The following is a 56,680-nucleotide window of genomic DNA, read 5'->3' as shown; positions in this document are numbered from 1 at the left end:
TACACAGGCCCCGAGCCCGCCGATTCCAACATCTCCGCACTGACGGCCGAGGACATGGCCGGGCAGCGGGCCAAGTGGCACCGCTGGCTGGGCGAGGAGTCGCCCGACGGCGGCACGGTCGGCACGTACGAGGGCGGGGGCTACTACGTGAAGGGGCTGTACCGGCCCACCGACAACTCCCTGATGCGTTCCCTCGGCAAGCCCTTCAACCTGCCCGGTGTCGAGGCGATGATCGCGGGCTTCCACCGCCATGCGAGGCTTGTCACCGCGGTCACCCCCACGACTCGCACCCTCCGGCCGGAAGACACCGCGAAAGCCGCCGTACCCCGGCTGACGGGAGCGGACGGGCGTCAGCTCAGGATCCGCTGGTATCTGGACGGCAAGGAGCTGAAGCCCTTCGCCGGCCGTACTCGGGTGCGGGTGTCGGACCTGCTTCTGCGGCTGCTCGACCTGCGCACGCACACGTTGTCGGTCACCGTCGAGGACCGTACGCCCTCAGTGCGAGACCCGAAGATCGCCGGGACGCTGAAGTCCACCGTCAGCTGGAAGGTCCGGCTCTGAGGCGACGGCCTGCACAGCTCACCCACGAGCCGACCGGCGGCTGCTCACCGAGCTCGGACTGCCGCTCGACTGTGAGCTCTTCGGTGCCTTCGACGAGCCGCTGTGCACCGTGGCTGCTGCACTCGCCGGTCGAGGAGCTGGTGGAGGCCGTCGACCCGGAAGCGTTCCGGACCTCACGCCACTCCTGGCGCATGCTCGCCGAGGATCCGTACACGGGCGGACTGCTCTCCCAATAGCCCCGAAAGTGGGAGCATGCGGGGGCGTACGGGGCATACGGCGGAGGGGATCGGTGTGCCGGACGCACGCCTGCACGTCGGGCCGTTGGGGCCGGGGCGTCGGCCCGGCCTCCGTATCCAGCGGCGGATCCGTACCGGAGGCGAGGTGCCCGGGAGCGTGTCCGGGGCTGTGTCGAAAGCTCGGCGTACGCGTTGGCGCGGGGCACTATGAGTCCTGCATCGGCGGCACTCCACCGGATGACGCCGAAGAGGCATGCCGGTCGACCCGGCCCGGCCGACGAAGGAGTCCGGACGTGCGGGAACTGGAGATCATCGAGGCGCCGTCCGTGCTCGGGCTGCGGCCGTCCGGCGTCCAGGACCTGCCGACGGCTCTCCTCGATGCCGGTCTGCCGGCGCACCTCGGGGCGCGACGGGCGGACCGGGTCGAAGCGCCGGCGTACGACCCGACGCGGGACCCTGACACCGGCATCCTCAACCCCGTCGGTATCGCGCAGTACTCCGTCGGACTCGCCGACGCGGTCGGCGGTGTCCTCGACCGTGGCTGCTTTCCCGTGGTCCTCGGCGGCGACTGCAGCATCCTGCTCGGCAACCTCCTCGCCCTGCGACGCCGCGGTCGCTACGGCTTGCTGTTCCTCGACGGCCACACCGACTTCTACCAGCCGTCGGCGGAACCGACCGGCGAGGCGGCGTCGATGGAACTCGCCCTGGCCACGGGCCGCGGCCCCCGGCTGCTCACCGACCTCGAAGGCCGCGGGCCCCTGCTCCGGGACGAGGATGTCGTCGCCTTCGGCTTCCGTGACTCCGACGAGTCCACGCAGGCCGGGATGCAGCCCCTCCCGCCACAGCTGCACGCGATCGACCTCGACGGTGTGCGCGCGGCCGGTGCTGCTGAGGCAGCCCGCGAGGCGGTCGGCCGACTCGCCGCCGGCGGAAGCGCCGGGTACTGGGTCCACCTCGATGTCGACGTCCTGGACGACGCGATCATGCCTGCTGTCGACTACCGCCTCCCCGGTGGGCTGACCTGGCAGGAGCTGGAGAGTGTGCTGCGGACGGCACTGGCCGACGAACGGGCCGTCGGCCTCGACGTCACCATCTTCAACCCCCGACTCGACCCCGATGGGAGCATTGCGGCACGCCTCACCGAGTGCCTGCGCCGAGGGCTGTCGGCGCGGCCCGACCGCGGCAGGTGAGGCGGGCCCGGCCTGCCTCCTGCCTGGCGCCCGAGAGTTGACGATCGACTGCCGATGGTCCGGAGCTCCAGTGCTCCAGTGCTCCGGAACTGCGGAGCTGCGGTGCTGCGGGGCCCGGCAGCGGGCGCGGAAGCGATGTGGTCGTCACGCCATGGATCGCAGTCCCCGCGACCAGGCGAATCCGGCCGAAAGCACCAGGCTTGCCCGGCCCGTAGGGGTGGCAGTGTGAGGCCATGGACTTCACCGCTCACTTCCGTCGCGAGACCCGGGCGTTCGAGGCCGCCGCCCGTGAGGCGACCCGTTTCGAGGACGCGCCGTTGGTCCCGTCCTGCCCCGGCTGGTCGATGTCCGACCTGATCGCGCACCTCGGCGGCGTGCACCTGTATGTGAACCACATTCTCAGGGATCTGCTCCAGCAGCCGCCGGACCTCGCGGACGTCTTCGCCGGCCTGCCCGCGGACCGTAAGGGCTGGCCGACACCGGAAAGCACGCCACCGCATCGAGGACCGGTGCCGGAGAGCCTGATCGACGCCTACGCGGAAGGGGCCGCCACGCTGGAGTCGCACTTCAGGAACAGCCCTCCTGACGCGGCCGTGTGGACGTGGTCGCGCGAGCAGACCGTCGGCTTCTGGCTGCGGATGCAGACCATCGAGGCCGCGGTGCACCGCTGGGACGCCGGGGGCGCACTCGGAGTGCCCCAGCCGGTCGACACCGAGCTCGCGGAGTACGCCGTCCGTCAGAACTTCGAGGTCATGGCACCGGCACGACGCTCCAGGAAGCAGGCCCCGGCCGGAACGGGCGAGCGCTACCGCTTCCGCCGGACCGACGGCACGGGCCGATGGACGGTGCACCTCGACGGCGACGACGTACGGCTCGATGCCGCCGACGACGGACCCTGCGACGTCGAGCTGTCCGGTACGGCGTCGGACCTGATGCTGTTCCTCTGGCACCGGATTCCCGCGGACCGCCTCGACGGGGTGACAGGAGACCGGGGCGTGCTCGACCGCTACTTCACCCTCGTGCCGCCCGAGTGACGGGGTCGGCCGGTCGTCGCGGGAAGCCGGGGACCATCCCGAGCCCTCGCCCTGGCCCAGCCCCAGCCCCAGCCGTGGCCGGGCCGGATACGGCCGGATCCGAGAACACCGGCACGATGACTTTGCGCCGGGCCCGGAGTCCAGCCCTTGACCGCACATTCTGAGAGGGTGGACCCATGGCCGATCTGCGCGACACTCTGGAGACGCACGTCAGCAAAGGCCTGGTACCGGGAGCGGTAGGCCTGGTGGCCCGCGGTGACCGCGTCGAGGTGGCGGCCGTGGGATCCCTCGACGTCGAGGGCACCGCCCCGATGGCCAGGGACTCGATCTTCCGTATCGCCTCGATCACCAAACCCGTCGTCGCCGCGGCGGTCATGATGCTGGTCGAGGACGGCCGGATCGCGCTGGACGACCCGGTCGGGCCGTGGCTGCCGGAGCTGGCGTCACCGAGCGTCGTCCGTACGCCGGCCGCGCCGGTCGACGACGTGGTCCCGGCGGTCCGGCCGATCACCGTGTTCCATCTGCTCAGCTCCCGCGCCGGGTACGGCTTTCCGTCCGACTTCTCACTGCCCGCGGTCGCGCCGCTGTTCAGTGAGCTGAAGCAGGGACCTCCGCAGCCGCAGACCGTTCCCGCGCCGGACGAGTGGATGGCGAGGCTGTCCCGCATTCCCCTGCTGCACCAGCCGGGCGACGGCTGGCTGTACAACATCAGCTCCGACCTCCAGGGCGTGCTGATCGCCAGGGTCACGGGACGGCCGCTGCCGGAGTTCCTGGCCGAACGGATCTTCGAGCCGCTCGGGATGTCCGACACCGCGTTCGTGGTACCGGCCGGCAAGCTCGACCGGTTCACCGGCTATTACCGGACAGGTCCCGAGGGCGGACTTGAGCTGGTCGACGCCGCCAACGGCCAGTGGAGCAGCCCGCCGGCCTTCCCGAGCGGCGCCGGCGGGCTGGTCTCGACCGTCGACGACTGGCTCGCCTTCGGCCGGATGCTGCTCGCCGAAGGGACGGCCGGCGGCATCCGGCTCCTCACGCCCGAGTCGGTGCGGCAGATGACCACCAATCACCTGAGCCCGTCCGAGCGTGAGTCGGCCGGGTTGTTCCTGGAAGGGATGGGCTGGGGTTTCGGCGGGGCGGTCGATGTCGAGGCCGTCCAACCGTGGAGCGTGCCAGGACGCTACGGCTGGGTCGGCGGCACCGGAACGACCGCGCACATCACACCGTCCACCGGCACGGCCACCATCATGCTCAGCCAGCTGCAGATGGGCGGGCCCAGCTTCCCCGAGCTGATGCGGGACTTCTGGCGGTACGCGGCCGGCGTCTGAGGTGCTGGCGCTGTCGAAGTCCCTTCACGGCTCCGCACACCGGCGGCCGTCGTACCGTTAACCCACCGTTTGCTCAGGCGTCGGCCGCGAGTTGCTGCGCACGCCCACCGTGTTCCGGATCAGCGCCTTACGATGGCGCGCGTACAAGGGGCACAAAGCCCACTGGGGGGAGGCTCGATGTCCGGCATACCGCGTGACGACATACCGGCAACAGCCCGAACGGGGGGACTCCGGCGGTTGCGACGGCCGTCCGGAAGGCTGCCGCGAGGCGTGGAGCTCTACCGCCTCCTGCCCGAGGGAGGCATCGTCCTCGTCGACGGCGACGGCGCCCGCGAACTCGGCCCCGATCGCGACTTCCTCCGCTTCATCGACGACGGCCAGTTCGCCCACTACCTCGTCGGCGACGCCACCACCTCGCCCGAGCGGCCCTCCAACGCGACCGTCAAGTTCGGTGTCGTCGGCCCGCGCAGCGCCTTCACCCCGCACGCCCACGGCGGCGAGCACTTCGTCCTCAGCCTCGGCCATGCCTCGTGCGGGCTGTACGACGACGCCCGCGGCGAGGTCACCGACATCCCGCTCGTGCCCGGGACGATGATCCGCATCCCGGAGATGATGCCCCACTCCTTCGCCAACCGGGGCACCACGCCGCTGACCATCCTCGCCGCCAACACCGGCTACGGCATCGACCACGAGGACTACGCGATCACCGCCCGGGAGGCGGAGCGCCGTTGGGCTGCCGCCGAGCCCGCGACCGGCGCCGCGCCGCTGGGCACCCTCACACAGCCCGCGACCGACTACCGCGCGCTGGCCGTCGCGCTGCGCGACATCGAGAACGTCCAGCGCCTGCGGGGCACGGGCACCACGACCGTCCGGGAGAGACTGGCCGCCCGGCTGCGTCGCGTCGCGAGTGCACTGGAGGTCCCCCGGTGATCTGCCCGCACTGTGAGAGCTCGCTGCTGCGCAAGGAGCGGACCGGCAACGTCTGCAGCAAGTGCCGGCGCCCCTACGCGCTGGACCCCAAGACCAACTCCCTGAAGCTCAACGACCTGCGAGTGCGCCGGGTCCTGGCCAAACTGACCGACGAGGGGCAGGTGCCCTGCACGCCGGGGCAGTTGTGGTACGCGCTGTCCCGCAAGTCGTTGCGCGAGAGCCGGCCCGAGCTCGGCTGCGCCGGCGCCGCGCTCGTCGTCGGCCTCATGCTCTGCTTCGTCGGGATCATCGGTTCGCCGCCGTTCGCGTTCGTCGGCGGCGCGCTGTTGCTCGTCGCCGTGGCCGTCGTGATCGCGCGTGCGCTGGGCGTCGGCCGGGGACAACCCCGTATGCGCCGGGACGCCTTCCGCGCCGACGTGATGCAGGAATGGATGCGGATCTACGGCGGGCTGCCGCCCGGGGTGGTCGACGACCACACGTACCCGTCGCCCGCGCAGAACACGACCGGCGGCCCCGGCGGCGTGCTGCTGTGCCCGGACCAGTCCGTCGCCGTCTTCCTCGCCGCCGCCGGCGTGCCTCAGCGCTACGGCTTCACGCTCGCCCCGGACCTGCACGGCCCGTACGGCCTGCCCGGCCACGGTCCCGTCATCGTGCTGCACGACGCCGGCGCGCGCGGCCTGCTGTTCGCCCGGCGGGTGCGCCAGGCCGTGCAGGGACGGCCCGTGATCGATGCCGGGCTGCCGCTGCGTGCCGTCCGGGGCCTGCCGAACGCGGTGTCGTACCGGGACCGCAAGCCGGACCAGGACGTCATGGCCGAGCTCACGGCGACGGGAGATTTCACGCCCGAGGAACTGAAGTGGCTGGCCGGGGGCTGGACGTTCCCGCTCGTCGGCGTCCCGCCCGCCCGGCTGCTGGCCGCCGTCACCCGGGTCGCCGAGCGCGTGACCACCGCCGCCGACCCGCAACGGCGGCGCGCCGCGTCCGTCGGCTTCCTCACATGGCCGCCGCCTCCCGGTGCGTCCCCGACGGCAGGCAGGACCACCTGGTGAACGCGCGACACGACCCGGCAGTCCGAACCGGCGCGGGCACCGGCCGACGGGGCGGCGGCCGACGGGGCGGCGGGCCCGCCGCCCGGCTGCTCGACCGGGCGATCACGGCCGCCGCCGCGCGCGCCGCCGAGCCCGGCGGCATCCGCTTCACCGAACGCCAGCTGTACTACGAGACGTGCCGCGTGCTGCGGCCGACGCCGGCAGTGCTGCGCCGTATGCCCCGTACCCCGGCCCCACCGCTGCGGCTGCCCCGGTTCACGGAGGCGCTCGACGCCCGCGGCAGGGACGTACCGGGGCTGCTCCCGGAGTTCCCCGGGCCCATCGCAGCCCCACCCGGACCTGCCGACGGCCCGCGTCGTGCGTCCGAGCCCGACCTGTACGACTACGGGCTGCCCCGGCTGCTGGTCTGCCAGGACCGCTCGATCGCCCGGATGCTCCTGGCCAACCATGTGCACCTGGAGGCGGCCTGCCCCGTGCTGGCCGCCGAGGACGACCTGCCGCCGGACCCCCGCCTCGCGGCCGCCCTGGAACGGGCCGAGGGTTCGGTCGTCCACGTTCTGCACGACGCGAGCCCGGCCGGGATCGCCCTGCCCGCCCGGGTACGGGCCGGGCTCGGGCCGGTCCCCGGGGTACGGGTCGTCTCGCTCGGGCTCGTACCCCGGCACGCCGCGGCGCTGCACCTGGTGTCCGGGCGCAGGTCCGACCCGGTGCCGGCCCTCGGGCCGCTTCCCCGGGGGCTGCGCCCGCAGGAGGTCGAATGGCTGTCCGAGGGCCGGTTCACCCAGGTCGCCGCTGTACCGCCGGCCCAACTGCTGCGCACGGTGCTGCGGCTCACCCGCGGGCTACGGCCGCCCCGGACCTCCGTGTGGAGCGACCTGCGCGATCTGCGCGGCACCGGCTTCATGACCTGGCCCGCCCCATGACCCGGCCCGGCGCACGGCCCTGCCCGGGGCACCCCGGACACGAGGACCGCAGACCCGAGGCCCCCACATGCGAGGACCGCAGACGATGAACCGGCCCCACGAAATCGGCTACACCGACGAACTGCTCGCCGACGGCAGCGTCCACCGCAACTACGAGGACGGCCGTCAGGAATGGCGGCGCCGCGGGACGGGCAACCTCGTGCACTGGCACGACAACCAGGGTTCCTCGGGCACCGACGAGCTGCTCGGGCAGCGGATCGTCAAGCGCGCACTTGCCGACGGATCGGTGATCTACGGCCGGGACATCGGCTACGGCCGCACGCTGTGGGGGCGCGGTGAGACCGTCATGGTCAACCGGACCTCGTTCGGCGGCCGGATGGGCGCGATGCTCGTGGGACTCGGTGTGGCGGGTCTCGCCATCACCGCCGCCCAGCTCCCGCCGCTGCACCTCACGCCGGAGGAGGAAGAGGCGCTGCGCCAGCAGCAGGCCCAGAGCTCGTCGTCCGGCGGCGGGGACGGCGGTGGCGATCCCGGTGGCGATCCGGGCGGCGGCGATCCGGGCGGCGGTGATCCGGGTGGCGGTGATCCGGGTGGCGACCCCGTGAACGACCAGGACGATGCGTGGGAAATGGCCTGGGAGGGTGACGACGGCGGCTGGAGCGACGACGACTTCGGCTGACGGCAACCGCCGGCCGCCCGGCACCGGCTGACCGGCCCGCCGACGCCTGCCGCCGTCCACCGCGGCACACCGCGAGACACCGCGGGACACCGAAACCGACCATGCCACAAGGAAGGAGCCGCCATGGCGCGCTTCTGCGCCTGCCTGGCGCCCGCCCCCGGGCAGGCCCGTGCCCACCTCGCCGCGATGGGCGCCGCGCCGGGCGAAGGGCCCGACGGCGGAGCACCCGCCCTCGGCCTGGTCGAGGACGAACCCGGCCACGCCGACGGCCCGTTCACCGCCCACGGGCTGACGGCCGTCGGCGAGGTCACCCTGCACAACCGGGCCGAACTGATCGCCGCCCTCGCCGCCGACGCCGCCGACGCCGCCGACGAGGCGCCCGTACCGCCCGACTGCCCCGACGGCGAGCTGCTGCTGCGCTGCTGGGCACGGCTCGGTGAGCGCGGAGTGGCCCTGGCCGAGGGGATGTTCGCGCTCGCCGTCCTGGACGGACCCGACCTCGTGCTGATCCGCGACCACGTCGGCGCCCGTACGCTCTTCTACGCCCGCGCCGACGGCTGCTGGGCCGCCTCGACCTCCCTGCGGGCGCTGCGCCGATGGCCCGCCCTCGGCACCGGGCTGAACCTGGCCGCTGTCCGCTCGTTCCTGACCTTCGCCTATCTGCCCGGCGAGGAGACGTTGCTGCGGGGCGTGCGCGAGGTGCTGCCGGGACGGGTGCTGCGGCTCGCGGCGGACGGCACCATGACCGAGCAGGTCCACTGGGAGCCCCAGGAACGTACCGACGCCCCGGTGCCCGACGACCCGTCGGGTCACGTTCTCGCCCTGCGCGCCCTGTTGGAGGAGGCCACTGCGCGACGGCTCCCCGAGGCCGAGGCCGTCGCAGTGCTGCTGTCCGGGGGGATCGACAGCTCGCTGGTGACCGCCCTCGCCGCCAAGCTCCACGCCCACCCCGTGCACACGTACTCCATCAGCTTCGGCGGCGAACTCCCCAACGAACTGGGCTATTCCGGCCTCGTCGCCGCGCACTGCCACACCCGGCACCGTGTGCTGACCGTCTCCGGCAACGCCGTCGCCGCGCGGCTCGCCGAGGCGGCGGCGCTGCTGGACAGCCCCGTCGGCGACCCCCTGACCGTGCCCAACCTGATGCTCGCCGAGGCCGTGGCGGGCGACGGGCTGCGGGTCGCGCTCAACGGGGAGGGCGGCGACCCGGTGTTCGGCGGGCCGAAGAACCTCCCGATGCTGGTGCACGAGATGCCCTACGGCTCACACGGCTCATCCGATGCGGCCGAGGACCGCGCCACCGCGTATCTGCGGTCGTACCGCAAGTGCTGGACCGACCTGCCCCGGCTGCTGACCTCGGACGCGCTGCACGCGCTGGCCGACGCGCCGCGCCCGCAGCGGTTCGTCGAGCCGTACCTGGCCGGGCCGGAGCGGATGACGTACCTGCTCAACCAGTTGTTGCACTGCAATCTGCGGACCAAGGGCGCGCACCACATCCTCACCAAGGTCGAGCGCCTGACCGCCTCCCAGGGCATCCAGGGCCGCGCCCCGCTGTTCGACCGGCAGGTGGTGGACCACGCCTTCGCCACCCCGCCCGCCTTCAAGCTCCGCGGCACGGCCGAGAAATGGGTGCTCAAGGAGGCCGTACGGGACCTGCTGCCCGCCACCGTCGTGGACCGGCCCAAGAGCGGAATGCGAGTTCCGGTGCAACAGTGGCTGAGCGGCCCGCTGCGCGACCTCGGCGGCGACCTGCTGCTCGGGCGGGCCGCGCGGGAGCGAGGGCTGTTCCGCCCCGACACCGTGCGCACCTGGATGCGCGGTGAGGGCACGCTGCTGCCCCGGCAGGGCGGCAAGTTGTGGCTCGTACTCACCCTGGAGCTTTGGCTGCGGTCGTACGGGCTGTAGCGCGATTCGGCACAAGGAGGCCATCACCGCCATGAACACCGTGCTCGTCGACCCTCGGACCGGCCGTGTACGCGGCACTCTCCCCGCGGCACGGGAGGACGAGGTGCGCGCGGCCGTCGCCGCCGCCCGTGCCGCCGGGCCGGGCTGGCGCGGGCTCGTCCCCAAGGACCGGTCCCGGCGGCTGGACCGGCTGGCCGGGCTGGTCGAGGAACACGCCGCCGAGTACGTGGCCCGGGAGCGGGCCGGGACCGGGAAACCCGAGGCCGAGGCCGAGGGCGAGATCGAGCAGGTCGCGGACCTGTTCCGGTTCTACGCATCGGCCGCCCGCGCCCAGTCGGTCCCGGCGGCGGGGCGGCTCGTCGCAGGGCACGAGAGCTGGGTGCGCTGGGAGCCCATCGGGGTCGTCGGAGTCGTCGTCCCCTGGAACTACCCGCTGCTGATGGCCGCGTGGCGCTGCGCGCCCGCACTGGCCGCCGGCAACACGGTGGTGGCCAAGCCCGCCGAGTCCACGCCCGACTCGCTCTGGCTGCTCGCCGAGCACGCCGCGCAAGCACTCGGTCCGGCGGTCCTGCAGACGCTGCCCGGGGACCGGCACACCGGCAGACTGCTGGTCGGGGACGACGTCGACATGGTGGCGTTCACGGGCAGCGGGCACGCCGGGGCCGATGTCGCGGCCCGTGCCGGGGCCCGCCGGGTCAGCCTCGAACTCGGCGGCAACGCCCCCGCGATCGTGCTGCCCGACGCTCCGGCGGACACCTGGACGGAGCTGGCCCGCGCCAGCACCTACAACGCCGGGCAGAGCTGCGCCGCGCCCGCCCGGGTCATCGCGCTGCGCGAGAACTACGAGACGGCCGTCGGCCGGCTGACCGAAGCGATGACCCGGCGTCTGGCGGGCCGGGACTTCGGCCCGCTCAACAACGCCGACCAGGCCGCCCGTTACGACCGGATCGTCGGGGCTTCGCAGGCCAAGCGGAACACCGCCGCGGAGATCGCCCCGGGACCCGGCGAGGAGGACGGGTTCTGGCGCGCCGCGCGGGTCCTGGCCGATCTCCCCGACGACGATCCCGCGGTGGTGGAGGAGGTCTTCGGCCCGCTGCTGACCGTCCAGCGAGCGGACGACCTGGACGCGGCGATCGCTCTGGCCAACGGCGTCCCCCAGGCACTCGCGGCGAGCGTGTGGACGCGGGACCTCGGCGCGGGCCTCGGCCTGGCCGACCGGCTGAACGCGGGGGAGGCGTGGCTGAACTGCCATCTCGTGCAGACCGCGGAACTCCCGCACGGCGGCCGGGGCGCGTCGGGCAGCGGCACGGACCTGAGCGCCCTGGCCCTGCACGAGTACCAGCGACCCAAGACGATCACGGCCCGGCTCGCGGACGGCCCCGGAGCCTGACCGTTCAGCGATACGGCCGGCTCATCGGGGAGTGAGTACGGAGCGGAACTCCTCGGCGGTGGTCATCAGGGCGTCCCCCGTGAAGCGGAGCGCGGCCAGGGAGCGTTCGGCGGCTTCCGTGTCGCCACCCGCGCAGGCGTCCGTGACGACGACGGGGACGTAGCCCAGGTCGGCCGCATGGCGGACCGTGGGCTCGATCCCGATTTCCATGGCGACGCCGATGACGGCGACCGTGGTGATTCCGCAGTCGCGCAGCACGATGTCGAGCCAGGTGCCCTCGAACGCCGACATGGTGATCTTGTCGACCACGGTCTCTCGGCCGGTGGGCCGCAACTCGGGGATGATCTGCGTCTGCGCGGCGCCCGGCGGGAAGGGGGAGACCACGTCGGCTGCTCGCTCGGCCCGCTGCCAGGCGCGCCACATGCGCAATTGGGAGGCGCCCATCAGCTCAGGGGGAAGCGTCACGTGGCGCAGGAAGAAGGTGCGGACTCCGGCGGCCCGGGCGGCACCGACCACCTCGACCGCCCGGCGGACGACACGGTCACGCTCGCCGATCTGCTCCAGGATGCCGGTCTGCATGTCGTAGACCAGCAGCGCCGTGCGTCGCGGGTCGCACGCCTCCTCCAGCGAACGCGGAACGGCAAGCCCAAATCGTTCATCCATGGGCGCGACGCTACCCCCGCGCACTGCGCCGCGAATCCATAACGCGCGCAGCGACGCGGGGGCGCGTCGGCCGACGGCGGGCCACCCGGGGGAGCCCACGCGGCCGCCACCACCCCCAGCACCAGGACCGGATGTCCGGGCCGGGACTGCGCGCTCAGCGGACGGCGGCGCCGAACCACGTGGGCAGCCGGCTGAGCAGATCCTGCTGATCCTCACCGACCCACGCCACGTGGCCGTCCGGCCGCAGCAGCACCGCGGGCACGTCCAGTTCCTCGCTGACGTCGACGACGTGGTCGACCCGATCCGCCCAGCCCGCCACCGACAGCCGGCCGGTCTGGTCGAGCAGCAGTCCGCGGCCGCCGTGCATCAGCTCGTAGAGGCGACCCCGCTTCAGCTTCACGTCCCGCAGCCGCCGGCCGAGCAGTTCGTGGCCCTCGCCGAAGTCGTAGCGGACCCCGACCGCGGTGATCATCTCGGTCACGTACCGGTTCACCTCCTCGAAGTCCATCAGCTTCGAGAACAGCTCCCGCAGCGCGGTCGCACCCGGATCGGTCCCCAGCAGCGTGATCTGCGCGCGGGTGTTGTCCAGTACGCGGGCGCCCACCGGGTGCCGTTCGGCGTGGTAGCTGTCCAGCAGCCCCTCCGGCGCCCAGCCGTTGACCGCGGCGGCCAGCTTCCAGCCGAGGTTGAACGCGTCCTGCACGCCGAGGTTGAGCCCCTGCCCGCCGGTCGGCGGGTGGACGTGCGCCGCGTCGCCCGCCAGCAGCACCCGGCCGACCCGGTAGCGCTCGGCCTGCCGGGTGGCGTCGCCGAACCGGGAGAGCCAGCGCGGCGAATGCGCGCCGAAGTCGGTGCCCGCGAAGGCCCGCAGCTGCTGCTTGAACTCCTCGAAAGTCGGCGCGGTCGTACGGTCCTCGGCCACCCCGTCGGCGGGCACGACAACGCGGCACACCCCGTCCTCGTCGGGGGTGACACCGAACCGCAGTTGGGTCTTGCGGACTTGCTCGACGACAGCGGCAATCGTCGCAGGATCCTCGGTCACCTCCATTTCACCCAGCAGCGTCTCGACCTTGGCGGGCTCACCGGGGAAACCGACGCCGAGCAGCTTGCGCACCGCACTGCGGCCGCCGTCGCACCCGACGAGGTAGCGCGAGCGCAGGCGCGTGACTCCCGTTCCCCCGGCGGCTACGCCCCCATTGCCGGGGGGACCCGCACTGGCTACGCCCTCATTGGCGGGGGTGCCCCCACTCGCCAGCTCGACGGTCACCCCGTCCTCGTCCTGGCTCAGCCCGACCACTTCGCAGCCGCGCCTGATCTCGGTACCGAGTTCGACGGCACGCTCGTTGAGCAGCCGCTCGGTGACCGGCTGCGGAGTGGCGAGGCCGAACGGGTGCGCCGTGTCCAGCCGGTCCGGCCACGGTTTGGCGATGCCACCGAAGAGTCCGCCGACCTGGAACTTCTCACTGACCGCGAGGAACCGGTCCAGCAGGCCGCGCTGGTCCATCATCTCGACGCTGCGCGCGTGCAGGCCCTGCCCGCGGGACTGCTCGGTCGGCTGGGTCAACTTCTCCAGCACGACCACGTGTATTCCGGCCAGCCGCAACTCGCCGGCCAGCATCAAGCCGGTCGGTCCGCCGCCGACCACGATCACGTCAATCATCAGAACGCCCATTCAACGAGACTGGATTTCGGCCAGCTGCTCCGCGCAGTCCGGCGGCGCGCACATCCGCGAGACCCGTACTTCGGCAAAAACACGGGTACTTCGCGAATCCTTGATCTCCGCAGGTTCTGGCTCCGGGCGGAGATTCTGCGGCATGAACCGGGTCTTGCCGCAAGCCCCCCGGTGCGCTATACGTTGAGAGTGGCAAGGAGTGGGCAACCTCCTTGCCTTTGTGTTTTGTCGGGCACCTGGATGCTCGGCGACCTGACGGTCAACAGGATGGGCTTCGGCGCGATGCGCCTCACTCATCACGCCGACGGAACCCCGAGCGATCGCGACCGGGTGATCGCGACCGGGCGATCGCGGTGCTGCGCCGGGCGCGCGAGCTCGGCGTGAACCAAACCCAAGGCCCGTCTCCCGGATCTTGCCGGGATGTCCAGAAGACCGGGCCGTGGGCGGCTCGAAGTTTCCCGTGGGTTGGCCGGACGTGCATTGATCGCACGGGATGCACCTGCGAGCGTGGAGCGAAACGTGTCGAGCGGACGTCGAGCGGACGGCCGGCGGACATGGTCCGACTCCGAGGGGGCTGGTCGAGGGTGCAAGGCGAGCACTGGATCTACGCACTGCTCGTGCTGGTCACCGTGGTACCGATGGTGCCGAACTCGGCTCTGGTGGCGGGCGCGGGCGCGCTGGCCGCCGTGGGGACCCTCAGCCTCCCGCTCCTGCTGGTGATCCTGCTGGCCAGCACGGTCCTCGGCGATCTCTGCGTCTTCTGGGCGGCGTGCCGCTCACGCCCACGGGCGCTGCGCTGTCTCACGCGGACCACGGGCCGGCGGGCGATGCTGGAGACGGTCTCCGGGCAATTCCGGCAGTACGGCGTGCCGGCGGTGATCGCGGTGCGGTTCCTGCCCGGAGGACGGGCGCTGGGCGGGCTGACCGCGGGCATCATCGGATTCCCGTTCCGGCGGTTCCTGCTGGGCGCGACCGTCGCCGAGGCGGTGTTCGTCCTTTCCACGGTCGGACTCGGATATCTCGGCGGCCGAATCACCACGCACCCGCTGGCCCCCCTGCTCATCGGTCCCTGTGTGTCCCTTCTGGTCGCCGGCATGGCGCTGGTGGCCCAGCAGGCCGGCCGAAGCAGGCGCGGCGCCTGGTCATGAGTCGTGCCATCGGTGCCTCCGGCGCCGTCCGGATCCGGCCCCGGATCGCGTCTTCCGTGTGATCCCACGCATAGGAGCCACGTCACGTCCTAAGGACGGTAGTGGTCCTCCGGCACAGGCAAAGTGCAGAAATGTCCCTTTTTAAGATCATTCCCGGCGTTTCTATGTAGCTGGTTAGTACGTCACATCTTTGCGCCCACCGTCAGGCGCCGCTAACCATGGCTGTCGTCCGGGGAGCACGAGCCGGCCCGGCGGGTCCCACTCGCATCGGCCGTGCTGCTCACGCCGAACCGAACCTCGGTCGGCCTCCCCATGTAGTCCACCATTGGAGAACGCATGACCGCCTACGCCCAGACCAGCACCAGCCGCATCGCCCGATTCCGCAAGCTCTCCGTCGCAGGCATCGCCACCGCGGGTGCCGCGGCAGCGGCTCTCACGCTGGCCCCCTCGCCCGCCCACGCCGCCGAGCCGGCTTCGGTGAGCGTCGCGGCGGCGAAGGCGGAGACGGCCAAGCAGACCAAGAAGACGTACTCCGACAACCTCGACGGCTGGATCAAGGAGTCTCTGGACATCATGAAGTCCGAGGGCATCCCCGGCACCTACGAGGGCCTCCACCGCAACATCATGCGCGAGTCCAGCGGTAACCCGAACGCTCAGAACAACTGGGACGTCAACGCGCAGAACGGCACGCCCTCCAAGGGCCTGCTCCAGGTCATCCAGCCGACCTTCGACGCCTACCACGTCAAGGGCACCAAGCACGACCTGACCGACCCGGTCGCCAACATCACCGCAGCCGCCAACTACGCCGCCGACCGGTACGGCTCCATCGACAACGTCGACTCGGCCTACTGATCCGCGGGCGGACGACGGCCGCGGCCACGGGGCTACGGGTGCAGCACGACCTTCGTGTAGCCCTCGATCCTCTTGTCGAACTTGTCGTATGCCGACGGTGCCTGGGCCAGCGGGAGTTCGTGCGAGACGACGAAACTCGGCTTGGCCCGACCCTCGATGATCATGTCGCGCAGGTACCGGTTGTAGCGCTTCACGTTGCACTGACCGGTACCCATCTTCAGGCCCTTCTCGAAGAGCTTTCCGATCGAGACGAGCAGCATGCCGTGCTTGGCCTGCTCGTCAGGGCCTCCCGGGTCGGCCGGTACGTAGAGGCCGGGCACGCCGAGCATTCCGGTGGCCCGGACCGTGCCGACGAGCGAGTTCAGGACGGTGGCCGGTTCCTCCCGGTCCGTTCCGTGCGCCATCGCCTGGTAGCCGACGGCGTCCACGCCCTTGTCCGTGCCGACGCCCTTGGTCTGTTCCTTGATCTGCTCCACGGGGTCGCCCTCGGCGAAGTTGACCGGCACCGCGCCGATCTCCCGGGCCTTCTCCAGCCGCTCGGGGACCCGGTCCACGACGAACACCTTGCTCGCGCCGCGTAGCAGGGCCGAGTAGGCGGCCATGAGCCCGACCGGCCCGCCGCCGTACACCGCGACACTCTCGCCCGGGCGGACCTGGGCGAGTTCACAGCCGTGGTATCCGGTGGGGAAGATGTCGGCGAGCAGCATGAAGTCGCTCTCGTGCTCGTTTCCCGGCGGCAGCTTCAGGCAGTTGAAGTCGGCGTAGGGAACGCGAAGGTACTCCGCCTGGCCGCCCGTCCACGGGCCCATGGCGACATAGCCGTAAGCGCCGCCCGCAAATCCCGGATTGACGGTCTGACAGAATCCGGTGAATCCCTCGACGCAGTTGGTGCAGAATCCGCAGGCGACATTGAAGGGCATGACCACGCGGTCGCCCTCCTTGAGTGCTGTGACGCCCTGGCCCAGTTCCTCGATGACTCCCATGTTCTCGTGGCCGAAGACTATGCCGGGCTCCGCCGCCGTACGGCCTTCGTACATGTGCAGATCGGAGCCGCAGATCGCCGTCGAGGTGATCCGTACGATCACGTCGTTCGGGTGCTGGATCGTGGGCTTGTCGACGTCTTCGACTGCGACGGTGAACGGTCCCTTGTACATGACGGCCTTCATTGCTTCCTCCTCCGCTCGGTAATGCACCGGCGATTTGCCTGGCCGTTCTTGTTCGTGACCCATCTCTCATGATTCTCCGCCCTGAAAGATGGGACAAGCCGGTAATCTCAGGAGGAATAAGAACCCTGGTGAGGTATATCCCGCCCCGGTATCGCACCGAGAAATCGAAGGGAGGGCGGCACGTGGCAGCACATCGGCTCGGGACCCTGCTCGTCCCGGTGCTCGGCCTGTCCGGCACCACGTACCACCCCGGAACCACGGTGACTGTCCGTGGTCGCGGCGCGACCGTCGATGCCTTTGTCGACGGCGACTGGCTCCCCCTGTCGTGGTGGGAATTCTCCGACGGCCTCCGCGAGGACATCGCCGACCGCTGACCGCGCGGCACGCCGACCGCCGACCCCGCGGCCCATCGCCCTCGCGGCGGCAGCGCCCCGATGCGACGGTGAAGGAGTAATCACTCCCAGCGGTCGGAGAAGGCGGTGGGGTCGATGCAAGCGCCACTGGTCGTAGGAATCGACGGTTCTGAATCCAGCCTCGAAGCGGTGGACTGGGCCGTGGACGAGGCGGCGCTCCACGGGCTTCCGCTGCGTCTTGTGTACGCGTCCAGGTGGGAGCGGTACGAGGGCGCCACCGTGGCAGACAGTTCCGACCGTCCGTCGGAGCAGGTCCTCATCGACACGCTCGTCGCCGACGCCGTCGAACGCGCCCACCGCCGCAACCCCGATGTCGAGACCGGCACAGATGTTCTCGCCGAGGACACCGTGACCGGTCTGGTGAACGAGAGCCACCACGCCGCGATGCTGGTCACCGGATCGCGTGGCCGCGGCGCACTCGCAGGCCTGCTCCTGGGATCGGTGTCACTGGGTGTGGCGTCGCGCGCACACTGCCCGGTGGTAGTGGTGCGCGGGGACAAGGCAGGACGCGAAGGCACTCACCGGCGCATCCTGCTCGGAGTGGGCGACGAGAGTGAAGGAACGGGCGCCGCCCCGTTCGCCTGCCGCGAGGCCGCAGCGCGCGGATGTGAACTCGACGCGGTCCGGGCCTGGCACCGTCCGGTGCACGACACCGTCGACCACGCGGAGCCGGTCGACGAACCCGGCATGTACTACAGGGAAAGAGCGGCCACCCTGATCGACGCCGCGGTCGCCGAAGGCCTGAAGGAACACCCCGAACTCACCCTGATCCGTTCCACCGTCGAAGGACCGGCTCACAAGGCACTGGTGCAGCGCAGTGCCGCGGCGGACCTGATCGTCGTCGGTGCGCGGCAAAGACACGGCCACTTCGGACTCCAGCTCGGCAGAGTGGTGCACGCGGTGCTCCACCACAGTGAGTGCCCCGTCGCTGTGGTGCCGGAGAGGCCATCCGACTCCGGACGGAACGGGACCGCTGCCGCGACGGAGACACCTCCGGAACCGGGACCGCCGCCATCCATCGGGTGACCCGGCAGTTCATTCGGGGCACACGCAGGAGATCAGGCCCCCGCGGTGGTAGGGCATCCGTGGAGCGAGTCCCGCGACGGAGCGCGGCTCGCTCCTTACGGAGGAATTCATGATCCAGTTCAAGCGCCGCACCCGGCCGGCGCCGAGCCGTGAGGAGCTCCAGGAGCTGGACGCCCACTGGCGCGCGGCGAACTACCTCTCCGCGGGCCAGATCTATCTGATGAGCAACGGACTCCTGAAGGAGCCGCTGCGGCCGGAGCACGTCAAACCGCGGCTGCTCGGTCACTGGGGTACCTCGCCCGGACTCAATCTGGTCCACACGCATCTCAACCGTGTCATCAAGGCGCGCGAACTGTCGGCCCTGTGCATCTGGGGTCCCGGCCACGGCGGTCCCGCCGTGCTGGCCAACTCCTGGCTGGAGGGCAGTTACAGCGAGATCTACCCGGACGTCAGCCGGGACGAGGCCGGCCTGGACCGGCTCTTCCGGCAGTTCTCGTTCCCCGGCGGGGTGCCGAGCCACGTCGCACCGGAGACCCCCGGCTCCATCCACGAGGGCGGTGAACTGGGCTATGCGCTGGCCCATGCCTACGGAGCCGCCCTGGACAACCCCGAGCTGCTGGTCGCCTGCGTCATCGGCGACGGCGAGGCGGAGACAGGCCCGCTGGCGGCCTCCTGGCACTCGAACAAGTTCCTCGACCCCGTCCACGACGGCGCGGTGCTCCCGGTCCTCCACCTGAACGGATACAAGATCGCCAACCCGGCGGTGCTGGCCCGGCTCCCGCAGGCAGAACTCGACGATCTGCTGCGCGGCTACGGTCATGAGCCCCTGCACGTCGTCGGCGACAAGCCGATGGAGGTGCACGTGGCCATGGCCGCGGCCATGGACGAGGCGCTGGACCGCATCGCCGGCATCCAGGAGTCCGCCCGTTCCGGCAGGGCGGGCGAGCGGCCCCGCTGGCCGGTGATCGTCCTGCGCACCCCGAAGGGCTGGACCGGCCCGGCCGAGGTCGACGGCGAACCGGTCGAGGGCACATGGCGCGCTCATCAGGTGCCGCTGGCCGCGGTCCGCGACAACCCCGGGCATCTGGCCCAGCTGGAGCGGTGGCTGCGGTCGTACCGTCCGGAAGAGCTGTTCGACGAGGCGGGCCGGCCGCGGCCGCAGGTGCTCGCCTGCGTCCCGGACGGAGATCGCAGGCTCGGCGCCACCCCGCACGCCAACGGCGGCCTGCTCGTGCGCGACCTGCCCGTCGCGCCGCTGGAGCGCTTCGCCGTGCCGGTCACCAAGCCCGGCGCGGACCTGCACGAACCCACCCGGGTACTGGGCGACCTCATTGCGCAGCTGATGCGGGACTCCGCAGACCGCCGGGACTTCCGGCTGGTCGGACCGGACGAGACCGCGTCCAACCGCCTGGAGGCGGTCTTCGACGTCACCGGAAAGGCCTGGCAGGCCGAGATCGCCCCCACCGACGAGAACCTGACGCACGACGGCCGCGTCATGGAGATCCTCTCCGAGCACTGCTGCCAGGGCTGGCTCGAGGGCTATCTCCTCACCGGACGGCACGGACTGTTCTCGTGCTACGAGGCCTTCGCCCACATCGTCGACTCCATGGTCAACCAGCACATCAAATGGCTCAGGACCGCACGGCAACTGCCCTGGCGCGCCCCCGTCGCCTCCCTCAACTACCTGCTGACCTCGCACGTCTGGCGCCAGGACCACAACGGCTTCTCCCACCAGGACCCCGGCTTCGTCGACCACGTCCTCAACAAGAGCCCCGAAGTGGTCCGGGTCTATATGCCCCCGGACGCCAACACCCTGCTGTCCGTCGCCGACCATGCGCTGCGCAGCCGCGACTACGTGAACGTGATCGTCGCCGGGAAACAGCCCTGCTTCGACTGGCTCGCCCTGGACGAGGCACGCGTCCACTGCGCCCGCGGCGCCGGAGCCTGGGACTGGGCCGGCACCGAAACGGGGGAGCGGGCGCCCGACGTAGTGCTGGCGTGCGCGGGGGACGTACCGACGCAGGAGGTCATCGCCGCTGCCGGCCTGTTGCGTCAGCACATCCCGGATCTCGCGGTCCGGGTCGTCAACGTCGTCGACATGACCCGGCTGATGCCGCAGGAGGAGCATCCGCACGGGATGGCGGACTTCGAGTACGACTCCCTCTTCACCCGCGACAAGCCCGTGATCTTCGCCTACCACGGCTACCCCTGGCTGGTGCACCGCCTCACCTACCGCCGCGCGGGGCACCCGAATCTGCACGTCCGCGGCTACAAGGAGCGGGGGACGACCACGACACCGTTCGACATGGTCGTCCGCAACGACCTGGACCGCTATCGCCTGGTCATGGACGTCATCGACCGCGTTCCCGGACTGGGGGTCCGGACGGTCGCCGTGCGCCAGGCGATGGCCGACGCCCGTACCCGGCACCATGCGTGGATCCGTGAGCACGGTGTCGACCTGCCGGAGGTCACCGACTGGACCTGGAACGGCTGAGACCGCCGGCAGGTCGACACCGGCTCACGGATCGCCGAGACGAGTGAACAGCACGGCGCGACGGCGCGTATTGACGGTGGGGTCCTGACTTCCGGGGCCCCGTACAGCTGGTGACACAGTGTCAGTAGTCAGTACGACCTTGGGGCCGCGGATGAGGCACGCACGACGCAACCTTCAGCGGATCGCCCGGCTGGCGGCCGTCGGCGGGCTGGTCTGGGGCTCGCTGATGGTCTCCGACGCCATGGCGGGCGAACCGGCCGCACCGGTGACGAGAGCGGGCGGCATCCCGCCGGCCGGCGATCCGGCCGGGACTCTCGTCTCGCGGCTCGGCGAGTCCCGTACCGCAGGCAGCTGGACGGGGGCCGACGGCCGCCCGGTGGTCGCGGTGACCGACGGGGAAGCCGCAGCGGAGGTCGAGCGGGCCGGAGCGGAAGCCAAAGTCGTGCGCCACAGCATGGACCAGCTCCGCTCGGCCACCGAGACCCTGCGCTCGGCGCCACTCGTGACCGGAACCGCGTGGGCGGTGGACTACGCGTCCAACGAGGTCGTGGTGCACGCCGACAGGACTGTCTCCGCCGCCGACTGGTCGCGCATGTCCGAACTCGCCGAGAACATCGGCGGATTCGTACGCATGGAGCGGACCCAAGGCGCCTTCACCACCAGGCTGAACGGGGGTGCCTCGATGCTCGCGGGCAACATCCGCTGCACCGCCGGCTTCAACGTGACCGACGGCCGGGACACCTTCATCCTGACCGCCGGGCACTGCGGCCCCGTCGGCACCGACTGGTTCGGGGACCGTGAGCAGGGTGAGCAGATCGGCACCACCGTTGCCTCCAGCTTCCCGGGCGACGACTTCTCTCTTGTGCGGTACGCGAACGGCGCATCCCCTGAGCGCCCCGACATCGTGGAGATCGGCGAGGGGCGAGGAGTGCGGATCACCGGCGCGGCCGATCCCGTCGTCGGACAGGAGGTCTTCCGCAGCGGCAGCACGACGGGGTTCCGCTCCGGGCGGGTGACCGCGTTGAACGCCACGGTGAACTACCCCGAAGGAACGGTCACCGGTCTGATAGAGACCACGGTCTGCGCGGAACCCGGAGACAGCGGGGGCCCGCTGTTCGCGCAGGGGCTGGCGCTCGGCGTCACCTCGGGGGGCAACGGGGACTGCACGACCGGAGGCGTCACGTACTTCCAGCCGGCGACCAAGGCGATGGCAGCGCTCCGGATGAGCCCGGCAGCCGGACCGGGCGCTGCCGGCGCGGACGGCCAGGTGCCCGACTCCCCGCCGGATCCGTCCTCGTCGGCCGCCGGAGCCGTCCCACCGGGAACGCCGGGAGCCGCCGCACCGCCGGGAGCGGCCGTGTCGCCGGGAGGCGTGAGCGGACCGGGGATCGTCACCGATATCGCCGCCGGCCTCGGACCGCTCGGCGCGGTCGGTCCAGGACTCGGGGTCATCGGTGCGAGTCTGGTCCTGCTGGTCCTCAGTCGCTGGATCCAGTCGGCCCAGGGCCGCAGGGACTACCGCAACGCCTACGCCCAGACCTGGGCCTGAACCGGGCAAGGCGGGCCGGCGCGAACCGGGCGCGTCCTCGCGCACCGTCCGCGCCGGCGGCGGCCCTTGTCGGAACCCGCCCGGCGGCGAGGGGCCGGGCCCGGGGGAATTCCAGGTGACCGGCGCCCGCCGGTCTCTCTACGCTCGGCGCCATGGACCCCATGGATCTGCTCAACGTCGTCGATGTCGAGGCGACCTGCTGGGAGGGACAGCCGCCGCCCGGATCGGTCAGCGAGATCATCGAGATCGGGCTGACCGTGGTCGACCTGCGGGCGGGCGAGCGTATCGCCCGGCATCGCATTCTCGTACGGCCCGTACGGTCCACGGTCGGCGCGTTCTGCACCGAGCTGACCGGCCTCACCCAGGCCGAGGTGGACACGGGCGTCGAATTCGCCGAGGCCTGCCGGATCCTGGCCGCCGAGCACGGTGCCGGGATGCGCCCGTGGGCCAGTTGGGGCGGCTACGACCGCAATCAGTTCACCCGCCAGTGCCGGGCGACCGGGACCCCGTACCCCTTCGGTCGTCGGCACACCAACGTCAAGGCCGCCTTCACCGAAGCCCACTGCCTGCGCAAGCGCCCCGGCATGGCCGAGGCACTCCGGATCGCCGGCCTCCCGCTGGAGGGCCGTCACCACAGCGGTGAGGACGACGCCTGGAACATCGCGGCACTGGTGCTGTCGCTGGAGGACCGGGGCGGCCGGCCGGCGTAGCCGGATGCGGTCGTCGGACCCGGCCGCCTTCCGGCGGCCGGGCCGTACGCCCCCCCGGAACTCCGGCACGGAAGGCTGGGCCGGTCGTTCCGCGATACGCACTCCGGTTCCGGCTTGCGGCTTCCGTTGCGTCAACTCCTACGGTCTTCTGTGTGGCCGGAGAGACCGGCCCGGTGATGGGAGGCAGGGCAATGGCCTGGTCGATCGCGGATGTGGCCCGGATGTCCGGGGTGACGTCCCGGACACTGCGGCATTACGACGAGATCGGCCTGCTGCCGCCGGCCTGGATCGGGAGCAACGGGCACCGCCACTACGAGGAGGCCGATCTGCTGCGGCTGCAGCAGATCCTGCTGATGCGGGAGCTGGACGTGGGGCTGCGCGAGATCCGGGCGGTCCTGGACAGCCAGGCCGATCAGGTGGCCGTGCTCCGCGAGCACCACCAACGGCTGCTGGCGGAACGGGACCGGCTGGAGACGCTCGCCCGCACGGTCGGCCGCACCATCGCCGAACTGGAGGAAGGCAAGGACAACAACGACATGGCAAAGATCAACAGGCCGGAGAACCTGTTCGAGGGTTTCGAGCCCTCCCGCTCCGAGGCCGAGGCCGAGGCACGGGAGCGGTGGCCGGAGGCGTGGGAGCAGTCCCGGCAGGTCGTCGACGAGATGACCGCCGAGGACACGGAGCGGTGGCAGCGTGAGGTGACGGCGCAGATGATCCGCATCGCGGAGTTCATGGTCGCCGGCACACCGGTGGCCGATCCCGCGGTACAGGCCGAGATGGACGCCCACTACCAGGGCGTGTGCCGGTTCTGGACCCCGAACGCGGCCGCGTACAAGGGACTGGGCCGGACCTACGCCGATGACCCGGAGTTCCGTACGAACTACGACAAGATCGCCGACGGGCTGGCCGACTATCTGTGCGACGCGATGGTCGTCTACGCCGATGCCCGGCTGAGCTGACCGACGGCTCACACTGCCGGGGGGCTGCAGACCCCCGGCCGTGCAAGCAACTCTCCCATGTTGCCCGGCGTCGGCGGGGCGTATCCGCTGACGCCGGAGAGCTGTTCGCGCGGCACGAAGCCGAGCGAGGAGTACAGCCGGTACGCATCAAGGTTGTTGGTCACCTGCACGGCCCGCACGGACTCGCCCAGGACCAGGAAGTTGGAGCTTTCGTCTTGACGCCTCGGGACCGGACATGAGCCGCAGCCTGGGGAACGCGGGAGGGCCACGTCCACCGCGTTGGACCTGGGCGCGTGGCACCCGTCCTACCTCCAGACGGGTAAAACGGTCACCTGACCGGATCATGCAGCGCCCTGGCGGCGCGCGCGTCGCAGTGCAGGCGGCTGGGATGAGCCTCGTGCGGGCAGTGGGTCCGCACGCTCTGCCCCCCGCACTCCCGCGCAGTCATTGTGACCGCGGGGAAGGAAGCCAAGACATGAATAAGCGTATTCCGACCATGGGACTGCCCCGGGCGCGACGCGCGCGGGTCCTGCTCGCCTCCATAGCCGGCGTGGTCGCCGTGACCAGCCAGCTGCTGGTGTTGGCTCCTATCGCTCACTCAGTCGATCCGGAACCCAGCGGCGACCGCCAGCCCCAGCCTGCTGTCCAACCGTCCCCGTCCGGGGACGACAGTGAGGAAAAGAAGGACGAGGGCAAGGAAGGGAAGGACGAGGGCAAGGAATGGAAGAAGGACGAGGGCAAGGAAGGGAAGGACCAGGGTAAGGAAGGGAAGGACGAGGGCAAGGAATGGAAGAAGGACGAGGGTAAGGAAGGGAAGGACGAGGGCAAGGAATGGAAGAAGGACGAGGGCAAGGAAGGGAAGGACGAGGCTGAGGAACAGAAGGACCAGGGCAAGGAAGGGAACGACGAGGCCGAGAAGCAGAAGGGCCACGGTAAGGACTTCCGTAAGGACGACGACGAGGAAGAGGAAGACGAAGACGAAGCCGAGGCCAAGGAGCAGAAGGGCCACGGCAAGGACTTCCGTAAGGACGACGACGAGGAAGAGGAAGACGAAGACGAAGCCGAGGCCGAGGAACAGAAGGGCCACGGCAAGGACTTCCGTAAGGACGACGACGAGGAAGAGGAAGACGAAGACGAAGCCGAGGCCAAGGAACAGAAGGGCCACGGCAAGGAGTACCGCAAGGACCGCGGCGAGGAACACGAGGACCACGGCAAGGAATATGGCGGCAAGAACAAGCCGAAGTTCCCCAAAGTCGTGCACGGGCTGCAGCAGTTCAGTGAGGACGAGACCTTCACGCCTCCCTCGGGTGTCACCTCGGTGTTCGTCCAGGCCTGGGGCGGTGGCGGCGGTGGCGGCGGTGGCGGCGGTGGCGGCGGTGGCGGCACCAGGCCGGAAGCCGACGGCGGCGACGGAGGCGGTGGCGGTGGCGGCGGCTTCACCTGGTGTCTCGTCCCGGTCAAGCCGGGGAAGAGCTACCTGGTGGACGTCGGAACCCCCGGCGACAGCGGACCCGGTGGTGGCCCGGGCCGGGACGGTGAGAGCGGAGCAGACGGTGGCGCGACCACCTTCCTCTCGCCGAGCGGCGATGAGCTCCTGACCGCCGGAGGCGGTGACGGGGGCGAGGGAGGTACGGCCGACGACACCGATGCCGGTACGCCGGGTGCCGGCGGTGACGGCGGGGACGGGTCGTGCTCCACCGGTGGAGTGAACCGGTCCGGCTCCGACGGTACCGCGGGCAACGGGGGCGGCGCGGTCGCCGACGGCATCGTTGCCTTGCCTGACGGCGCCGCTGTCGGCGGCAGCGGCGGTGAGGGCGGCGACGGTGAGGACGATGAGTTCAACGCCATCCCTGGTGACTCCGGTGAGAATGGCGGCGCTGGATTCGCCGTCATCTACTGGTAGGTCTCTGCTGCCCCCGGCCGCCCGGCGGCCGGGGGCCTCGCAGTCGGCTTCTTCCGCTCCAGCAGAGCAGCCAACCCCCGCTTACCTGCTTGTCCGCCGGCTCCGGCTCCACGGGACAATGATGTACTACGCCGGTGTCTGCGGCCGTTCGAAACCCTGGAGCACGCCGCCGACGGAGAAGCACAACGCACCTGTGAGAGTCCCCCAGTTGGCGATGCCTGCGTTCACCAGGCTTCCTGTGCCCGGCACGGTGAAGTCCGCAAGCGCTGCGACGAAGAACAGCACGGATCCGAGCTGATTGACGGCCACGATCCACCAGCCGAGGTCGTGTGCCCGAACGGCCGGCCGGCCGTGGCACACCTCGACCAGCGCGAGATGGCCGGCGATGAGGAACAGCAGGCAGCCGACGATGTCGGGGGCCCAGATCAGCCGGTTCGCCTGCTGGGCGGAGAGCCCCTGGAGGAACGAGTCCAGCAGATTGACCCCGAACACGACCGTACCGGCGAAGAGTACGAGGGTGCTGAGCCAGTCGATGCGCATCGGCTCGTAGCTCCACCATCTCCAGCGGCCCGTCTCCAGCGCATCCGAGGTGCGCCCCCGCCGGGGAGCATTGATGGCCTGGAGGAGGGAGGCATAGCCGCCGGTGTTGAAGAACAGCCCTCCGACGAAGTAGACCGAGGCGGTCGTCGTGGGACTGGCGGCACCGAGGGCGAGCGCTGCGCCGAGGGCGAAGAGTGCTCCGCCGATCGTGAAGGTCACGGCGGCCGTGGTGTTGAGCGTACGCAGACGTCCGAGAGCCACGGCGTCCGCCGGGCGCGAGGCGGGCTCCGCGTCCTCGGCGGTGCGTACGGTGAGCACGCCCCGTTTGCGGACGGCGCGCGACTCCCAGACCGCGATGCCGCCCTCGGCGAGGCGCCAGGTCAGCCTCGTCGTGAACGGGCCTGCGCCTTCGGTGAGCTCCTCGGTGTGACCCACGCGTCAAGCGTAGTGATCCCGGCGCACATCAGCGCGAGAGTGCCAGCATCCCCAGCCGGCGCCAGTCCAGCCGCGGCCGGGCGCGGGGCACACCCGGCCGGTTGCGCGGCACCCGTACCCGCAGCGCCCCGGGCCTGATCGTGCAACGCACCGGAGTGGGCAGGACGAGCGCCTCGCCGTCCACGCCCACGTACACCTCGGGCGCCTCGGCGTCCACGACGACCTCGCGGGCGGTGAGGACGGTCAGCCCTGGCGACCGGTCACCGCGCAGCAGCCCGGCCGCCTGCGCCGCGCTGTCGACCGTGATGCTCACGACGCCGAGCACACCGCTGTCCAGCCGGTCCCGGCGCGCGACCGACGCCCGGTCGCCGGCCCGATAGGGGTTGTTGCTCACGAGCACGGCCTGCGGGGCGTCCACCGTGACATCCGCGGCCCGTACCGTCAGCCGCGGCCCTGCCTGGTGCGTCAGCACATCCGGGAACAGCTGGAGGATCGTGCCCACCTTGTCGTCGCGGTACGCGTCGCTCTGCACCACCACCGCATAGGCGCCGAACGACGCGTTGTTGACGAACACCCGGTCACCGATCATGCCGAGGTCGATCCGCAACTCGACCCCGTCCGTCAGGGCGTCCAGGGCCGCCGAGGGATCGTCCCGGTCGAGCCCGAGGTCCAGGGCGAAGTGGTTCCTGGTGCCGGCGGGAATCACGACGAACGGGACGTCGTGCTCCGCCGCAACGGCGGCGACCAGCGCCTGGGTGCCGTCCCCTCCGGCGACTCCGAGAAGATCCGCGCCCCCGGCGACGGCCTCGCGCGCGAGCGCGGCGACATCGCTCGGCCGGGCCGGATCCAGCAGCATGATCCTGGCCCCGCCGCGCTCCGCCTTCTCCCGCAGCCCGAACCGCTCCACCTTGCCCCCGCCCGAGCGCGGATTCATGATCAGGAACGGCCGTACGGGGCGGGGCGCCGCGACCGCGTGCTGACCCTTCCGCCCGGAGCTCACCGAGAGCGCCTCCCACCCGGCACCGACAGCGACAGCCCCGAGGGCGAGACAGAGCACGAGTACCCACAACAGCCCCGAACGGACCTGCAACCAGACCACCGCCACGGGCGCCGCCACGGCCAGGACGACGGCGCAGGCCCGCACCAACCCCCGGCGGGTGAGCGCCCACCACAGGGCTGCCGCCGTCACGGCCGTTCCGGCAACCGTCACCGCCACCAGCCCGATGGCTCTGAGCCCCGCGGCGAACACGAGCAGGACGACTGCCGCGGCCGCGGCCGCGATCGCCAGCCGTGCGGCCCGGCGCTGCACACGGACCCTACGTGCCGTTCCACCGTCGCCGCCCATGACACCTCCGGTGCTGTGAGCCCTTGGCTATTAGCTATTCCACAACCGCGGGAGGCGAGGCGCCTCCCGCAGTCCGCCGTTGGCGATCATGACGGGGCGCTGGGATCATGAACCCGTGGACCGACGGCACGGCGGTAGAAACCCATGGCCGAGGACGCCAAGCTGAACCCGGGCGGCGACCCGCTGCTCGTGGCGAAGTTCGCGGTACCCGCCGTACCTCCCGCCTTCGTGGCCAGGAAACGCCTCCTGGACCGGCTCACGGAGGGCACACAGGGCCCGCTGACCGTGATCACCGGCCCGGCGGGTGCGGGCAAGACCACGGTCGCCGCCTCGTGGCAGCAGACGGAGTCGGCTCCCGGCCCGGTCGTGTGGCTCACCGTGGAGAGCGACGACAACGCTCCGGGCGTGTTCTGGGCGTACGTCCTCGGCGCGTTCCGCTACCACCAGGTACCGCTGCCCGACGGCGTCGGCAGCCCCTTGCGAGCCGACAACGTCGACCATTCCCTCATCGTCCGGCTCTCGTCCGCGCTGGCGCAGCTGCCCCGGCCCGTCGTCCTCGTCCTCGACGGGTTCGAACAGGCCGCCTCGCGGGAGGTGGCCGCTGACCTGGAGTTCGTCCTCGCCCACGCGGGACCGTCCCTGCGACTCGTCCTCATCGGCCGGGTCGATCCGGCGCTCCCGCTGCACCGCTACCGGGCCGAGGGCCGGATCTGCGAGATCCGCCGCTCCGAGCTGGCGTTCACCCCGCCCGAAGCCACTCAGCTGCTGCGCCGCCACGGCCTGACTCCCTCCCCGGAGAGCGTGGGCGCGCTCACCGAGCGGACCGAGGGCTGGGCCGCCGGCCTCAGGCTGTGCGCCCTCGCCATGCGACGGGCGCCGGACCCGGAAGAAGCAGAGCACTTCGCCCAGTCCTTCGCCGCGTCCCAGAACGCCGTCGCCGACTACCTGATGGCCGAAGTCCTCGACGCCCAGCCCACCACGACGCAGGAACTGCTCGTACGGACCAGCATCCTGTCCCATATCCACCCGCGGCTCGCCGACGCCCTCACCGAACGCGAGGACGCTGCGCCGACGCTTGCCCAGCTCGCCCGTGAGAACGCCTTCGTCGAGCCGATCGGCGACACCTCCTGGTACCGCTGCCATCCGTTGTTCGCCGAGGTCCTCCGCGCCCATCTGCGCAGCAGATGCCCCGCCCTGGAGACGCGACTGCACCTGAGCGCGGCTCACTGGCTCGCCGGTCACGACCGGTTGACCGAGGCGCTCGAACACGCCTGTGCGGCGGGTGACTGGCAGTACGCCGCGGGCCTTGTCGTCGACCATCTCGCGATCGGCCGGTTCCTCACCGGTCCGGACAGCCATCGGCTCGTGCGGCTGTTCGGGGACATGCCCGCAGGCGTTTGCGGTACCGGCCCGGCCCTCGTCGCGGCGGCCTGCGCACTCGCCCGCGGCGACACCGACGAGAGCCGCAAACAGCTCGACGGGGCGTACGCACCGATGGGCGACGACGAGGCCGAAGCCGAGGGCCGGGGAACGGAGCGGCAGCTCACGCGCGCGCTGCTCCGCCTCCTCACCGGCGCGGACACGGGCACTGACGCCGACAGGGAAACGGACACCGGCACGGAAACGGGCACTGACGCCGGCGCGGGCTCCGCGTCGCCGTACGATCCGGACCGTGACGTACGCGCGTTCATGGCAAACGTGCCTCCGGCGCGGCTGGAGCAGCATCCCGAGATCGAGGCGCTGTGCTGCTACGGCCGGGCGCGCGCACTCCTCGCCGCAGGCCACCGCTCCGAGGCACGGGAGGCGTTCCAGGCGGCGCTGACCGCCGCCGACGGCGAGCAGACCCGGACGGTCCGCTACCACTGCCTCGGTGCCCTCGCCTTCACCGAGTCGGTCGACGGAATGCTGCGCGACGCCGAGACACACGCCAGGCAGGGGCTGAAGGCCGCCGAGGAACACGGCATCCCCGTCGACCACCGCACCGGGCTGTGCCATCTCGCGCTGGCCGCTGTCGCCTCCGACCGGGGTGACCTCCAGGGCGCGCGCCGGCATCTCGACGCCGCGGCCTGCTCCGGCGCGTCCGCCTCTGATCCGCTGGGTTCCGCCGAGGCCGTCGTCCTGCGCTCCCGTATCGAACTCGCGAACGGGCGGACGGCGGCGGCTCTGACTGTGCTCGACGCCCTGCCCGGATCCCCGGGAGGGACGCCCTTCGCCGGCGACGAGGCGGCGCGCCGGGTCGCCGTGGCCCGCTCCGCCGTTCACCTGGCGCGCGGTGACCCGCAGGCGGCCCTCGCGGCACTGTGCCGCTCGCCCCGCGGCGGATCCGACTGCACCGTCGCGTCGGCAGCCGCCCATCTGGCGGCCGGAGACACCGAGCGTGCGCGCCGTCTGCTGGCCCCGCTCGCCAACGGTGCGAAGCCCTGTCCCGCCGACGGGGTCCGCGCCCGGCTGCTCCTGGCCCAGGCCGCGGTCGCCGAGGAGGACACCGCGCAGGCGGTCGTGCTCGTCGGCCAGGCCCTGCACACCGCGCGCCGGCAACTGCTGCGTGCCCCTTTCACGGAGAGCGGCCCCTGGCTGCGGCATCTGCTCGCCCGCACACCCGAACTCGCCGCCGCGCACGCCTGGCTGACCGGACATCCCCCGGACGTCGACGGACGGCCGGGCGCCCCGCCTGCCCGCGACGGCTCGCCCCTCCTGGTGGAGGACCTCAGCCGGCGGGAACGCGACGTGCTGCGGCACGCCGCACAGATGATGTCGACCGAGGAGATCGCCACGGAGATGTTCCTGTCGGTCAACACCGTCAAGACGCATCTGAAGAGCATCTACCGCAAGCTGTCCGTCTCGCGCCGCGGCGAGGCGGTACGGCGCGCCCGGGACGCCGGGCTGCTGTGAGGCCCGGCTGCAGCGACCGGCAGGGTCCGCAGTGACGCCGGTCTGCTGTGACGCGGTGGGCGGGGTCACCTCACCCGGGTGATGTGCCGCCGTCGTCCGGCACGGACGATGCACGAAGAGCGAGCCCCTATTCCCACGGGGAAGTGCGCGCATGCGATACGAGTTCCGCGTCACCGGCCACCTGTCTCCGGCCCTCGCCGGTGCGTTCCCCGAGCTGGACGAGGCGACGGTGCCCGAGGAGACCGTCCTGTTCGGCCCGGTGACCGACGAGGCGCATCTGTACGGGCTGCTCGTGCGGTTCCAGGACCTCGGCCTGCATGTCGTGGAAATGCGCCGGCTGCCCGACTGATGCAGGAGTCCGCCGATGCAGGAGTCCGCCGATTCACCCCTGTGGGGTGAGGGATCCGCCGCGGCGCCGTCCGACACTGACGGCGAGCGGACGCCAGACGTCCGACGGCAACGGCAGGAGGACGGCGATGTACGACACTGTCTACCTCGCGTACGACTATCCGGTTCTGGGCGCGTTCTGGACCGTGATGTGGATCTTCCTCTGGGTCATGTGGTTCCTGCTGCTCTTCCGGGTCATCGTGGACATATTCCGCGACCACGACATGAACGGATGGGCCAAGGCGGCGTGGCTGCTCTTCGTGCTGATCATCCCGTTCCTCGGTGTGCTGGTCTACGTGATCGTGCGCGGCAAGGACATGGGAAAGCGCGAGATCCAGCAGGCGCGGGACCAGCAGGCAGCCATGGACGAATACATCCGACAGACCGCCAAGGGCGCCGGTCCCGGCGACGACCTGGCCAAGCTCTCCGAACTCAAGGCCAAGGGAGACCTGACCGAGGAGGAGTTCCAGCGGGCCAAGGCGAAGCTCCTGAGCTGAGCCGCCCCAACACGAGGAGACATCATGAACCAGACGACCAAGACATACGCCGAGGGCCACAAGGCCATGGTCGGCGGGCTGGTGACGTTCGCCGGAGTCATGCTGATCGTCGCCGGAGTCCTCGATCTGTTCCGGGGAATCATGGCGATCGCCAAGGACGACATCTACGTCGCAACGCCCCGCTACGTGTTCCGCTTCGACCTCACGGCCTGGGGCTGGATCCATCTGATTCTCGGCGTCGTCGCCATCGTGGTCGGCTTCAGCCTCTTCCAGGCAGCTCTGTGGTCCCGGATCGCGGGCATCATCCTCGCGGGCCTGCTGCTGATCGCCAACTTCCTCTCCCTGCCGTACTACCCGCTGTGGTCCCTCATCGCGATCGCGATCTACATCGCCATCATCTGGGCCCTGTGCGTCGTGCGACCGGCCGAAGAGTGACGGGTGAGGGAGGCGGCCGGCCACAAGGCCGCCTCGTTCACGAACAGGCGAGCCCAACGGGCGCACCCCCGCCCCGCGGGCTGCAATGAACAGGTGACGGCGACTCCCGACGACTGCCTCGCGCGCAACGACTGGATCTGTGGCGAGTACCTCTCCACGCGCAGCGAGATTCTCCGGGACGCGGTCCTCCAGCACCTCCAGCTGACCCTCGTCTCCGTGGGCCTGGGGCTGCTGCTCGCCGTACCCCTCGCCGTCGCGGCCCGCCGCTGGCGCTGGGCCGCCGGGCCCGTCCTCGGAGTGACGACGATCCTCTACACGATCCCGTCGCTCGCGATGTTCTCGCTGCTGCTCCCGGTGTACGGACTGTCCGCGTCGCTCGTCGTCGCGGGCCTCGTCCTCTACTCGCTCACCCTCCTGGTGCGGAACATCCTCGCGGGACTGCGCTCCGTCCCCGAGGAGACCCGGCAGGCCGCACGCGGCATGGGCTACGGTCCCGTACGCCTGCTCCTCACCGTCGAGATGCCCCTCGCCCTGCCCGCCGCGATGGCCGGGCTGCGGATCGCGACGGTCTCCGCCGTCTCCCTCCTCACGATCGGCGCGATCGTCGGCTTCGGCGGCCTCGGCAACCTCATCTACTCCGGGATGAACACCTACTTCAAGGCCCAGGTGCTCACCGCCTCCGTGATCTGCGTGATCATCGCCGTCGTCGCCGATGTCGTACTCCTCGGCGTCCAGCGGCTGCTCACCCCGTGGACGAGACAGTCCGGGCGGGCCGCCGAATGAACACGCTCGCCCAGACCTGGGACTGGCTGACCAGCTCCGCCAACTGGTCGGGCGACAACGGCGTGTGGAACCGGCTCGGCCAGCATCTCTATCTCACGGTCGTCTGTCTGCTGATCAGCTGCGTCATCGCGCTGCCCGTCGCTCTCGTCCTCGGGCACCTCGGCAAGGGCGGCGCACTGGCCGTCAACATCTCCAACGTGGGCCGGGCCGTGCCCACCTTCGCCGTACTGGTCCTGCTGCTGCTCAGCCCCATCGGCACCTGGGGCGACTGGCCGACGGTCATCGCCCTGGTGCTGTTCGCCGTACCGCCGCTGCTGACCAACGCGTACGTGGGGATGCGCGGCGTCGACCAGGACGTCGTGCGGGCCGCCCGGGGGATGGGCATGACCGGCACCCAGCTGCTGTTCCGCGTGGAACTCCCGCTCGCGATGCCGCTGATCCTCACCGGCGTACGGATCGCCGCCGTGCAGCTCGTCGCCACCGCGACCATCGCCGCGCTCGCCGGTGGCGGCGGGCTCGGCCGGATCATCACGGCGGGCTTCAACCTCGCCTCCACCCCGCAGGTCGTCGCCGGCGCCGTCCTCGTCGCCGTCTTCGCGCTGCTCGTCGAGGCGGTCTTCGTGGCCGTGGAGCGGCTGGCACCCGCGTGGGCACGGGGGACAGGAGCATGAGGCCGCTCCGTACGCTGCTTCTCCTCCTGCTCCTTCCGGCGGTCGCGGACCTGCCGGCGGTGACCGGCTGCACCACGGGCCCCTCCCTGGAGAACCAGGGCGAGGTGACCGCTTCGCCCGGCGACAGCAGGCATCTGATCATCGGCTCCGCCGGATTCACCGAGAGCGACCTGCTCGCCCAGATGTACGCCCTGCTGCTCGAACAGGCCGGATACCACACACGGATCGTCTCCGTCACCAACCGTGAGATCTACGAACCCGCCCTGGAGAGCGGCCAGATCGATGTCGTGCCCGAGTACGCGGCGACCCTTGCGGACTGGCTCAATGCCAAGGTCAACGGCCCGGGGGCGCCGGCCGTCGGCACACCCGACCTCAACGCCACGATGACCGCGCTGCGCTCCCTCGCCACCCCGCGCGGCCTCGCGGTCCTCGACGCGGGCAAGGCGGTCGACCAGAACGCCTTCGCCGTCACCGCGGAGTTCGCCCGTACCCATCATCTGAAGACGCTGAGCGACCTCGGCAGGTCCAAGCAGCCCGTACGCCTCGCCGCGGGCGACGAATGCGTCCAGCGGCCGTACTGCGCCCCCGGGCTGAAGCAGACGTACGGCATCCACATCACCGGGATCGACCCCAAGGGCGTCGGCACCACCCAGGCCAAGCAGGCGGTCCAGTCGGGTCAGGACCAGATGGTCCTGACCACGACCACCGACGCCACCCTCGACGACTTCGGCCTCGTGCTCCTGAAGGACGACAAGCGATTGCAGAACGCCGACTACATCGTCCCCGTCGTCAACCGTGCACGGGCGGGCGGCGAAGGCGTCACCAAGGCCCTGGAGAAGCTGAACTCCGTACTCACCACGGCGGACCTCGCACGGCTCAACGAACAGGTCGACAGCTGGCGGCGGCTGCCCGAGGACGTCGCGAGGGAGTACCTGGAGTCCAAGGGGCTGCTCCCACGGTGAAACCCGGCCACGTCACCTGTCCGACGGCGGCCCGGCCTGCGCGGAGCCCGGCCGTCCCGCATACGCCCGGCCCTACCGGCCTGTCAGGCGTCCGACACCGAGTCGAAGTCGACCTCGTCGCGCGGTACGCCCTGCGCGTCCGCGTCGACCGAACGGCGCAGCGCCTCGTGCAGTTTCGCCGGGGTCAGCACCCCTGCGAAGCGGGCCCCGTCCACCACCGCGACCCAGCCCGCGTCGTGCTGCAGCATCTCGCTGAACGCCTGCTTCAGCGGTGCCCCGAGCGGCACCCAGGCTTCCATCCGCCGCGCCAGATCACCGACCGTGCCCTGTTCCCCGGCGATGGACAGGGCCTCCGCGGAAACCCAGCCGTGCAGGTCTCCCGCGGCGCTGAGCACCACCGCCCAGCGGGCGTCCTCGGCGCGCAGCCGGGCCGATGCCTCCTTGGCCGGCTCGTCGACGCGTGCGAGCGCCGGCTCCTCCAGGTCGTCGGCCTCGATCTCGGTGACCGAGAGCCGCTTGAGCCCACGGTCGGCGCCGACGAACTGCGCGACGTAGTCGGTCGCGGGTGCGCCGAGCACGGCCCCGGGCGTGTCGAACTGCTCGATGCGGCCCTGTCCGTACACGGCGATACGGTCGCCCATCCGTACCGCCTCCTCGATGTCGTGGGTGACGAGCAGCACCGTCTTGCGGACCGTCTCCTGGAGGTTCAGGAACTCGTTCTGCAGCCGTTCCCGCACCACCGGGTCGACCGCGCCGAACGGCTCGTCCATCAGCAGTACCGGCGGATCGGCCGCCAGTGCGCGGGCCACGCCCACCCGCTGGCGCTGGCCGCCGGAGAGCTGCGCCGGATACCGCGAGCCGTAGGTCGACGGGTCGAGTCCCACCAGGTCGAGCAGCTCGGCGGCGCGTGCCCGGGCCTTCGTCTTCTTCCAGCCGATCAGCGAGGGCACCGTCGCGGTGTTGTCGAGGATCGTCCGGTGCGGGAAGAGCCCGACCTGCTGGATGACATAGCCGATGCGGCGGCGCAGCTTGACCGGGTCGACGCCGGAGATGTCCTCGCCGTCGACGAGGATGCGGCCCGACGTCGGCTCGATGAGCCGGTTCACCATCATCATCGTGGTCGTCTTGCCGCAGCCGGACGGGCCCACCAGGGTGACCAGTTCTCCTTCGGCAACCTCGAAGGACAGGTCGTCCACGGCGGTCGTACCGTCCGGGTAGACCTTGCTGACCTGCTCGAACCGGATCATGGGTCCACGCTAGGCGCGGCCGGAGCGGCACGCACACGGGCCGGGACCGGCGAGGCGACGCCGGAGAGCACGGTCAACGGGCTGAACTCCGTCTCTTGCCATGACCCTTGCGAGGCTCTGCGCGAGGCTGCTATCCAGACAGTTAGGAAAGTTTCCTGCCAGTCCCCTCCCGTGGAGACCCCCATGAGACCGGCACGTTTCTGTTTACGCTCGCTCGGCGGAGTCGGAGCCGTCGTGGCCGCTCTGCTCCTCGGCGTCACCGCCGCGCCGCCGGCTCCGGCGGCTCCCGCACCGGTGGCCGCCCCAGCCGCCGCCGTCATCACCCATGAAGCCGAGAGCGCGGCGATCTCACAAGGCGCCGTGGAGTCCAACCACACCGGCTTCACCGGCACCGGCTTCGTCAACTACACCAACGTCGCCGGTTCCTACGTCGAGTGGACGGTCGACGCCGCACAGGCGGGCAGTGCCGCACTGACCTTCCGGTACGCCAACGGCACGACGTCCAACCGCGTCATGGACATCACCGTCAACGGCGCGGTCGTCGCCCACGACAAGGCCTTCGGCGGCACCGGTGCCTGGACCTCCTGGTCCACCACGGGCGTGACCGCCCAGCTCAAGGCCGGCGCCAACACGATCAGGGCCACCGCCACCACTGCGGGCGGCGGACCCAATGTGGACCATCTCGCCGTGGACACCGCACCCGCCCCCGGCGGCAGGACACCCGTCGAGACCAACGGACAGCTCGAGGTCTGCGGAACCAAGCTCTGCAACCAGTACGGCAAGCCCGTCCAGCTGCGTGGCATGTCCACCCACGGCCTGCAGTGGTACAGCCAGTGCGTCACCTCCGGCTCGCTGAACGCCCTGGCCACCGACTGGAACGCGGACGTGCTGCGCATCTCCATGTACATCCAGGAAGGCGGCTACGAGACCAACCCGCGCAAGTTCACGGACCTGGTCCATTCGATCATCGAGCAGGCCACCGCGCGCGGCATGTACGCAATCGTCGACTGGCACATGCTCGACCCCGGCGACCCGCACCACAACCTGAGCCGCGCCAAGACGTTCTTCACCGAGATCGCCCAGCGCCACGGCAACAAGAACAACCTGCTGTACGAGATCGCCAACGAGCCCAGCGAGGTCAGCTGGTCACGGATCAAGAGCTACGCCGAACAGCTCATCCCGGTCATCCGCCGGCAGGACCCCGACACCCCCGTCCTGGTGGGCACCCGCGCATGGTCCTCGCTCGGTGTCTCCGACGGCGCCGACGAGACCGAGGTCGTCAACAACCCGGTGAACGCCTCCAACATCATGTACACCTTCCACTTCTACGCCTACTCGCACCGGGACGAGTACCTGAACACCCTCTCCCGCGCCGCCGACAGGCTGCCGATGTTCGTCACCGAGTTCGGCACCCAGAACTACGCAGGTGAGGGCAGCAACGACTTCACGATGTCCCAGCGCTACATCGATCTGATGGCGAACAAGAAGATCAGCTGGGTCAACTGGAACTACTCCGACGACAACCGCACCGGGGCCGTCTTCAAGGGCGGCACCTGCGACAGCAACGGCCCCTGGACCGGCACCGGGCCGCTGAAGCCCGCCGGAGTCTGGGTCCGCGACCGCATCAGAACCGCGGACGACTTCCCGACCGGCTGATCCGCCTCGGTGCGACCCCCGCCCGCCCATGTGATGCACTGGGCGGGCGGGGGCCTACCAGTACAGGACTCAGAGCAGGAGCAGCGTTGACCAGCTACCGGCAGCCGGGCCTCGTCCTCACGGACCGCCACTTCACCGTCCCCCTCGACCACGCCGACCCGTCGGGGGAGCAGATCGGGCTGTACGGCCGCGAGGTCGTGTCGAGCGCCCGGGCGGGGGCCGACCTGCCCTGGCTGGTGTACCTGGAGGGCGGGCCCGGTTTCGGAGCGCGGCGCTTTCCGGGCAAGCAGGCCTGGCTGGGACGCGCGGTGCAGGAGTTCCGGGTCCTGCTGCTCGACCAGCGCGGCACCGGGCTCTCCACCCCCGCCAACCGGCAGACTCTGCCCCTGCGCGGCGGGCCGGAGGAGCAGGCCCGCTACCTCATGCACTTCCGCGCCGACAGCATCGTCCTCGACTGCGAAGCGGTGCGGCGGCAGCTGACCGGTGGAGCGCGCTGGACCGTGCTGGGGCAGAGCTTCGGCGGATTCTGCGCCACCCACTACCTCTCGACCGCGCCGGAAGGACTGCGGACCGTCCTGATCACCGGTGGGCTGCCATCGCTCGACGCCTGCGCCGAGGACGTGTACCGGGCCGCCTACCCCCGTATCCAGCGGAAGAACGAGGCCCACTACGCCCGCTACCCGCAGGATGCCGAACGGGCCCGGCGCATCGCCGAACACCTCGCCGAGCACCGGACCGTGCTCCCCGGCGGTTATGTGCTCACTCCCGAGGCGTTCCAGTCGCTGGGGATCCAGCTGGGCACCGGCGACGGCAGCCACCAGCTGCACTATCTGCTGGAGAACGCGTTCGTCCGCGCGGCGGCCGGGGACGAACTCTCCGACACCTTCCAGGAAGGTGTCCTGGCAGCGCTGTCCTACGCCCGGCATCCTCTGTACGCCGTACTGCACGAGGCGATCTACGCCCAGGGCAGGACGCCCACGTCCTGGGCGGCCGAGCGGGTCCGCGCCGAGTTCCCGCAGTTCGACCCGGCGAAGACACTGGCGGGGGACGGGCCGCTGCTGTTCACGGGAGAGTCCGTGCATCCCTGGCACTTCGAGACCGACCCCGCCCTGCGGCCATTGCGCGAGGCCGCCGAGATCCTCGCCGCCCGCACCGGCTGGCCCCCGCTCTACGACGTGGAACGCCTCGCGGTCAATGACGTCCCGGTCGCCGCCGCCGTCTACCACGACGACATGTACGTCGACACCGAGCACTCCCTCGCGACGGCACGCGCCATCCGCGGACTGCGCACCTGGGTCACCGACGAGTACGAGCACGACGGCGTCCGCGCCTCCGGGCCCCGCGTCCTGGACCGGCTGCTGGCCCTGGTCCGCGACGAGGTGTAAGGACAAAGGGCAGGAGAGCCGCGGGACCCGCCGATACGCTGCCCGTATGACCGAACCTCAGCTCGAAGCGATGCCCGACGACTGGGAGCGCGCGCTTGCCGTCGTCGCCCACCCCGACGATCTCGAGTACGGCTGCGCCGCGGCCATCGCCGGATGGACGGACAGCGGCAAGGACGTCGCCTACCTGCTCGCCAGCCGTGGCGAGGCCGGTATCGACAGCATCGAACCGGCCGTCTGCGCACCGCTGCGCGAACGGGAGCAGCGGGCGAGCGCGGCCGTCGTCGGGGTGTCCACCGTGGAGTTCCTCGACCACCGGGACGGCGTGATCGAGTACGGCACCGGGCTGCGCAGGGACATCGCCGCCGCGGTCCGGCGGCACCGCCCCGAACTGATCATCACGCTCAACCACCGGGACACCTGGGGCTCCGCCGCCGGCGGCGCGTGGAACACACCGGACCACCGCGCCGTCGGCCGTGCCACCCTGGACGCGGTCGCCGACGCGGGCAACCGGTGGATCTTTCCCGAACTCCGCACCGAGCAGGGCCTCGAGCCGTGGGGCGGGGTGCGCTGGGTGGCGATCGCGGGCTCCGCCACGCCCACGCACGCGGTGGACGCGACCCCAGGACTCGAGCGTTCCGTCCACTCCCTGCTGGAGCATCGCGCCTACATCGAGGCGCTCACCGACAAGCAACCCGAGGACTACTGCCGCGACTTCCTGTTCGGCAACGCACGGGCGGCGGCCCCGCGTTTCGGCGGGCGGCCCGCCGTGACCTTCGAGCTCTTCAGCTTCGAGCAGTTCTGACGTACCGTCAGGAGCATGTGCGGGGGCGGGCGATGATCGACACACTGGACCCGGAGATCGCCGAGGGCGAGGAGCGGATACGGCTCGACGTCCAGGACGACGGCATCGGCGTCCTCACCCTCTGCCGGCCGGAGAAGCTCAACGGGTGGAGCTGGGAGTCCAGCCGCCAGCTCGGTCTGATGACCGACCGGATCCGCTTCGACGAGCGCGTCAGGGCCGTCCTGCTGCGCGCCGAGGGCCGGGCCTTCTGCGCGGGGATCGACGTCACCGCGCCGGGCGGCGCCATCACCGGCCGCTCGGCCGCGGAGCGCACCCAGAACTACTACGAGGGCATCCGCTGGGTCCATGAACGCTTCGCCGCCTTCGCCCGGCTGCCCCAGCCGGTGGTCGCCGCCGTCCACGGCTACTGCCTCGGATTCGGCTTCGAGCTGGCCCTGATGGCCGACATCCGGATCGCCGCCGACGACGCCGTCTTCGCTCTCCCCGAGGCGCAGATCGGCGTCGCCGTCGACGCGGGTGGCGATCTCCGTCTCGCACGTGACGCGGGCGCCGGCTGGGCGAAGTACCTCGCCCTCACCGGCCGGCGCATCGACGCGGCCACCGCTCACCGCCTCGGCATCGTCCAACGCGTCACCGCACAGGGTGAGTTGGCTGAGGAGTCGCGGGCGACTGCCGCCGCGATCGCGGCGAATGCGCCGCTCGCGGTGCGCGCGATCAAACGGAACATCGACGCCTACGCGGACGCGGGGCTCTCCGGAGCCCTTGACCGTACGGCCCTGAGCGCGGCCCTCACCCTCACCTCCGAGGACGCCCGCGAGGGCTACGCCGCCAAAGCGGCCCGCCGGCCGCCCTCCTTCGACGGCCGCTGACCGGCACCGCGCCGCGGGCACACGATGACGCGGCGCGCGCATCGAGACGTGACGCGTGTACGAGACGGCGTGCGCACGGAGACGCCGCGCATACGAATGCTCCGCGCGCTCGTTGACGCGGCGCCTCACCCTTCGAACGGTCCGCGCCCCAGTTGCTCCCGCACCGGAACCACCGGCGGATTCACCAGACCCCTGCGCTGCCAGTTCGCGCCGTCCACCACCAGCGTGTGGCCGGTGATGAACCGGGCGTAGGGGGAGGCCAGAAAGGTCGCCGCCCAGCCCAGTTCACGCGGCAGCCCCACCCGCAGCGCGGGCTGGCGGGCCGCACCCTGAGGCGCCCCGTCGAGAGTGCCGCGGATGGCGCGAGTCATGTCCTCGTGCGGCATCAGGCCCGGCACCAGCCCGTTGACCTGGATGCCGTACGGGCCCCATTCGACGGCGAGCGTCTCCACGAGGGACTTCACCCCGGCCTTCGCTGCGGCCGAGTGGACATGGCCGGGACCGCCCGTCCACGCGTACGACGCCCCGACATTGATCACCGAACCCGGTGTCCCCGCCGCCAGATGGTGCCGGGCGAACTCCCGTGCCATGAACCAGGTGCCGTTCAGCGTGATGTCCACGACCGCCCGCCAGGCGTTCGGGGACAACTCCTCCGCCGGGGAAGGGAAGTTGGCGGCGGCGTTGTTCACCAGCACATCGGGGGTGCCCGTACCGGCGGCCACCGTGCCGAAGACCTCGGCGATCCGCTCCGGGTCCCTGATGTCGCAGACGGCGACCGTCACCCGCCCGCCGAACCGGCTCAGCTCCGTGCGCGCCGCCTCCAGGCGCTCGGCGTTCCGGGACACGATCACCAGATCCGCGCCGAGCCGGGCGAACTCCTCGGCGATGGCCCTGCCGAGCCCCGATCCGCCCCCGGTGACCAGGACCGTCGTCCCGTCGTACGTTCCCGCGGGCAGCGCGCTCGCGCCGCGCGGCGGAGGGCCGGGCAGGCCGGGAAGCCCGCGCGGCCCGGACAGGGCGGGCTGCGTGACGCCGTCATCCGTCATGGCCGCATCGATACCGGCTGTCCGCGCAAACCTCCATGCCCGTGCGCCGATCGGCGGCGAAGTCCGTCGTGTACGTCAGCATGGTGCGTCGCATGGCGCCTTCGGCCGGGTCGACGACCGCCCGCACCAGGCCGCCGGTCACCGGTCGCGCGTCCGGGCCGCATGAGGATTCCCCCGGAGTTTCACGCACTCGGTCCGGGGCGGTGCCGGTCGCCCGAGGCCGCGGCGGGCCCCTCGTCCGGCTCGTCACCCGACGTGAACGCGCGCACGAGCAGCACGCCGGCGACGATCAGGGCGATGCCCAGCCAGGTCGGTCCGGCGTCGAAGGACAGCACGACGATGCCCACCGGAACGAGATAGCCGGCCAGCGGAACGAGGAGCGCGCCCACCGAGGTCGGGCTGCCGGAAGCCGGAGCGCCGCCTGCGGCCCGCTCGCGTACGACGTCCGGATACCAGTCGGTGAAGCGCAGTGCGACGATGATCGCCCCGATCTGAATGATCCAGCCCGTCCAGACGTTGTCGGAGTTGCGGAGCACGATGTCGCCGTAGGCGCCCGCGATCGCCGCCACCAGGAAGGCGAGGCCCCACACGCCCGTGATCACGTAGTTGGTGTGCATGAACGTGGAGGTGTTCCAGTACTCGCGGGGCACCTGCTCGCGCGCGTACTGCACGGTGAAGGGCACCCGCAGGGCCATGGAGCCGAGGGCGATGACGGTCAGCGCGGTGTTGGAGACCTCGCCGGCGTACGTCTCCAGCCACCGGAGCGTGCCCGGTGAGGCCATGAGTCCGATGACGGCGAGGACCGCGAAGAAGACCACGTCCGCGACTTCGAGGATCTTCAGCGAGCTGTGCGGGCGCCGCAGCCGGCCGAGGATCACCAGGACGACGGCGATGGCCAGGGCGATGACGACGGAGAACTCGAACCGGCCGGAGCCGACCAGGACCGAGAACAGGATCCACGGGAGCATTCCCGTGACCGGGTTGTCGAGGAAGCCGGCGAGGCGACGCCCCACCGCGGTGTCAGCCATGGAGTTCATGACCACGCCCTTCCGGTGGCGGCCTACTGTCCAGCCTGCCCGGTGGGGTGTCGTCCCGCGACGCGGGTGCGCTCGCCGCCGGTGGGCCGGTACGGACACGGCCGAAGACTGGCTGAGCCGGCTGTTCCCAGGAGGGCAAGCGACCGCTTAGTATGCGCTGGAGCAGTGGAACGCCCTACACATCGCGGAGGCCCCGAAATGCAGGCATGGCGAGTGCACCGGAACGGCGAGCCGGGCGAGGTGATGCGTCTCGAAGAGGTCGACCGGCCGGAGCCGGGCGAGGGGCAGCTCCTGCTGAAGGTGCGCGCCGCGAACATCAACTTCCCCGACGCGCTGCTCTGCCGCGGCCAGTACCAGGTGACGCCGCCGCTGCCGTTCACCCCGGGCGTCGAGATCTGCGGGGAGACCGAGGACGGCCGCCGCGTCATCGCCACGCCCGCCCTGCCGTACGGCGGTCTCGCCGAGTACGTCGTGGCCGACGCCGCCGCCGTACTGCCCGCACCCGAGGCCCTCGACGACGCGGAGGCCGCCGCCCTGCACATCGGCTACCAGACCGCCGTCTTCGGACTCCACCGCCGGGCCGGGCTCAAGGAGGGCGAGACCCTGCTGGTCCACGCCGCCGCGGGCGGTGTCGGCAGCGCCGCCGTACAGATCGGCAAGGCCACCGGCGCGACCGTCATCGGCGTCGTGGGCGGGCCGGAGAAGGCCGCCGTGGCGCGCGAGCTGGGCTGCGACGTGGTCATCGACCGGCGCAGCGACGACATCGTCGCCGCCGTGAAGGAGGCCACCGGCGGGCGCGGCGCCGACGTCGTCTTCGACCCCGTGGGCGGGGACGCGTACGCCAAGTCCACCAAGTGCGTGGCCTTCGAGGGCCGCATCGTGATCGTGGGATTCGCGAGCGGCGTCATCCCCAGCCCCGCGCTCAACCACGCGCTGGTGAAGAACTACTCGATCGTCGGCCTGCACTGGGGCCTCTACAACTACAAGGACCCGCAGTCGGTCCTGCGCTGCCACGAGACGCTGACCGACTACGCAGCCAAGGGCCTGATCAAGCCACTGATCAGCGAGCGGGTCGCGTTCAAGGACGCCGCGGACGCCGTCCAGCGCGTCGCGGACGGCACCACGACCGGCCGGCTCGTCGTCCTCCCGGAAGGAGCCGTCGCATGACCGACGCCGCCGAACTGCGCGAACGCACACGCACGTTGCTCGCCGAGTATCCGCCCGCCACCACCGCCCGCACCGACTTCCTGCGTGCCCGCTTCGACGCCGGGCTCGCCTGGGTCCACTACCCCGCGGGCCTCGGCGGACTCGACGCCCCCCGCTCGCTGCAGGCCGTCGTCGACGCCGAACTGGAGGCCGCGGGCGCCCCCGACAACGACCCGCGCCGGATCGGCATCGGCCTCGGCATGGCCGCGCCCACGATCCTCGCCTACGGTACCGAGGAGCAGAAGCAGCGCTTCCTGCGGCCGCTCTGGGTCGGCGAGGAGGTGTGGTGCCAGCTCTTCAGCGAGCCCGGTGCGGGCTCCGACCTGGCCGCTCTCGGCACCCGCGCGGTACGGGACGGCGTCGACGGCGACTGGATCGTCACCGGCCAGAAGGTGTGGACGTCCAGCGCGCACCTCGCCCGGTGGGCCATCCTCATCGCCCGTACCGACCCGGACGCTCCCAAGCACCGCGGCATCACCTACTTCCTCTGTGACATGACCGACCCCGGCGTCGAGGTCAGGCCGCTGCGCCAGATCACCGGCGAGGCCGAGTTCAACGAGGTCTTCCTCACCGATGTGCGCATCCCCGACACGCGCCGCCTCGGCTCTGTCGGCGACGGCTGGAAGGTCGCCCAGACGACCCTCATGAACGAGCGCGTCTCCATCGGCGGAATGCGCCTGCCGCGCGAGGGCGGAATGATCGGCCCCGTCGCGCGGACCTGGCGCGAACGCCCCGAGCTGCGCACCCACGATCTGCACCAGCGCCTCCTGACCCTCTGGGTGGAGGCCGAGGTGGCCCGGCTCACCGGCGAGCGGCTGCGTCAGCAGCTCGTCGCGGGCCAGCCCGGACCCGAGGGCTCCGGGATGAAGCTCGCCTTTGCCCGCCTCAACCAGGAGATCAGCGGCCTCGAGGTCGAACTCCGCGGCGAGGAAGGTCTGTCGTACGACGACTGGACCATGCGCCGCCCCGAGCTGGTCGACTTCACCGGACGGGACGCCGGGTACCGCTACCTGCGTTCCAAGGGCAATTCCATCGAGGGCGGCACGAGCGAAGTACTGCTCAACATCGTCGCCGAACGGGTGCTCGGACTGCCCGCCGAGCCGCGCAACGACAAGGACGTCGCCTGGAAGGACCTCGCGCGATGAGCACACAGCCCGACCTTCTCTACTCCGAGGCCGAGGACGACCTGAGGGCCGCCGTACGCTCCCTGCTCACCGACCGCGCCGACACCACGGGCCTGCTCGCCCGCATCGAGACAGGGAGCCCCGGCGATCCCGCGCTGTGGAAGTCCCTCGCCGCGGACATGGGCGCCGCGGGGCTCCTCGTACCCGAGAAGCTCGGCGGCCAGGGTGCCACCCACCGTGAGGCCGCGGTGGTGCTGGAGGAGCTCGGCCGGGCCGTCACCCCTGCGCCGTATCTCACCAGCTCTGTCATCGCCACCGAGACGCTTCTCGCCCTCGACGGTGAGGCGGAGGAGGTCACCGGGCTGCTCGGGGACCTGGCCACCGGCCGTACCGTCGCGGTCCTCGCGCTCCCGCTCTCCGCCACCCCCGGCGCAGAGCTGCCCGAAGGGACCGTCACCGGTGTGGCGGACGCCGCGATCGCCGACGTCCTGCTCGTGGTGCGGCCGGACGGTCTCTACGCGGTGGAGCGCGGCGAAGCGGCCGTCACGCCGCAGACCGCGCTCGATCTGACCCGTCCGCTCGCCTCCGTCACCGCCGGGGAGACGGCCGGTACCCGGCTCGCCGACGCGGAGACGGCCCGGGCCGCCGTGCGCCGCGGCCTGCTCGCCGGGGCCGGTCTGCTGGCCTCGGAGCAGCTGGGGCTCGCCGAGTGGTGTCTGGAGGAAACCGTCCGGTACACGCGCGAGCGGCACCAGTTCAACCGGCCCGTCGGCTCGTTCCAGGCGTTGAAGCACCGGATGGCGCAGCTGTGGCTGGAGGTCGTGAACGCCCGGGCGGCCGCCCGTAACGCAGCGGACGCGCTCGCCACGGGAAGCGCCGAGGCGCCGCTCGCGGTCTCCGTCGCGCAGGCCTACTGCTCCCGGGTCGCGGTGCACGCCGCCGAGGAGTGCGTCCAGCTGCACGCCGGTATCGGTATGACCTGGGAACACCCCGCGCACCTCTATCTGAAGCGCGCCAAGGCGGACGAGATCGCACTCGGAACACCGGGCCGCCACAAGGAGTTGCTGGCGGAGCTGGTCTCGCTGCCCGCCCCCCGATGACCCGGTAGGGGCACCGGGCCGCCCACCCCTGGCGGTACCGAGCAGGGGTGGGGCCCATGGCCGCCCGTACGACCCACGTGGCATGGCCGCCGCGGTGACGGCCCGACTCCGGCCGTCACCGCGGCGGCCTGCGCGCCTTCCACGGCTTCTGCGGCGGCATGTCTTTCGCACGCCGGCCAACCCGCCCGAGGGGCACGCTGGTTGATCGCCGGGTGACGGGTGGCCGAACTCTTCCCCGCGCCCTGCCCGGAGAGGGCGCGCGGCACGGATACTCGCCGTGTCCCGCACTCCAGTCCGTCCCGCAGAGCCCGGAGGCACCATGGTCCGCACCACCCGTCGCCGTGCCGTCACCACGATCGCAGCCGCCTTCGCCGGCGCCGTCGCCGCACCCTCCATACCGGCCCAGGCCGCCGGGCACAGCGGCAGAGTCCACCCGTTGCGCCGGGCGCATGCCCACAACGACTACCTCCATCCCCGGCCCCTCCACGACGCCCTGGACCACGGCTTCACCAGCCTGGAGGCCGACATCTTCCTGGTCGACGGGGAGCTCCTCGTCGCCCACGAACCCGCCCAGCTCGACCCCACCCGCACCCTCCGTCGCCTCTATCTCGACCCGCTGCTGGAGCGGGTCAAGGCCAACCACGGCTCCGTGTACCGCGGTTACCACAGGCCGGTGCAGCTCCTCGTCGACATCAAGAACGACGGTGTGAACACCTATCTCGAACTCCACCGTCAACTCCGTGCGTACCGGCGGATGCTGAGCACCTTCGCCCACGGCACCGTGCAGCTCGGCGCCGTCACCCCGGTCGTCTCCGGGGACCGGGCCGCCCGGGCCCCCATGGAGGCGCAGTCCGTCCGCCATGCCTTCTACGACGGACGCCTCGACGACCTCGCCGCTCCCGCTCCCGCGCCCGCCTCCTTCATCCCGCTGATCTCCAGCAACTGGACACAGAGCTTCACCTGGCAGGGCGTCGGCCCGTTCCCCGACACCGAGCGGGCGCGGCTGGGCTCCATCGTCTCCACCGCCCACGCCCGTGGGCAGCGTGTCCGCTTCTGGGCCACTCCCGACGTACCGGGTGCCGCCCGCGACGCCGTATGGGCGGAGCTGCTCGCTGCCCGACTCGACCACATCAACACCGATGACCTCACCGGCCTGCAGCGATTCCTCCGCACCCAGAACCGCTGACCGCGGCGGTAACGACCGGGGTCAACAACGGATTTGACGACCACCCGATCGGCGGACACGCCAGTCGGCCGTTCGGCGCCTCCACTCCGCCACACTGGCGCCCGAAGGCCGCATATTCCCCATGCGGCGGAGGGAGGCCGGCCATGGCTGTTTCGATTTCGGTGGTGCTTCTGCTGCTCGTCCTTGCGGTGATCTTCCTCCGCAACGGCGGGCTGAAGCTCTCGCATGCGCTGGTGTGCGCCCTGCTCGGGTTCTTCCTTGCGGGCACGAGCATGGCGCCCACCATTCACGACGGTGTGTCCGCGACGGCGGAGGTGGTGGGCAAGCTCAAGCCCTGACCTCGGGCGCAGCCGCCGTCGCCGGCCTCTGGCCCGCTGAAGGGCCACAGGCCGACAGACAATCGAGATGACAGCACGATGCGCACGGAGGCACACTCGCGTCGTGCGTGATCGTTGGGAAACTCCCTCGGGCCTGGTGCTGCGCAAGTGGACAGTGGGGGACGCCTTGTCCGTCATGACCGCGTTCGCGGATCCCCTCATGCGCGGGCAGGCGACCGAGCCCGTGGATTCGGTCCAGGCCGCCGAGCGGTGGATCGCGGAGCGTCGCGAGCAGTGGGCCGCTGGGTCTGCGTTCGCCTTCGCCGTGGTCGACGGGGACGACACCGTGCTGGGACATGTGTCCGTCGGCGCGGTGAACCGGAGTCATTCCATCGGATGGGTGTCCTACTGGACGACGTCGACGGCCCGGGGGAGCGGCGTCGCCTCACGGGCCTGCCACGCTCTCGCCCGCTGGGCTTTCGACGACGCGGATCTCTTCCGGCTGGAGCTGGGGCATCGGGTGAACAACCCCGCCTCATGCAGAGTGGCCCATGCCGCGGGCTTCGTCGTGGAAGGACGGCAACGCGGGAAGCTCGCCTATGACGGCGTGCGTTACGACGTCGAACTCCACGCTCGTCTGGCAACGGACGAGGAGCCTTCGCTGAGTTGAAGCCCTGACGGTGTGGGCGTTGCGTACCTGCTCCGCCAGGCCGAAACCCCGTGCTCGAGGGCGCACACATCCGGCTGCCCCGCACTGCGGGCGACAACGCCCCGCTTCGGGCGTTCAATGGGCTGTATGCATGCCGCGAAGGGCGTGCTTCTTCGCAGAGGCCGCTCACTCGCTGTGTCGGGCCTGGCCGCATTCGTGATCGCGGCGACGGCCCTGGCCCCGGGCGCCGCCGCGCCGAGCCCGTCGCCCAGCCCCACACCGCCGCCCTCGGAAGACGTCCCCAAGCCACCCCCGCCCCAGCCTCCGCCGCTGCTCACCCAGGCCGATGTGGACCGGGCCGTGGACCGGCTCGACGGCGTCGTGCAGAGCATGATGAAACGCACCGGTGTGCCCGGCGCCGCGGTAGGTGTGGTGTACAAGGACCGGGTGGTGTATCTCAAGGGGTTCGGTAAGCGGCATGTCGGCCGGCCCGAGGCCGTCGGCACCGACACCGTTTTCCAGCTCGCCTCGCTCTCGAAGCCGATCTCGTCCACCGTCGTCGCCGGCAACGTCGGCAAGGACGGCAACGACGGCAAGGGCGGCGTCGGCTGGGACGAACCGGTGGCCGGACGCGTCTCCGGCTTCGCTCTCAAGGACCCCTGGGTGACCAGTCATGTCACCGTCACGGATCTGATGTCGCACCGCAGCGGACTGCCCGACCACGCCGGCGATCTGCTGGAGGACCTCGGCTACGACCAGGCGTACATCCTGAGCCATCTGCGGTACGAGCCGCTCGCCCCGTTCCGCGCCGACTACGCCTACACCAACTTCGGCTTCACCGCGGCCGCGGAGGCCGTCGCCCGCACCAAGGGCGTCAGCTGGGAGAAGCTCGGCGAGGACACGCTGTACGCGCCCGCGGGCATGGACTCCACCAGCTCCACGTTCGCCGGCTACGAGGCGGCCAAGAACAAAGCCGTCACCCATGTGAGGACCGCCGACGGCACCTGGCAGGCGAAGTTCGTCCGGGACGCGGACGCCCAGGCACCCGCCGGCGGCGTCAGCTCCACCGCGAAGGACATGACGCGCTGGCTGCGGCTGCAGCTCGCCGACGGGAAGCTCGACGGACGGCAGATCATCGACGCCGAGAACCTCGCGCACACCCATCTGCCCGAGATCGTCTCCCAGCCGCCAACCGGCCCGGCCGGCCGCACCGGGTTCTACGGCCTGGGCTGGAACGTCGGTTACGACAACCAGGGCAGGCTCCGCCTCAGCCACTCCGGAGCCTTCGATCTCGGCGCCAACACCAATGTGACCATGCTGCCCGGCGAACAGCTCGGCATGATCGTCCTCACCAACGGCCGGCCCGTCGGCATGGCCGACTCCGTCGCCCTCGACTTCTTCGACACCGCCCAGTACGGCAAGCCCACCACCGACTGGCTGCCCCTCGTCGCCGCGGTCTACGAGCAGGAGGAAGACGCCGGCAGGTCTCCGACGGACTACGCCGCTCCGCCTGCCGACGCGAAGGCCGCCCGAGCCGACAGCGCCTACACCGGGACGTACGACAACGTCTACTACGGAAAGGCCGTCGTCACGACGGACCAGGACGGGCTCGTCCTCGAACTCGGGCCGGAGCCGAAGCGGTTCCGCCTGAGCCATTACGCCGGCGACACCTTCAGCTTTGCGACCACCGGCGAGAATGCCGTCGGACTGACCGGCGTCACCTTCATGTTCGACGGCGCGGGCACCGCCCGCAAGGTCCGCATCGAGTATCTCGACGAGACCGGCCTCGGCACCTTCACCCGACCCTGAACCGGGGCGGGTTGTTGCACGATCATGAAGCGTCCATGAAACCCCTCGCATCGCCATGGACACTTCACCGGGGCGGCTCTAGCGTCTGGCGGCGGCGCGACTGACGCATGTTCACCGAGGAGCCGCCTTGTCCCGAAGAGCGCTCGCCCGCGCACTGTCCCTGACGCTTGCCCTCTCCGCGTGCACGGTCGCGGCACCCACGTCCGCGCAGGCCGACGAGATACCGCGAACCCCCGGACACCGCCTGGTGAGCGGCTACGAAGGAGCGCCCGCCGCCGCCCGGCCCGTCCCCGGCACGCCCCCGCCCCAGCATCCCCACCTCGCGCCCAACGGCCGTAGCGGTATGCACGCGGACGCGGCGGGCAGCGGCACGCATCCGTACCCGGGGCCGCTCGGCGACAACCCGTCCGTCACCAGCGAGCAGATCGCGCCGCTCGGCGGCGAATGCGCCACCGCCACCTTCGACTCGGCGGGCCGCCTCGTCACCGTCTGCGGTACCTTCTCGGGCTTCCTGCTCAAGCTCCTCGACCCGCGCACGCTCGACACCCTTGCCGAGTACCGGCTGCCGCAGCGCTCGTCGACCGTCGAAGCCATCACCCGCCTCGACTTCTCGAAGATCTTCAAGGACACCTCGGGCGGCGCCTACTTCTACCTCGACAACCAGGACCGGGTCGTCCTCGCCGACTCGCGCCAGCACGTCCTGCGCATCGCGCACAAGCAGGGGGCGGACGGCACCTGGCGGTTCGAGGCCGAGGACGACTGGGACCTGACCCCGCACGTCCCGCACGACTGCGTCAGCTGGACCAATCTCTTCCCGAGCGGCACCTGCGACCCCGTCACGTCCGTGATGCCCGACTGGCAGGGGCGTATCTGGTGGGTGACCAGGCTCGGCCGCGTCGGCACCGTGGACCCGCGGACCTCCGCCGTCCGCTCGATCCGGCTCGACGGCGAGGAGATCCAGAACTCCTTCTCGGTATCCGACGACGGCGTCTCGATCGTCTCGGACCACGCCCTCTACAGCTTCCGCGCCGACGCCGGCGGCACCCCACGGGTGCAGTGGCGCCAGACGTACGACCGAGGCACCGGCACCAAGCCCGGTTCCGTCAACCAGGGCTCCGGCACCACCCCCGACCTGTTCGGTGAGGGCGCCGACTACGTCGCGATCACCGACAACGCCGACGACCGGATGAACGTCCTCGTCTATCGGCGCGGCACGGACATCCCCGCGGACCGGCGGCTCGTCTGCAAGGTCCCCGTCTTCGCCTCCGGGGCCTCCACCACCGACAACTCCCTCATCAGCTGGGGCAACAGCCTGGTCGTCGAGAACAACTACGGCTACGAGAACCCGGCATCGCTCATGTTCGGCCGCAGCGTCACCGGCGGCGTGACCCGCATCGACGTACGCGCGGACGGCAGCGGCTGCGACACCGTCTGGGAGAGCGACGTCCGCTCACCGTCCACCGTTCCCAAGCTCTCCACCGCCAACGGGCTGCTCTACTTCTACGAGAAGAAGCCCCACAAGCTCGGCATCGACGCCTGGTATCTCACCGCCGTCGACTTCCGCACCGGAGAGCGCCGCTGGAGCCGCCTCACCGGCACCGGTCCGCTGTACGACAACAACTGGGCGCCGATCACGATCGGCCCGGACGGCACGGCCTACGCGGGCGTCTTCAACGGCATCGTCGCCGTCCGCGACAACGGCCGGGACCAGTAGGACCGGCAGGGCCGGGACAAGCAGGACCGGCACGGAGCAGGACGCGCGGATGCCCGGGACCGTTCAGGGTGCGGCCCCGGGCATCCGCCCCGCACGTCAGGCGATCTTCGGCATCTCGCCCTCGGTCGTCGTGACATCGATGACGGCGAACGCGGCGCCCTGCGGGTCGACCACCGCCGCGAACCGGCCGAAGGGGCTGCCCATCGGCCCGAACACCACCTTTCCGCCCAGCTTCTGGGCGGCCGCGACCGCAGCGTCGCAGTCCGGGACGGTGAAGTAGACCTGGATGTACGAGGGGACCTCCGGAGGGAAGTCCTCCGCGGTCATCTTCATCCGGCCGAGGACGGGGTCCGCGCCGAGGTCGAAGACCTTGAAGTCGAGGTTCTCGTCCTCGATCTTCTTCACGTTGTAGCCGAAGACCGCGGGGAAGAAGGTGTCGGACTTGTCGGGCTCACGCGTGAAGACCTCCGCCCAGCAGAAGGCGCCGGGCACGTTCGTCGCCTCGAATCCCTCGTGCGTGCCGGGCTGCCAGACGCCGAACGTGACACCGGTCGGGTCCTGGGCGATGCACATCGACCCGAAGTCGCCGACCGCCATGGGCTCCATGAGGACGGTGCCGCCGTTCTGCCGGATCTTCTCGGCGGTCGCGGCGGCATCCGGAGACGCCAGATAGAGACACCACTGCGACTGTCCCTCCTGGCCGGGCATGGGCGGGACGACGGCGGCCACTGCCTTGTCGTCCGCGTACGCCTGCGTGTAGTTGCCGTACTCCGACGAGGCCTCGCCGAACGTCCAGCCCAGGACTTCGGCGTAGAAGGTCTTCGCGCCCTCCACGTCGGAGAACATCGCGTCGGCCCAGATCGGCGTGCCTTCGGGTGCTGCAGCCATGACGGTGACTCTCTCTTCTGTGCGGAATTGCGGACTTGCGGGTTCGAGGACTTGCGGGTTCGAGGACTTGCGGGTTCGAGGGCGTGCGCGTTCGAGGACTTGCGGGTTCGAGGACTTGCGGGTTCGAGGACTTGCGGGTTCGAGGACTTGTGGGATCGAGGGATGCTGGACGGACTTCCGGACGGATCTCCCGGAAAGTTCTCAGGAGGAATCTTCTGTCCGGACCCGGCGGACGGTCCTGTGAACCACGCTAGCCAGCGACACCCGGCCCCGCGCGGTGACGCCACATATCAGTCCCGGGAGAAGATCCCGATGCCGTTCGGCACCGCGCGCTCCGCCCCGCCACTCGGATGGTTACGTACCGTGACCGAAGTGGCCCCGGGGGCTCGTGCGACCAGCGTCGACGAGCCGCCGCCGTCGAGGCTGAACGCGTCGGCGGACCCGGCCTCCGCCATCACCGACGCCAGTTCCGCGATCGTCAGCCCGGTACGGAACTGCGCGTCGCCGTCCAGCGCGAGCAGCAGCAGCGTCCGCCCGTTGTCCGTGATCCCGCCCGCCGAGCGCACCGCCGACGTCACGCCGTCAAGACCGGACAGCGGCGCCCCGCCGCGCAGCACCGGATAACCGCCCACCGCGAAGCGGTACGGAATTCCGGAGCGCGCCTCGACCAGCCGGTGCCGGATGGTCACGGCGTCACCGACGTGGAGAGCGCGCAGTGCGGCTGCCCCGGCCTCCCGGCCGACCAGCACTTCGGTGTCCGTGGCGATCGCACCGCGCCCCGGCGTCGCGGCCACCGCCGTCACCAGCCCGCGCCGCACCGTCACCTCATAGGTCTCCGTACTGCAAGGGGCCGCCCGGTCGGTGTCCGTACCGCACGTCGCACGGACCCGGGAGACCGGGCCCCAATCGGAGGTGAACGCCCCGATCGCGCCGACCGGCAGCGCGTACTGGTTCAGCCCACGCAGCGCGAATCGCCCCGTGGGAGTGAACACACTGCCGTCCAGGGCCAGTCGGCCGAGCCGTGCCCTCCTGTCGCTGCCGACGCCCAGCGCCTCGCGGGTCGTGGTGCCCGGCGGCAGGGCAGGACCGAAACGCTGCCCGTCGGGGACGGCCGCCTTCAGATCCCGGCCGTCCGCGATCGCGGGCCCGACCGGGGCGCCCGTCGCCTCGACACCGGGATGCTGTGTCTCCGTGATGTTGAAGAAGTCGCCGTTCACAGCGCCGACCGCGCCTTCGCGGTCGGCGAGCAAGGACAGCGCCGCCCGGGCGCCCACCGCGCCCGGATACAGCAGACCGACCGAGACGTCGGGATCGAGCAGGTCCACCGAGAGCAGATGGGCATGTGCCGTGCCGTGCGAGGCCGAGACGTCGAACTGCCGGTACTGCACGCCCGCCGCGAGCCGCACCCAGGCCGGCGCCGCGGTCGCAGGAGCACCTGCCGCGAGCCCGGTGACGGCCAGGGCGCACCAGGCCAGAACAACGCTGAGCACCGTACGGATCCGAGCATGACTTTTCGTCACATCGCCCCCAGACGTCCGGTCAACTCTCCCAATGCATCGGACAGTTGACCAGACGTGGGAGGCTAGGAGCCGACGAGCCGGGAACGGATCAGGAAACGCACCCCTTCGGGCGCCTCCAGTGAGAATCCACTACCACGGCCCTCGACGACGTCGACGATAAGGCGCGTGTGCCGCCACGCCTCGTACTGGCTCGCCGACATCCAGAAAGACACCGGTTCGGTCACCCCTTCGACGGACAGCTGCGCCAGCAGCACATCCGAACCGCCGGTACGGAACTCGCCCTCCGGGTAGCACATCGGCGCGCTGCCGTCGCAACAGCCGCCCGACTGATGGAACATCAGGGGCCCGTGGAGGGCCCGCAGTCGCCGCACCAGCTCGGCGGCGGCGGGGGTCAGCTCAACGAACGGAGCCTCTGCGGAAGTCATCAGAAGAGTCCGAGTTTCCGCGGCGAGCGGCTCACCGGCAGCTTCTTCGTCCCGTGTTCGTGCATGTTCCGCCCCTCTCCCAACCCGCCAGAAACGGATGCGGTCGCCGCCATTGAGGCAGCGACTCAGTCAGCCATGTGCGAGGTTGCGAGAAGGTTGCACGAACGCGTCGGCCGTCCTTGGCCGAACTCGGTTTCCGAATCCCGCGCCGGCGTGAGCGCACGGCCGCAGCAGAAGGCGCCTGACGGGCATCGGCCCAGGTCAGGCGCCTTCGCGCCGCCGGATTCCGCGGCGAGGCGGGGACGGTCCCACCCTCGTTCCCCCCGACGTCGTCACGACACAGCGGGATCGAGCACGACGGGCAGCTCCGCGAGGCCACGGAAGGCCGGGAACGGAACCGCCATCCAGTTCGCCTCACCCTCCGGGTCGGCCAGAGCCATGCTCGGGAAACGGCTGAACAGACTGGTGAGCGCGAGTTGCATCTCCAGCCTGGCCAGAGGAGCGCCCAGGCAGTAATGGCTGCCGTGCCCGAACCCCAGATGGGCATTCTGCGCGTTCCCCGGTCGCGTCACATCGAACTCGTCCGGGGAATCGAACTTCAGCGGATCGCGATTGGCCGAACTGAGCGCGATCTGGACGAGAGCGCCCTTCGGGATCCGCGTCCCGCTGAACTCCACGTCCTCGGTCGCGTAGCGGAACGTCGAGCTCTCCACGGAGCCGTCGTACCGGATCAGCTCCTCCACCGCCGGACCGACCAGCTCCGGGTTCTCCTGCACGGCGCGCAGCTGTGCGGGATTGGCCAGGAAGTGGTAGACGGCATTGCCGATGAGATACGCGGTCGTCTTGTGACCCGCGAACATCAGCAGAAACGCCGTCGAGACCAGCTCGTTCCCGGTCAGCCCGCCGTCCGTGTCCTGGGCTGCGGTGAGCGCGCTGAGCAGGTCGTCACCCGGGCGGCTGCGCTTGCGCGCGATGAGATCCGTGAAGTACGCGTGCAGGTCCTCCTCCGCCTTCTGCTGGGCCCGCTTGGACTCCTCGCTGAAACCGGTCTGAGCCACCGTCGTGGACAGTTGGTGCATGTGCGAGCGCTCCTGTGGCGGTACGCCGAGCAGTTCGCAGATCACGGTGATCGGCAGCGGGAACGCGAACGCGGGCAGCAGATCGAACGGTTCCCGGGTCGGGCATGCGTCGAGCAGCCTGTCGACGATGTCCTGGATCTGCGGGCGCAGGGCTTCCACTCGGCGCGGGGTGAACTCGGAGTTGACGAGTTTGCGCAGCCGGGTGTGCTTCGGCGGGTCCGAGTTGAGCATGTTGTCGTCCAGCGCCACCGACGAGTCACCGAAGATCCTCCGGTAGGCGTCCATGGCCCCGTACATGTCCTTGCTCAACCGCGGATCTGACAGGGCGGCCCGCGCGTCCTCGTACCGTGTGATCAGGTACGTGTCATTGCCGTGCGGCGGCTTCATGGGGCAGACGGGTGCCGTGTCCCGGAGGCGGGCGTAGACCGGGTGCGGGTTCCGCCGGAACTCGGGGGTGCACCGCTCGGCTGCGGCGGCGGGGTCTTGCATGGTGGTCACGGACGACTCCTGAAGTCGAAGAGGGTCTCGGCATTGCCGCCGAGGATGAGCTGCTGGGACGCCTTGTCCACCGGCAGCTTCTCGATCATGCGGACGAAGTCCTCCAGCGGCGCCGCCATCGGCGGTGAGTCGGTGCCGAACAGCATCCGTTCGGGCCCCAGGACCTCGGCATTGAGGCTCAGGTGTGCCGCGCTGAACGGGCTGGTGTCGACGTACATGCGCTGGAGCGCCGCGGCCGGGTCGGCCGCCGGCGGGTTCTCCGCCTGCGGGGCGGAGGGCGGCGCCCCCTGCGGGGCGGAGGGCGGCGCCCCCTGCGGGGCGGAGGGGGGGGGCCCCCCCCCCCCCGCGCCGGGGGGGGCGGTCCTCCTGCGACCGCCCCCCCCCCCCCACCCCCCCTCC

Annotated in this window: 53 protein-coding genes (1 of these 53 running past the window's edge); 39 read left to right on the top strand and 14 right to left on the bottom strand. The window is 70.9% G+C overall.

Features of this window, described 5'->3' with window-relative positions:
• The 11 genes from AC0699_RS05085 to AC0699_RS05035 form a co-directional block, all read left to right on the top strand.
• On the top strand, nucleotides 1-561 hold the 3' portion of the coding sequence (locus AC0699_RS05085) for a M64 family metallopeptidase (protein WP_478655774.1). 822 nt of this gene lie to the left of the window's left edge; the window shows 561 of its 1,383 coding nt (coding positions 823-1,383); its start codon lies off the left edge, out of view; the stop codon is at nucleotides 559-561.
• 83 nt (nucleotides 562-644) lie between these two features.
• Nucleotides 645-797, top strand: coding sequence for a hypothetical protein (locus tag AC0699_RS05080; RefSeq protein ID WP_478655772.1), 153 nt, complete (start codon nucleotides 645-647; stop codon nucleotides 795-797).
• Nucleotides 798-1,090: 293 nt separating this feature from the next.
• Nucleotides 1,091-1,987 (top strand): arginase family protein, encoded by an 897-nt coding sequence (locus tag AC0699_RS05075; RefSeq protein ID WP_478655770.1) that lies wholly within the window; start codon nucleotides 1,091-1,093, stop codon nucleotides 1,985-1,987.
• Between the two features lie 233 nt (nucleotides 1,988-2,220).
• Entirely contained in the window at nucleotides 2,221-3,021 is an 801-nt protein-coding gene (locus AC0699_RS05070) for a maleylpyruvate isomerase family mycothiol-dependent enzyme (RefSeq protein ID WP_478655768.1), read from the top strand.
• Nucleotides 3,022-3,197: 176 nt separating this feature from the next.
• Nucleotides 3,198-4,346: a serine hydrolase domain-containing protein gene (locus AC0699_RS05065; protein WP_478655765.1), complete on the top strand. Its 1,149-nt coding sequence runs from the start codon at nucleotides 3,198-3,200 to the stop codon at nucleotides 4,344-4,346.
• Nucleotides 4,347-4,616: 270 nt separating this feature from the next.
• Entirely contained in the window at nucleotides 4,617-5,276 is a 660-nt protein-coding gene (locus tag AC0699_RS05060) for a cupin domain-containing protein (RefSeq protein WP_478655762.1), read from the top strand.
• Nucleotides 5,273-6,325 carry a hypothetical protein gene (locus tag AC0699_RS05055; RefSeq protein ID WP_478655760.1) on the top strand — a complete coding sequence of 351 codons (1,053 nt, stop codon included), beginning with the start codon at nucleotides 5,273-5,275 and terminating at the stop codon, nucleotides 6,323-6,325. Before AC0699_RS05060 ends, AC0699_RS05055 begins: the two co-directional genes overlap by 4 nt.
• Nucleotides 6,322-7,248 (top strand): hypothetical protein, encoded by a 927-nt coding sequence (locus tag AC0699_RS05050; protein WP_478655757.1) that lies wholly within the window; start codon nucleotides 6,322-6,324, stop codon nucleotides 7,246-7,248. The genes AC0699_RS05055 and AC0699_RS05050 overlap by 4 nt, the downstream gene beginning before the upstream one ends.
• Before the next feature lie 85 nt (nucleotides 7,249-7,333).
• Nucleotides 7,334-7,927 carry a hypothetical protein gene (locus AC0699_RS05045; RefSeq protein WP_478655755.1) on the top strand — a complete coding sequence of 198 codons (594 nt, stop codon included), beginning with the start codon at nucleotides 7,334-7,336 and terminating at the stop codon, nucleotides 7,925-7,927.
• A 123-nt stretch (nucleotides 7,928-8,050) separates the two neighbouring features.
• The gene (locus AC0699_RS05040) at nucleotides 8,051-9,832 is read left to right on the top strand and encodes an asparagine synthetase B family protein (RefSeq protein ID WP_478655752.1); all 1,782 of its coding nucleotides are present in this window, start codon (nucleotides 8,051-8,053) and stop codon (nucleotides 9,830-9,832) included.
• 31 nt (nucleotides 9,833-9,863) lie between these two features.
• Nucleotides 9,864-11,222: an aldehyde dehydrogenase family protein gene (locus AC0699_RS05035; protein ID WP_478655750.1), complete on the top strand. Its 1,359-nt coding sequence runs from the start codon at nucleotides 9,864-9,866 to the stop codon at nucleotides 11,220-11,222.
• A gap of 21 nt (nucleotides 11,223-11,243) precedes the next feature.
• Here AC0699_RS05035 and AC0699_RS05030 read toward each other — a convergent pair whose 3' ends face one another.
• On the bottom strand, nucleotides 11,244-11,885 hold the full coding sequence (locus AC0699_RS05030) for a cysteine hydrolase family protein (protein WP_478655747.1): 642 nt from the start codon (nucleotides 11,883-11,885) through the stop codon (nucleotides 11,244-11,246).
• Between the two features lie 154 nt (nucleotides 11,886-12,039).
• Complete coding sequence (locus AC0699_RS05025) at nucleotides 12,040-13,545, bottom strand: FAD-dependent monooxygenase (protein WP_478656372.1); 1,506 nt, start codon at nucleotides 13,543-13,545, stop codon at nucleotides 12,040-12,042.
• 596 nt (nucleotides 13,546-14,141) lie between these two features.
• Between AC0699_RS05025 and AC0699_RS05020 the strand changes: the two genes are divergently transcribed.
• The gene (locus AC0699_RS05020; RefSeq protein WP_478655744.1) at nucleotides 14,142-14,705 is read left to right on the top strand and encodes a DedA family protein; all 564 of its coding nucleotides are present in this window, start codon (nucleotides 14,142-14,144) and stop codon (nucleotides 14,703-14,705) included.
• A 336-nt stretch (nucleotides 14,706-15,041) separates the two neighbouring features.
• Nucleotides 15,042-15,557 carry a transglycosylase SLT domain-containing protein gene (locus tag AC0699_RS05015; protein ID WP_478655742.1) on the top strand — a complete coding sequence of 172 codons (516 nt, stop codon included), beginning with the start codon at nucleotides 15,042-15,044 and terminating at the stop codon, nucleotides 15,555-15,557.
• A 32-nt stretch (nucleotides 15,558-15,589) separates the two neighbouring features.
• Here the strand turns inward: AC0699_RS05015 and AC0699_RS05010 are convergent, their stop codons facing one another.
• Complete coding sequence (locus AC0699_RS05010; RefSeq protein WP_478655739.1) at nucleotides 15,590-16,723, bottom strand: glutathione-independent formaldehyde dehydrogenase; 1,134 nt, start codon at nucleotides 16,721-16,723, stop codon at nucleotides 15,590-15,592.
• 182 nt (nucleotides 16,724-16,905) lie between these two features.
• Between AC0699_RS05010 and AC0699_RS05005 the strand changes: the two genes are divergently transcribed.
• From AC0699_RS05005 to AC0699_RS04980, 6 genes are all read left to right on the top strand, one after another.
• Nucleotides 16,906-17,097 carry a hypothetical protein gene (locus tag AC0699_RS05005; RefSeq protein ID WP_453658348.1) on the top strand — a complete coding sequence of 64 codons (192 nt, stop codon included), beginning with the start codon at nucleotides 16,906-16,908 and terminating at the stop codon, nucleotides 17,095-17,097.
• Nucleotides 17,098-17,211: 114 nt separating this feature from the next.
• Nucleotides 17,212-18,162: a universal stress protein gene (locus AC0699_RS05000; RefSeq protein WP_478655737.1), complete on the top strand. Its 951-nt coding sequence runs from the start codon at nucleotides 17,212-17,214 to the stop codon at nucleotides 18,160-18,162.
• A 109-nt stretch (nucleotides 18,163-18,271) separates the two neighbouring features.
• Nucleotides 18,272-20,656, top strand: a complete 2,385-nt coding sequence (locus AC0699_RS04995; protein ID WP_478655735.1) for a phosphoketolase family protein — start codon at nucleotides 18,272-18,274, stop codon at nucleotides 20,654-20,656.
• A gap of 151 nt (nucleotides 20,657-20,807) precedes the next feature.
• Nucleotides 20,808-22,205: a S1 family peptidase gene (locus AC0699_RS04990; protein ID WP_478655733.1), complete on the top strand. Its 1,398-nt coding sequence runs from the start codon at nucleotides 20,808-20,810 to the stop codon at nucleotides 22,203-22,205.
• Between the two features lie 152 nt (nucleotides 22,206-22,357).
• Nucleotides 22,358-22,915 carry a 3'-5' exonuclease gene (locus AC0699_RS04985; protein WP_478655731.1) on the top strand — a complete coding sequence of 186 codons (558 nt, stop codon included), beginning with the start codon at nucleotides 22,358-22,360 and terminating at the stop codon, nucleotides 22,913-22,915.
• A 191-nt stretch (nucleotides 22,916-23,106) separates the two neighbouring features.
• On the top strand, nucleotides 23,107-23,874 hold the full coding sequence (locus AC0699_RS04980) for a MerR family transcriptional regulator (RefSeq protein ID WP_478656370.1): 768 nt from the start codon (nucleotides 23,107-23,109) through the stop codon (nucleotides 23,872-23,874).
• An 8-nt stretch (nucleotides 23,875-23,882) separates the two neighbouring features.
• Here AC0699_RS04980 and AC0699_RS04975 read toward each other — a convergent pair whose 3' ends face one another.
• Nucleotides 23,883-24,044 carry a hypothetical protein gene (locus AC0699_RS04975; RefSeq protein ID WP_478655729.1) on the bottom strand — a complete coding sequence of 54 codons (162 nt, stop codon included), beginning with the start codon at nucleotides 24,042-24,044 and terminating at the stop codon, nucleotides 23,883-23,885.
• Between the two features lie 305 nt (nucleotides 24,045-24,349).
• Here AC0699_RS04975 and AC0699_RS04970 point away from each other — a divergent pair, with 305 nt between their 5' ends.
• Nucleotides 24,350-25,777, top strand: a complete 1,428-nt coding sequence (locus AC0699_RS04970) for a hypothetical protein (protein ID WP_478655726.1) — start codon at nucleotides 24,350-24,352, stop codon at nucleotides 25,775-25,777.
• Between the two features lie 126 nt (nucleotides 25,778-25,903).
• Here the strand turns inward: AC0699_RS04970 and AC0699_RS04965 are convergent, their stop codons facing one another.
• Nucleotides 25,904-26,752: a hypothetical protein gene (locus tag AC0699_RS04965; protein WP_478655724.1), complete on the bottom strand. Its 849-nt coding sequence runs from the start codon at nucleotides 26,750-26,752 to the stop codon at nucleotides 25,904-25,906.
• Nucleotides 26,753-26,780: 28 nt separating this feature from the next.
• On the bottom strand, nucleotides 26,781-28,097 hold the full coding sequence (locus tag AC0699_RS04960; RefSeq protein ID WP_478655722.1) for a diacylglycerol/lipid kinase family protein: 1,317 nt from the start codon (nucleotides 28,095-28,097) through the stop codon (nucleotides 26,781-26,783).
• Nucleotides 28,098-28,241: 144 nt separating this feature from the next.
• Between AC0699_RS04960 and AC0699_RS04955 the strand changes: the two genes are divergently transcribed.
• The 7 genes from AC0699_RS04955 to AC0699_RS04925 all read left to right on the top strand — a co-directional run bounded on the left by AC0699_RS04955 (nucleotide 28,242) and on the right by AC0699_RS04925 (nucleotide 34,724).
• Nucleotides 28,242-30,989 carry a winged helix-turn-helix domain-containing protein gene (locus tag AC0699_RS04955; RefSeq protein WP_478655720.1) on the top strand — a complete coding sequence of 916 codons (2,748 nt, stop codon included), beginning with the start codon at nucleotides 28,242-28,244 and terminating at the stop codon, nucleotides 30,987-30,989.
• A 151-nt stretch (nucleotides 30,990-31,140) separates the two neighbouring features.
• Nucleotides 31,141-31,338, top strand: coding sequence for a hypothetical protein (locus AC0699_RS04950; RefSeq protein ID WP_453667738.1), 198 nt, complete (start codon nucleotides 31,141-31,143; stop codon nucleotides 31,336-31,338).
• A 127-nt stretch (nucleotides 31,339-31,465) separates the two neighbouring features.
• A complete protein-coding gene (locus AC0699_RS04945) occupies nucleotides 31,466-31,873 on the top strand; it encodes an SHOCT domain-containing protein (protein WP_478655717.1) in 408 nt (135 codons plus the stop codon).
• A gap of 24 nt (nucleotides 31,874-31,897) precedes the next feature.
• Nucleotides 31,898-32,308 (top strand): DUF7144 family membrane protein, encoded by a 411-nt coding sequence (locus tag AC0699_RS04940; RefSeq protein WP_478655714.1) that lies wholly within the window; start codon nucleotides 31,898-31,900, stop codon nucleotides 32,306-32,308.
• A gap of 93 nt (nucleotides 32,309-32,401) precedes the next feature.
• Nucleotides 32,402-33,091 carry an ABC transporter permease gene (locus AC0699_RS04935; RefSeq protein WP_478655712.1) on the top strand — a complete coding sequence of 230 codons (690 nt, stop codon included), beginning with the start codon at nucleotides 32,402-32,404 and terminating at the stop codon, nucleotides 33,089-33,091.
• Nucleotides 33,088-33,762, top strand: coding sequence for an ABC transporter permease (locus tag AC0699_RS04930; protein WP_478656368.1), 675 nt, complete (start codon nucleotides 33,088-33,090; stop codon nucleotides 33,760-33,762). Before AC0699_RS04935 ends, AC0699_RS04930 begins: the two co-directional genes overlap by 4 nt.
• Nucleotides 33,759-34,724 carry an ABC transporter substrate-binding protein gene (locus tag AC0699_RS04925; protein ID WP_478655710.1) on the top strand — a complete coding sequence of 322 codons (966 nt, stop codon included), beginning with the start codon at nucleotides 33,759-33,761 and terminating at the stop codon, nucleotides 34,722-34,724. Before AC0699_RS04930 ends, AC0699_RS04925 begins: the two co-directional genes overlap by 4 nt.
• A gap of 83 nt (nucleotides 34,725-34,807) precedes the next feature.
• Here AC0699_RS04925 and AC0699_RS04920 read toward each other — a convergent pair whose 3' ends face one another.
• On the bottom strand, nucleotides 34,808-35,971 hold the full coding sequence (locus AC0699_RS04920; protein ID WP_478655708.1) for an ABC transporter ATP-binding protein: 1,164 nt from the start codon (nucleotides 35,969-35,971) through the stop codon (nucleotides 34,808-34,810).
• 183 nt (nucleotides 35,972-36,154) lie between these two features.
• Here AC0699_RS04920 and AC0699_RS04915 point away from each other — a divergent pair, with 183 nt between their 5' ends.
• From AC0699_RS04915 to AC0699_RS04900, 4 genes are all read left to right on the top strand, one after another.
• Entirely contained in the window at nucleotides 36,155-37,627 is a 1,473-nt protein-coding gene (locus AC0699_RS04915) for a cellulase family glycosylhydrolase (protein WP_478655705.1), read from the top strand.
• 86 nt (nucleotides 37,628-37,713) lie between these two features.
• Nucleotides 37,714-39,012, top strand: a complete 1,299-nt coding sequence (locus tag AC0699_RS04910) for an alpha/beta fold hydrolase (RefSeq protein ID WP_478655703.1) — start codon at nucleotides 37,714-37,716, stop codon at nucleotides 39,010-39,012.
• A 46-nt stretch (nucleotides 39,013-39,058) separates the two neighbouring features.
• Nucleotides 39,059-39,814: a PIG-L deacetylase family protein gene (locus AC0699_RS04905; protein WP_478655701.1), complete on the top strand. Its 756-nt coding sequence runs from the start codon at nucleotides 39,059-39,061 to the stop codon at nucleotides 39,812-39,814.
• 32 nt (nucleotides 39,815-39,846) lie between these two features.
• Nucleotides 39,847-40,683 (top strand): enoyl-CoA hydratase/isomerase family protein, encoded by an 837-nt coding sequence (locus tag AC0699_RS04900; protein WP_478655698.1) that lies wholly within the window; start codon nucleotides 39,847-39,849, stop codon nucleotides 40,681-40,683.
• A gap of 125 nt (nucleotides 40,684-40,808) precedes the next feature.
• Here AC0699_RS04900 and AC0699_RS04895 read toward each other — a convergent pair whose 3' ends face one another.
• Both AC0699_RS04895 and AC0699_RS04890 read right to left on the bottom strand, forming a co-directional pair.
• A complete protein-coding gene (locus AC0699_RS04895) occupies nucleotides 40,809-41,729 on the bottom strand; it encodes an SDR family oxidoreductase (RefSeq protein ID WP_478655696.1) in 921 nt (306 codons plus the stop codon).
• Between the two features lie 182 nt (nucleotides 41,730-41,911).
• Complete coding sequence (locus AC0699_RS04890; protein WP_478655694.1) at nucleotides 41,912-42,766, bottom strand: hypothetical protein; 855 nt, start codon at nucleotides 42,764-42,766, stop codon at nucleotides 41,912-41,914.
• 198 nt (nucleotides 42,767-42,964) lie between these two features.
• Between AC0699_RS04890 and AC0699_RS04885 the strand changes: the two genes are divergently transcribed.
• From AC0699_RS04885 to AC0699_RS04850, 8 genes are all read left to right on the top strand, one after another.
• Nucleotides 42,965-43,933 carry an NADPH:quinone oxidoreductase family protein gene (locus AC0699_RS04885; protein WP_478655692.1) on the top strand — a complete coding sequence of 323 codons (969 nt, stop codon included), beginning with the start codon at nucleotides 42,965-42,967 and terminating at the stop codon, nucleotides 43,931-43,933.
• Nucleotides 43,930-45,117 carry an acyl-CoA dehydrogenase family protein gene (locus AC0699_RS04880; RefSeq protein ID WP_478655690.1) on the top strand — a complete coding sequence of 396 codons (1,188 nt, stop codon included), beginning with the start codon at nucleotides 43,930-43,932 and terminating at the stop codon, nucleotides 45,115-45,117. The genes AC0699_RS04885 and AC0699_RS04880 overlap by 4 nt, the downstream gene beginning before the upstream one ends.
• Entirely contained in the window at nucleotides 45,114-46,196 is a 1,083-nt protein-coding gene (locus AC0699_RS04875) for an acyl-CoA dehydrogenase family protein (protein ID WP_478655688.1), read from the top strand. Before AC0699_RS04880 ends, AC0699_RS04875 begins: the two co-directional genes overlap by 4 nt.
• Before the next feature lie 319 nt (nucleotides 46,197-46,515).
• A complete protein-coding gene (locus AC0699_RS04870; RefSeq protein WP_478655685.1) occupies nucleotides 46,516-47,382 on the top strand; it encodes a phosphatidylinositol-specific phospholipase C/glycerophosphodiester phosphodiesterase family protein in 867 nt (288 codons plus the stop codon).
• A 143-nt stretch (nucleotides 47,383-47,525) separates the two neighbouring features.
• A complete protein-coding gene (locus tag AC0699_RS04865; protein ID WP_453668039.1) occupies nucleotides 47,526-47,720 on the top strand; it encodes a hypothetical protein in 195 nt (64 codons plus the stop codon).
• Nucleotides 47,721-47,823: 103 nt separating this feature from the next.
• Nucleotides 47,824-48,369, top strand: a complete 546-nt coding sequence (locus AC0699_RS04860) for a GNAT family N-acetyltransferase (protein WP_478655683.1) — start codon at nucleotides 47,824-47,826, stop codon at nucleotides 48,367-48,369.
• A 126-nt stretch (nucleotides 48,370-48,495) separates the two neighbouring features.
• On the top strand, nucleotides 48,496-50,157 hold the full coding sequence (locus AC0699_RS04855) for a serine hydrolase (RefSeq protein WP_478655681.1): 1,662 nt from the start codon (nucleotides 48,496-48,498) through the stop codon (nucleotides 50,155-50,157).
• 127 nt (nucleotides 50,158-50,284) lie between these two features.
• Entirely contained in the window at nucleotides 50,285-51,871 is a 1,587-nt protein-coding gene (locus tag AC0699_RS04850) for a hypothetical protein (protein WP_478655679.1), read from the top strand.
• A gap of 96 nt (nucleotides 51,872-51,967) precedes the next feature.
• Here AC0699_RS04850 and AC0699_RS04845 read toward each other — a convergent pair whose 3' ends face one another.
• From AC0699_RS04845 to AC0699_RS04825, 5 genes are all read right to left on the bottom strand, one after another.
• Nucleotides 51,968-52,759: a VOC family protein gene (locus AC0699_RS04845; RefSeq protein ID WP_478655677.1), complete on the bottom strand. Its 792-nt coding sequence runs from the start codon at nucleotides 52,757-52,759 to the stop codon at nucleotides 51,968-51,970.
• 290 nt (nucleotides 52,760-53,049) lie between these two features.
• Nucleotides 53,050-54,249, bottom strand: a complete 1,200-nt coding sequence (locus AC0699_RS04840) for a phosphodiester glycosidase family protein (protein WP_478655674.1) — start codon at nucleotides 54,247-54,249, stop codon at nucleotides 53,050-53,052.
• A gap of 92 nt (nucleotides 54,250-54,341) precedes the next feature.
• A complete protein-coding gene (locus AC0699_RS04835; RefSeq protein ID WP_478655672.1) occupies nucleotides 54,342-54,704 on the bottom strand; it encodes a DUF779 domain-containing protein in 363 nt (120 codons plus the stop codon).
• Between the two features lie 332 nt (nucleotides 54,705-55,036).
• The gene (locus AC0699_RS04830; protein WP_478656366.1) at nucleotides 55,037-56,272 is read right to left on the bottom strand and encodes a cytochrome P450 family protein; all 1,236 of its coding nucleotides are present in this window, start codon (nucleotides 56,270-56,272) and stop codon (nucleotides 55,037-55,039) included.
• Nucleotides 56,273-56,277: 5 nt separating this feature from the next.
• Complete coding sequence (locus AC0699_RS04825) at nucleotides 56,278-56,499, bottom strand: amidohydrolase family protein (protein ID WP_478655670.1); 222 nt, start codon at nucleotides 56,497-56,499, stop codon at nucleotides 56,278-56,280.
• Nucleotides 56,500-56,680 lie beyond the last annotated feature (181 nt).

The sequence above is a fragment of the Streptomyces sp. NPDC043870 genome, assembly GCF_056435785.1.
The sequence above is the reverse complement of the archived record's forward strand: the minus strand, read 5'-3'. Positions and strand labels throughout refer to the sequence as shown.

What these genes read in the sequence shown, in the direction of transcription:
- AC0699_RS04960 (WP_478655722.1), bottom strand. Translation starts at nt 28,097, where the DNA reads ATGGGCGGCGACGGTGGAACGGCACGTAGGGTCCGTGTGCAGCGCCGG.
- AC0699_RS04915 (WP_478655705.1), top strand. Translation starts at nt 36,155, where the DNA reads ATGAGACCGGCACGTTTCTGTTTACGCTCGCTCGGCGGAGTCGGAGCC.
- AC0699_RS04945 (WP_478655717.1), top strand. Translation starts at nt 31,466, where the DNA reads ATGTACGACACTGTCTACCTCGCGTACGACTATCCGGTTCTGGGCGCG.
- AC0699_RS05035 (WP_478655750.1), top strand. Translation starts at nt 9,864, where the DNA reads ATGAACACCGTGCTCGTCGACCCTCGGACCGGCCGTGTACGCGGCACT.
- AC0699_RS04980 (WP_478656370.1), top strand. Translation starts at nt 23,107, where the DNA reads ATGGCCTGGTCGATCGCGGATGTGGCCCGGATGTCCGGGGTGACGTCC.
- AC0699_RS04830 (WP_478656366.1), bottom strand. Translation starts at nt 56,272, where the DNA reads ATGCAAGACCCCGCCGCCGCAGCCGAGCGGTGCACCCCCGAGTTCCGG.
- AC0699_RS04880 (WP_478655690.1), top strand. Translation starts at nt 43,930, where the DNA reads ATGACCGACGCCGCCGAACTGCGCGAACGCACACGCACGTTGCTCGCC.
- AC0699_RS04825 (WP_478655670.1), bottom strand. Translation starts at nt 56,499, where the DNA reads ATGTACGTCGACACCAGCCCGTTCAGCGCGGCACACCTGAGCCTCAAT.
- AC0699_RS04870 (WP_478655685.1), top strand. Translation starts at nt 46,516, where the DNA reads ATGGTCCGCACCACCCGTCGCCGTGCCGTCACCACGATCGCAGCCGCC.
- AC0699_RS04895 (WP_478655696.1), bottom strand. Translation starts at nt 41,729, where the DNA reads ATGACGGATGACGGCGTCACGCAGCCCGCCCTGTCCGGGCCGCGCGGG.
- AC0699_RS04990 (WP_478655733.1), top strand. Translation starts at nt 20,808, where the DNA reads ATGAGGCACGCACGACGCAACCTTCAGCGGATCGCCCGGCTGGCGGCC.
- AC0699_RS05065 (WP_478655765.1), top strand. Translation starts at nt 3,198, where the DNA reads ATGGCCGATCTGCGCGACACTCTGGAGACGCACGTCAGCAAAGGCCTG.
- AC0699_RS04835 (WP_478655672.1), bottom strand. Translation starts at nt 54,704, where the DNA reads ATGACTTCCGCAGAGGCTCCGTTCGTTGAGCTGACCCCCGCCGCCGCC.
- AC0699_RS04855 (WP_478655681.1), top strand. Translation starts at nt 48,496, where the DNA reads ATGCATGCCGCGAAGGGCGTGCTTCTTCGCAGAGGCCGCTCACTCGCT.
- AC0699_RS04950 (WP_453667738.1), top strand. Translation starts at nt 31,141, where the DNA reads ATGCGATACGAGTTCCGCGTCACCGGCCACCTGTCTCCGGCCCTCGCC.
- AC0699_RS04845 (WP_478655677.1), bottom strand. Translation starts at nt 52,759, where the DNA reads ATGGCTGCAGCACCCGAAGGCACGCCGATCTGGGCCGACGCGATGTTC.
- AC0699_RS05010 (WP_478655739.1), bottom strand. Translation starts at nt 16,723, where the DNA reads ATGAAGGCCGTCATGTACAAGGGACCGTTCACCGTCGCAGTCGAAGAC.
- AC0699_RS04955 (WP_478655720.1), top strand. Translation starts at nt 28,242, where the DNA reads ATGGCCGAGGACGCCAAGCTGAACCCGGGCGGCGACCCGCTGCTCGTG.
- AC0699_RS04970 (WP_478655726.1), top strand. Translation starts at nt 24,350, where the DNA reads ATGAATAAGCGTATTCCGACCATGGGACTGCCCCGGGCGCGACGCGCG.
- AC0699_RS04900 (WP_478655698.1), top strand. Translation starts at nt 39,847, where the DNA reads ATGATCGACACACTGGACCCGGAGATCGCCGAGGGCGAGGAGCGGATA.
- AC0699_RS04995 (WP_478655735.1), top strand. Translation starts at nt 18,272, where the DNA reads ATGATCCAGTTCAAGCGCCGCACCCGGCCGGCGCCGAGCCGTGAGGAG.
- AC0699_RS05015 (WP_478655742.1), top strand. Translation starts at nt 15,042, where the DNA reads ATGACCGCCTACGCCCAGACCAGCACCAGCCGCATCGCCCGATTCCGC.
- AC0699_RS05030 (WP_478655747.1), bottom strand. Translation starts at nt 11,885, where the DNA reads ATGGATGAACGATTTGGGCTTGCCGTTCCGCGTTCGCTGGAGGAGGCG.
- AC0699_RS04865 (WP_453668039.1), top strand. Translation starts at nt 47,526, where the DNA reads ATGGCTGTTTCGATTTCGGTGGTGCTTCTGCTGCTCGTCCTTGCGGTG.
- AC0699_RS04930 (WP_478656368.1), top strand. Translation starts at nt 33,088, where the DNA reads ATGAACACGCTCGCCCAGACCTGGGACTGGCTGACCAGCTCCGCCAAC.
- AC0699_RS04905 (WP_478655701.1), top strand. Translation starts at nt 39,059, where the DNA reads ATGACCGAACCTCAGCTCGAAGCGATGCCCGACGACTGGGAGCGCGCG.
- AC0699_RS04925 (WP_478655710.1), top strand. Translation starts at nt 33,759, where the DNA reads ATGAGGCCGCTCCGTACGCTGCTTCTCCTCCTGCTCCTTCCGGCGGTC.
- AC0699_RS05070 (WP_478655768.1), top strand. Translation starts at nt 2,221, where the DNA reads ATGGACTTCACCGCTCACTTCCGTCGCGAGACCCGGGCGTTCGAGGCC.
- AC0699_RS04890 (WP_478655694.1), bottom strand. Translation starts at nt 42,766, where the DNA reads ATGAACTCCATGGCTGACACCGCGGTGGGGCGTCGCCTCGCCGGCTTC.
- AC0699_RS05025 (WP_478656372.1), bottom strand. Translation starts at nt 13,545, where the DNA reads ATGATTGACGTGATCGTGGTCGGCGGCGGACCGACCGGCTTGATGCTG.
- AC0699_RS05045 (WP_478655755.1), top strand. Translation starts at nt 7,334, where the DNA reads ATGAACCGGCCCCACGAAATCGGCTACACCGACGAACTGCTCGCCGAC.
- AC0699_RS04940 (WP_478655714.1), top strand. Translation starts at nt 31,898, where the DNA reads ATGAACCAGACGACCAAGACATACGCCGAGGGCCACAAGGCCATGGTC.
- AC0699_RS04875 (WP_478655688.1), top strand. Translation starts at nt 45,114, where the DNA reads ATGAGCACACAGCCCGACCTTCTCTACTCCGAGGCCGAGGACGACCTG.
- AC0699_RS04885 (WP_478655692.1), top strand. Translation starts at nt 42,965, where the DNA reads ATGCAGGCATGGCGAGTGCACCGGAACGGCGAGCCGGGCGAGGTGATG.
- AC0699_RS05000 (WP_478655737.1), top strand. Translation starts at nt 17,212, where the DNA reads ATGCAAGCGCCACTGGTCGTAGGAATCGACGGTTCTGAATCCAGCCTC.
- AC0699_RS04920 (WP_478655708.1), bottom strand. Translation starts at nt 35,971, where the DNA reads ATGATCCGGTTCGAGCAGGTCAGCAAGGTCTACCCGGACGGTACGACC.
- AC0699_RS04985 (WP_478655731.1), top strand. Translation starts at nt 22,358, where the DNA reads ATGGACCCCATGGATCTGCTCAACGTCGTCGATGTCGAGGCGACCTGC.
- AC0699_RS05040 (WP_478655752.1), top strand. Translation starts at nt 8,051, where the DNA reads ATGGCGCGCTTCTGCGCCTGCCTGGCGCCCGCCCCCGGGCAGGCCCGT.